Below are 54,702 nucleotides of genomic sequence, written 5' to 3' on the forward strand. Positions count from 1 at the left end.
GCGGCCGAGTGGCGGCAGATGTTCGACGAGACCGGCCGGATCATGCGGGACAACTTCTGGCGGCCCGACCTGGGCGGCGTCGACTGGGACGGCGTACTGGACCGGTACCGGCCGGTGCTCGAGCGGGTCGCCACCCACGACGACCTGGTCGACCTGCTGTGGGAGGTGCAGGGCGAGCTGGGCACCTCGCACGCGTACGTCCTTCCCCACGGCTACGGACCGGGCCAGGACCGGCGGCAGGGACTGCTCGGCGCCGACATCTCCCGGCACGCGGACGGCAGTTGGCGTGTCGACCGGGTGCTGCCCTCGGAGACCTCCGACCCCGACGCCCAGGCACCGCTGGCCGCACCCGGGGTGGCGATACGGGCCGGTGACGCGATCGTCGCGGTCGGCGGGCGGCCGGTGGATCCGGGGACCGGGCCCGGGCCGCTGCTGGTGGGGACGGCCGGCAAACCGGTGGAGCTGACGGTCTCGCCGGCGGGTGGGGGCGACCTGCGGTACGCCGTCGTCGTCCCGATCGCCGACGAGGAGCCGCTCAGGTACCACGCGTGGGTGGCGGACCGGCGGGCGTACGTGCACGAGAGGTCCGGCGGGCGGCTCGGGTATCTGCACGTGCCGGACATGCAGGCGCCCGGCTGGGCCCAGATTCACCGCGACCTGCGGGTCGAGGTCGCCCGGGAGGGGCTGATCGTGGACGTGCGGGAGAACCGGGGCGGCCACACCTCCCAGCTGGTCGTGGAGAAACTGGCGCGGCGGATCGTGGGCTGGGACCTGCCGCGGGGGCTACGGCCGTACAGCTACCCGGAGGACGCCCCGCGCGGGCCCGTCGTCGCGGTCGCCAACGAGTTCTCCGGCTCGGACGGCGACATCGTCAACGCGGCCGTCAAGGCGCTCGGCATCGGTCCGGTGGTCGGGACGCGGACGTGGGGCGGTGTCATCGGGATCGACAGCAAGTACCGGCTGGTCGACGGCACGCTGGTGACCCAGCCCAAGTACGCCTTCTGGCTGGAGGGGTACGGGTGGGACGTGGAGAACCACGGTGTCGATCCCGACGTCGAGGTGGTCCAGGCCCCGCAGGACCACGCGGCGGGCCGCGACACGCAGTTGGACGAGGCGATCCGCCTGGCACTGGCGGCACTGGAGGAACGTCCGGCGAAACAGCCCCCGGAGCTGCCGGCACTGTGATACGCCGCCCCTCTCCGGAAGGGCGGCGGATGCTCTCCACCCGCTCGCCCTCCCGGGGCGGGCGGGTGGAGAGTGCCGATAGCATGCCGTCGTAGTGATCAGTCCGTGTGAGGAGGCACGCATGGCGGGAGAGCCGCAGGACGACTGCCTGTTCTGCAAGATCGTCGCGGGGCAGATCCCGGCGACGATCGTCCGGGAGACCGACACCACCGTCGCCTTCCAGGACATCAACCCCCAGGCGCCGACCCATGTGCTGGTCATCCCGCGGGTGCACCACCGGGACATCGCCGCCCTCGCCGCCGCCGAACCGGCCATCACCGCCGACGTGCTCCGCGAGGCCGGCGAGGTCGCAGCGCAGGAGAAGCTCGAGAGCTACCGCGTCGTCTTCAACACCGGCAGCGGCGCCGGCCAGACCGTCTGGCACGCGCACGCCCACGTCCTGGGCGGCCGCGGCCTGCAGTGGCCCCCCGGATAAGGCGCCGTGTCCGTACGCGAACTGGTCGTCCTCGGCACCGCCAGCCAGGTCCCGACCCGACACCGCAACCACAACGGCTACCTGCTGCGCTGGGACGGCGAGGGCATCCTCTTCGACCCCGGCGAGGGCACCCAGCGGCAGATGCTGCGTGCCGGGGTCGCCGCGCACGACCTGCACCGGATCTGCGTCACGCACTTCCACGGCGACCACTCGCTGGGCCTCGCCGGTGTCATCCAGCGCATCAACCTCGACCAGGTACCCCACGAGATCACCGCGCACTACCCGACGTCGGGCCGCCGGTTCTTCGAGCGGCTGCGCTACGCGACGGCGTACCGCGAGACCGTCTCCCTGACCGAGGCGCCGGTCGACGCGGACGGGCCCCTCGCCGTCACCTCCGCATACACGCTCCAGGCCCGCCGGCTCTCCCACCCCGTCGAGTCCTACGGCTACCGGATCGTCGAGCCGGACGGGCGCCGCATGCTGCCCGAACGGCTCGCGGCGCACGGCATCAAAGGCCCCGACGTCGGACGGCTCCAGCGGGAGGGCTCTCTCGGGGGCGTGTCGCTGGAGGAGGTCAGCGAGGTGCGGCGCGGGCAGCGGTTCGCGTTCGTCATGGACACCCGGCTGTGCGACGGCGTCCACGCCCTCGCCGACGGCTGCGACATGCTCGTCATCGAGTCGACCTTCCTGGACGAGGACGCCCGGCTCGCCGACGAGCACGGGCATCTGACGGCCGGACAGGCCGGACGTGTCGCCGAGGAAGCCGGAGTGCGGCATCTCGTCCTCACCCACTTCAGCCAGCGCTACACCGAGCCGGACGAGTTCGAACGGCAGGCGCGTGCCGCCGGGTTCCAGGGAGAGCTGACCGTGGCGCACGACCTGATGCGGGTGCCGGTTCCGAAACGGCGGTAAAGCCCCCGTACGATGCTTCGATGCCCCTCCCGAAAGCTGAACTGCACCTGCACATCGAAGGCACCCTGGAGCCCGAGCTGGCCTTCGAGCTGGCCGCCCGCAACGGTGTGAAGCTGCCCTACGCCGACACTGACGCACTGCGCGCGGCCTACGCCTTCGAGGACCTCCAGTCCTTCCTGAACCTGTACTACGAGCTGATGGCCGTCCTGCGCACCGAGCGGGACTTCGAGGACCTCGCGAACGCCTACCTCGCGCGCGCCGCCGCGCAGGGCGTGCGGCACGCCGAGATCTTCTTCGACCCGCAGGCCCACACCGCCCGCGGCGTGGACATGGGCACGGTGGTGGAGGGGCTGTGGCGGGCGCTCGGACACAGCGAGCACAACCACGGCGTCTCCACCCAGCTGATCATGTGCTTCCTGCGGGACGAGTCCGCCGAGTCGGCCATGGAGACGCTCGAAGCGGCGAGGCCGTACCTCGACCGGATCACCGGTGTCGGTCTCGACTCGGCCGAGGTCGGGCATCCGCCGGTCAAGTTCCGCGAGGTGTACGCGGCCGCCGCCGCCCTGGGTCTCAGGCGCGTGGCGCACGCGGGGGAGGAGGGGCCGCCGGAGTACATCACCGAGGCCCTCGACGTGCTCGGTGTCGAGCGCGTCGACCACGGGCTGCGCTGCATGGAGGACCCGGCCCTGGTCGAGCGGCTCGTGAGGGAGCGGATCCCGCTGACCCTGTGCCCCCTGTCCAACGTCCGCCTGCGCGCCGTCGACGCCCTGGAGGACCACCCCCTGCCGGCCATGCTCGACGCCGGGCTGCTGTGCACCGTCAACTCCGACGACCCCGCCTACTTCGGCGGCTACGCCGGCGACAACTTCGACGCCGTCCGCACGTCCCTGGGGCTCGACGAGGAGCGGCTGCGCGAGCTGGCCCGCAACTCCTTCCTCGCGTCCTTCCTGGAGCACGACGAGGAGCGGCGGGCGAGCTACCTCGCCGAGGTGGACGCGTACGCGTTCTCGTAGGCGTCGGGTACGGCCACGACCGGTGCGCCGCCCCCGAGCTCTTCGAGCTGGGGGGATCCCCACCCACGGCGCACCGCGGCCGGCCGCGGCGTGCGGCCCCCCGTGCGCAGGGCGACCGCGGTCAACGGGAACGCGACCGCGAGCAGCCCGGCGGCGAGGATCGCGCCCATCGCCGGGAACCCCGCCTGAGCGGACAGCACACTGCCGGTCAGCGGGCCCGCCGCCGTGCCGAGCGAGGACGCGGAGCCGACGAGGACGGCCCACCGGCCGCGCCCGTCGAGGGAGGCGGCGAGGCCGATCAGATACGACAGCACGATCGGGTACAGCGTGTTCCAGGCGATCTCGCCGGTCGCGAAGGTGCCGAGCCCGGTCGCGGACGCGCTGGCCGCGATGCAGCCGGCGATGAGCGCGGTGCCCGCGCCGATGGGCAGCGCACGGCCGAGGCGCGGGCCGAGCGCGCCCGCGCCCATCACGCCGAGCAGCCCGGCGCCGAGCGCGACCGCGAAGACCGCGCCGACGGTGACCTCCGTGAGGTGCGCCTGGGTGAGGCCGATGCGTCCGCTGACGCCCCACAGGGAGTTCTGGGCGAGGGACCAGCACAGGATGCCGGCGGCCAGGACCAGCCCCGAGCGCGGGTGCGGCAGCCGGCCGCTCTCGTGGGTGGCCGTGGTGGCCGGGCCGTCGGAGGTGAGGCGACCGGTCGCGGGCCACACCAGCAGCGCGGTGAGCGCGATAGCGGCGAGCGGGAGGCCGTGGCCCGGGCCGAGGTGGGGGACCGTCAGATAGACGGCGCCCGCGAGCGCGGAGACCCCGAACAGGCCGAGCGTGGAGGCGCGGTGGGGGTCGTGCTGGGCGGCGATACCGGTCGCGGCGACCGTGGTGACCGTCCCCGAGCCGAACCCGCCGACGACCGCCCCCGCGACGACCACGGGGATGCTGTGGCTCAGGGCGGCCGTGCCGTAGCCGGCGGCGGCGCACAGGAGCCCGGCGCGGGCGAGGCGGCGAGGCCCGATGCGGCGGACGTGCGCGGCGAGCAGGAAGCCCGCGGTCGCCGAACTCAGCAGCAGGGCACTGCCGATGGAGCCGGCTTCGGTGGCGGAGAGCGGAAGGCCGGAGTCGAGCCTGCCGACGGTGGTGGGCAGCAGGTAGGAGGCGAGGTACCCGGCCGCGAAAAGGGCGACGAGGGGCCAGGGCGGGGCGGTGCGGGAGGACACGGGCGTTCCAGGGCGTGCGAAAAGAGCGGCTCAGAAAGGGAGGAGGGGCGCCGTCCGTCGAACGACAGGAACGTGCGGGGTATTTGTATCAAGCACGCGGTTCGAGAAGAAGCGCAGAGTATGTGATGTGAGTCACTTTCGAGTTTGGCCCTGATGAGGCCGGGTAGTGGCAGTCGCTCTCTTTTTCTTCCGTCGCCCTCAGCGCCAGTGCGGAGCGCCCGCGCCGCTCACCGTGACACCTTCGATCCTGGCCCGGATCTCCCGCATCACCGCGACAATCCGCTCCTCATGACCCTGCGTCAGCCGGGCCACCGGCACCGAGCAGCTGATCGCGTCCTGTGCCGGGGTGTCGTAGCGCAGGGCGAAGCCGAAGCCCGCGATGCCGACGACGCTCTCCTCCCGGTCGATGGAATAGCCCCGCTCGCGCGTGGCGGCGAGGTCCGTCAGCAGGGACTCCCGCGTCGTGTGCGTGTTGGCGGTCAGGGGCTCGAACGGTCCCTGTGGCACCGCCTCGTCCGGCCGCTGCGCCAGCAGTGCCTTGCCGAGCGCGCCCGCGTGCGCGGGCAGCCGCCGGCCCACGCGGCTGATCGTGCGCAGGTATTCGTGCGACTCTCGCGTCGCCAGATACGCCACGTCCCCGCCGTCCAGTCGTCCCAGGTGGATCGTCTCGCCGAGCGCCTCCGACGCCTCGTCCAGATAGGGGCGGAGGAGGCGCACGCGTGGGTCGGAATCCAGGTAGCTCGTGCCGGTCAGTAGCGCGTGGATGCCGATGCCGTACAGCGAGCCGGTGACGTCCGTCCGCACCCAGCCCCGCGAGATCAGGGTCTGCAGCAGGGCGTACATCGAGCTGCGCGGTACGCCGAGCTCGTCCGCCAGCTCCTGCAGACGTGCCGGACGGTCGCCGCGCGCGGCGAGTACCTCGAGCAGCTCCACCGTGCGTGCGGCCGACTTGACCTCGCGGACGCCCCCTGTGTCGGACATGCGGCGATGGTAATGCGGCGGGCGGTGCGGCACTCCGGTCGCGGTGGGGGCATTGACGGGTCTCGTTCGCCTATCTAACCTCCATCTTCATACGTGGATGGTATCCGGGTGGGGAGATGAGCAGGGTGAGCGACGGTTCGGACACGGAGGCCGTGGCACGGCGGCTGCGGGACGGTATGGCGCGCGGGATCCTGTCGTTCCCGCTCACGAGCTTCCACGACGACGGCTCCCTCGACCTCGAGGGCTTCCGCGCCCATGTCGCGGCGCAGCTCGCCACCGGCCCCGGCGCCGTCTTCCCCGCCTGCGGCACCGGAGAGTTCTTCTCCCTGGGCGAGGACGAGTACGGGCAGGTGGTCGCCGCGGCGGTGGAGGCCGCCGGAGGTGCCGTGCCCGTAGTCGCGGGCGTGGGATACGGCTGGGCGCAGGCCGTGCGGTTCGCGCGGATCGCCGAGGACGCCGGCGCCGATGCGCTGCTCGTCCTGCCGCACTACCTGGTCGCGGCCCCGCAGGACGGGCTCGTCGCCCAGCTCGAGCACATCGCCGCCCGCACCCGGCTGCCGCTGATCGCCTACCAGCGCGGTCAGGTCGCCTACGGACTTCAGGCGTTCCGGCGCATCACCGAGATCCCCGGCGTCATCGGACTCAAGGACGGCCACAGCGACCTGGACCGGCTGCAACGGCTCACCCTCGCCGCACCCGAGGGCTTCCTGTTCTTCAACGGCGCCGCCACCGCGGAGGTCCAGGCCCGCGCGTACGCCGCCGTGGGCGTCCCCGCCTACTCCTCCGCCGTTCACGCCTTCGCCCCCGAGATCGCGGTCGCCTTCTTCACCTCGCTGCGCGCCGGAGACGACGCCACGGTGGACAAGCTGCTGCGCGACTTCTACGTCCCGCTCGTCGCGCTGCGCGACCGGGTGCCCGGATACGCCGTGTCGCTGGTCAAGGCCGCCGCCCGGCTGCGCGGCCGCCCCGTGGGACCCGTGCGCGCCCCGCTCACCGAGCCGTCGGCCGCCGATCTGGCCGACCTGAAGGACCTGCTGACCGCCGGACTCGACCTCGTAGGAGCAGCCCTGTGACCCGCGACCTGACCGTCTCCGAGGTGCGGCTGACCCCGATCCTGGTCGCCGACCCGCCCCTGCTGAACACCCAGGGCGTCCACCAGCCGTACACGCCCAGGCTGATCGTCGAGGTGGTGACGGCCGACGGCACCAGCGGCGTGGGCGAGACCTACGGCGACACCAAGTACCTGGAACTCGCCCGGCCCATCGCCGACAAGCTGGTCGGCCGTCAGGCGTCCGACCTCAACGGCCTGTTCACGGTCGCGGAGGACGTGGCCGTCGACGGCTCCAGGGCCTCCGACCGGCTCGACGTCGGCGGACTGCGCGGCGTCCAGACGAGCGACAAGCTGCGCCTGTCCGTCCTCTCCGCCTTCGAGGTCGCCTGCCTCGACGCGCTCGGCAAGGCGCTCGGGCTGCCCGTGCACGCGCTGCTCGGCGGCAAGCTGCGCGACGAGGTCGAGTACAGCGCGTACCTTTTCTACAAATGCGCCGCTCACCCCGAGGGCGTGGCGGCAGAGCAGGACGACTGGGGAGCCGCGCTCGACCCGGCGGGTGTCGTCACCCAGGCGCGGAGGTTCAAGGAGCGGTACGGCTTCACGTCCTTCAAGCTCAAGGGCGGCGTCTTCCCGCCGGGGCAGGAGATCGCCGCGATCCGCGCGCTCGCCGAGGCGTTTCCCGAGCATCCGTTGCGCCTGGACCCCAACGGTGCCTGGTCGGTGGAGACCTCGGTGAAGGTGGCCGAGGAACTGCGCGACGTGCTCGAGTACCTGGAGGACCCGGCCCTCGGCACACCCGCCATGGCCGAGGTCGCCGCGCGGACCGGCGTGCCGCTCGCCACCAACATGTGCGTGACCACGTTCGACGAGATCAAGGAGGCGTTCACGCAGGGCGCCGTGCAGGTGGTGCTCTCCGACCACCACTACTGGGGCGGGCTGCGCAACACGCGCGAACTCGCCGCGATCTGCCGCGTGTTCGGCGTCGGGGTGTCCATGCACTCCAACACCCACCTCGGCATCTCGCTGGCCGCGATGACCCACGTCGCCTCGACCGTGCCGGACCTCCACCACGCCTGCGACACCCACTACCCCTGGCAGTCCGAGGACGTCGTCACCGAGCGCATCGCGTTCACCGGCGGCCGGGTCGCCGTACCCGACGCGCCCGGGCTCGGCGTCAGCCTGGACCGCGATCGGCTGGCCGCGCTGCACGAGCGCTGGCTCGCCGACGACGGCGGCCTGCGCGACCGCGACGACGCGGCGGCGATGCGGGTCGCGGACCCGGGGTGGGTGACGCCGACGGTGCCCCGCTGGTAGCGGACCCCGAGCCTGGCGGGCGCGGTGCGCGCGCCCGCCGGTGGCCGACCGCCGACCCCGGCGGGCGCGGGCGACCGGCCCGCCCGGAGCGACGCTTGGTGCACACTGGCTGGATCAGCACCACGCCAGGGAGCGCACCGTGACCGCGTCCATCGGAGAGGGACCACACCGCCACCACGCCCACGTCGACCCCCTTGCCGCGCTGCGCGCGCCCGGCGACCCGCCCTGGGACGTCTACCTCACGGGGACCGTCTTCCTCGACATCATCTTCACCGGCCTCGACTCCGCCCCGGTGCGCGGCACCGAGTCCTGGGCGCGGGGCATGGGGTCGAGCCCCGGGGGCGTCGCCAACATGGCCACCGCGCTGGCCCGCCTCGGGCTGCGGACGTGCCTGGCGGCGGCCTTCGGTGACGACCACTACGGCGAGTACTGCTGGAACGAGTTGAAGGACGGCGAGGGCATCGACCTCTCGCCGTCCCGCAAGGTCCCCGGCTGGCACTCCCCGGTGACCGTTTCCATGGCCTACGAGGGCGAGCGCACCATGGTCTCCCACGGCCACGAGCCGCCGCCGGAGGAGCCCTCCCGCCCGTCGCCCACCACCACCCTCAACGGACGGCCTCCGGGCGAAGATCTTTTCGCCTGCCCGCCGCGCGCCCGGGCCGCGGTCGCCTCGCTGACGCCGGGCAGGCGTGAGCCGTGGATCGCGCAGGCCGCGAAGCAGGGCACACGGATCTTCGCCGACGTCGGCTGGGACGAGACCGGGGCGTGGGACCCGGCGGGGCTGGCCGACCTCGAACACTGCGAGGCGTTCCTGCCGAACGCCGAGGAGGCCATGCGGTACACCGGCACGGACTGCCCGCGCGCCGCCGCGCACGCGCTCACCGAGTATGTGCCGCTGGCCGTGGTCACCCTCGGCGCGGAGGGGGCGTACGCCGTGGACGGGCGCACCGGGGAGAGCGCGGGCGTGCCCGCGATCGCCGTGGAGGCGCTAGACCCCACGGGGGCGGGTGACGTCTTCGTGGCGGGTTTCGTGACCGGCACGCTGGCGGAGTGGCCGCTGGCCGACCGGCTCGCCTTCGCCGGTCTGACGGCGGCGCTGTCCGTCCAGGAGTTCGGCGGCTCGTTGTCGGCGCCCGACTGGTCGGAGATCGGGGCGTGGTGGCGCAAGGTCCAGTCCTACGAGAACCAGGACCCGGCGGCCCTGACCCGCTACGCGTTCCTGGAGGGCCTGGTCCCTGAGGAGGGCATCGAAGCGTGGCCGCGCCGCCGCGCCGTCCCGACGATCGGCTTCCGCCGACCGGGGTGACGCTCGCGGGCGGCGGACGCCGAGGGTTGTTTCGACCGCGCCGCCCCCACCCGTCCCACCCTCCAGGGGCTCTGCCCCTTCGACCCCGCAGGGGCTCCGCCCCTGGACCCCGGCGGGGACTGCGTACCCTGCACCCCTCCGGGGCTGGGCTGATTTTCAGCCCGTCCGGGGTCCCCCCTGCTCGAAGAGCTTGGGGGAGCCTGAGGACGAGGCCGTTGAGGCCGAAGCGCGGATCTGGGGCGCAGCCCCCAGGGACGGGAAGGGTAGGGGCGGCGGGGGCGAAAACCTCTCAGAAGCCCAGCCGCCGCAGCTGCTTCGGGTCCCGTTGCCAGTCCTTCGCCACCTTCACATGGAGGTCCAGGAACACCGGCGTCCCCAGCAGCGCCTCGATGTGCTTGCGGGACTTGATGCCGACCTCCTTCAGCCGCTTGCCCTTGGGCCCGATGATGATCCCCTTCTGGCTCGGCCGCTCGATGTAGACGTTCGCGTGGATGTCCAGCAGCGGCTTGTCCGCCGGACGGTCCTCGCGCGGCAGCATCTCCTCCACCACCACCGCGATCGAGTGCGGCAGCTCGTCCCGGACGCCCTCCAGCGCCGCCTCACGGATCAGCTCCGCCACCATGACCTGCTCCGGCTCGTCCGTCAGGTCGCCCTCGGGATACAGCGCCGGCCCCTCCGGCAGCAGCGGGATCAGCAGGTCCGCCAACAGCCCCACCTGCTTGTTCGCGGTCGCCGACACCGGGACGATCTCCGCCCACTCGATCCCCAGCTCCTCACCCAGCCGGTCGATCGCGATGAGCTGCTCGGCCAGGGCCTTGGAGTCCACCAGGTCCGTCTTCGTGACGATCGCGACCTTCGGGGTCTTCCTGATCCCCGCCAGCTCCTTCGCGATGAAGCGGTCCCCGGGACCGATCTTCTGGTCGGCGGGCAGACAGAAACCGATCACGTCGACCTCCGCCCACGTCGCGCGCACCACGTCGTTCAGGCGCTCGCCCAGCAGGGTGCGCGGCTTGTGCAGACCCGGCGTGTCCACCAGGATCAGCTGCGCGTCCGGCCGGTGCACGATGCCCCGTACCGTGTGCCGCGTCGTCTGCGGTCGGTTCGAGGTGATCGCCACCTTCTGCCCGACCAGAGCGTTCGTCAGGGTGGACTTGCCCGCGTTGGGACGGCCCACGAAACAGGCGAAGCCCGCCCGGTGGACGGCCTCGGTGGGCTCGGATGGCTGGGTGCGCACGCTCATGGCGCCCATTCTCCCTGATCCACGGAGCCCCTCCGCACGCCCGGCCGCGCCCCGGGCCCCCCGCGCCCCCCGGTGAGATTCCGGAAACCTTCCCGCAACACGAAACGTCACGGAAACACACCTGTACGCAACAGGAAACGAGCGCCGGTGACCCTCGGACGAGCCCCCGCACCGTAGGAGAGCCCGTGACCCTGGCCGCGTCCCACATCGACACCGGCGACACCGCCTGGCTGCTCGCCGCCACCGCACTCGTGCTGCTGATGACCCCCGGCCTCGCCCTCTTCTACGGCGGCATGGTCCGCACGAAAAGCGTGCTCAACATGCTGATGATGAGCTTCGTGTCGATCGCTCTGGTCACGGTGGTGTGGTTGGCCTGCGGCTACTCCCTCGCCTTCGGCGACGACGCGTTCGCCGGTCTCATCGGCGGGCTGAAACACTCGGGCATGGCGGGCCTCGGCCCGGACAGCCTCCACGGCACCGTGCCCACCCTCCTCTTCGCCACCTTCCAGCTCACCTTCGCGATCATCACCGCCGCCCTGATCAGCGGCGCGATCGCGGACCGTGCGAAGTTCGGCGCCTGGCTGGTCTTCGTGCCCGTCTGGGCCCTGCTCGTATACGTTCCCGTCACCCACTGGGTGTGGGGTCCGGGTGGCTGGATCCTGGACAAGCTCGGCGCCCTCGACTTCGCGGGCGGCCTGCCCGTCGAGATCACCTCCGGGGCGTCCGGACTGGCGCTGTGCCTGGTCCTCGGCCCGCGTCTGGGCTTCAAGAAGGACGCCATGCGTCCCCACAACCTGCCCATGGTGGTGCTCGGCGCGGGTCTGCTGTGGTTCGGCTGGTTCGGTTTCAACGCCGGTTCGGCCCTCGGCGCGAACGGCCTCGCCGCGGCCGCCTTCCTCAACACCCTCGCCGCCGGCTGCACCGGCCTGCTCGGCTGGCTCTTCGTCGAGCAGAAGCGCGACGGGCACCCGACCACGCTGGGCGCCGCCTCCGGCGCGGTCGCGGGCCTCGTCGCGATCACGCCCTCCTGCGGCACGGTGTCCCTGCTCGGTGCGCTGGTCGTCGGCCTCGCCGCCGGTGTCGGCTGCTCGTACGCGGTGAGCTGGAAGTTCAGGCTCGACTACGACGACTCGCTCGACGTCGTCGGCGTCCACCTGGTCGGCGGCGTCATCGGCACCCTTCTCATCGGCCTGTTCGCGGTGAAGGAGATGACCGGCGGAGCCGAGGGCCTCCTCTACGGCGGTGGGATCGCACAGCTCGGCAAGCAGCTCCTCGCGGTGGTCGTCGTGGCGGCGTACGCCTTCGGCGCGACGTACGGCATCGGCAAGCTGATCGACAAGACGGTGGGCTTCCGCGCGAGCGAGGAGCAGGAGCACACCGGACTGGACCTTACGGTGCACGCCGAGACCGCTTACGATCACGGGGTCCTGGGCCACGGCGCCCCGGTCGCCCACTCCGTCCCCGCAACCACCCAGAAGGTCACGACCCAGGCATGAAGCTCATCACCGCGATCGTCAAGCCGTTCCGCCTCGACACGGTCAAGACGGCCCTGCAGGAACTCGGCGTGCACGGCCTGACCGTGACCGAGGCCAGCGGCTACGGCCGCCAGCGCGGCCACACCGAGGTGTACCGGGGGGCCGAGTACCGGGTCGATCTCGTGCCCAAGGTCCGGATCGAGGTCGTGGTCGAGGATGCGGACGCCGACGCCGTCATCGACGCGATCGTGAAGGCCGCGCAGACGGGGAAGATCGGAGACGGGAAGGTCTGGGCAGTGCCGGTCGAGACGGTCGTACGCGTACGGACGGGCGAGCGCGGCCCCGACGCGCTCTGACCGCCGTCGCTCCCGCCACCACCCCCGCCACGAACACGGCCGTGACCACCAGCCACGGCAGCGCGAAGAACGAGGCGCTCGCCGACTCACGCGTGTCCTTCGCACTCGCCGTCAACGTGACGTCGCCCCAGTCGAATTGGGGCCCGTCCCGCCATGGTTCGGACAACCGCACGCGCTGACCGGGCAGCAGCTCGGAGGGGATCCGCGACAGGGAGCGCGTCAGGAGCGTCCGGCCGAACAGGCCCGTCGCCCGCAGCTCCACCTTCGGGTCGAGCGTGACGTTGCCGGTGTTGTGCAGGGTGTAGGAGACGGTCGCCGTGCTGTCCCCGAGGCCGGGGACCAGAGGCTGGTGGTGGGTGACGCGGACGTCCTCGACGGCGATGGCGGGCAGCGTGGGTCCGCCGACAAGGAGGTGGACACGGGCGCCGACGGCCCGCTGCACACCGAGCACGACCGAGCCGTGCCCCCTGTCGATCCGCTCGTCCAGCGCCACCAGCGCCCCCGGATGGTCACCCGGTTCCGCGCCCTCGGGCACCCGCAGTGTGAACGGCACGGTGACCGAGCCGTGCGCGGGGACCGTCACCCGGGCCTTCGCGGGCTTCGCCCACGCCCCCACCCCCCGCTGTTTCTCCGTGGCCGTCCGCACGGCGAACCCGCCGTCGCGCGCGGTGTTGTAGGCGTCGGCCGCGTACAGCCGGAAGGTGAGCGGCTTCTCCGTCTTGTTGGCGATGACGACCTCGTCCTTCACGGTCGTACCGGGGTCGGCGGAGAGGTAGAAGTACGGGCGCGCGCCGAGGGCGGAGACGGCGGGGTAGACCGACCAGCTGCCGTTGTCGGCGGCGTGCGCGGGCACCGCCGGTGAGGCGAGGAGGACACCCGGCAGGAGGCACACGAGGAGGACGTACAGCTTGCGCATGGGTGTGGACCCCCGGGAGAGACGGGAGAGAGGCGGACGGGCGGGTGCGGACCCGGTACGAGGGCGCCCGTGGCCGGCTGGATGCGCCGGACGGTCAGGTGAGCGTCAGGGTGAGCACGCCGGAGTACGACCCGGGAGGTGCGAACGCCGGTACGTCGAGCGAGAGCCCGGCGTCCACGGTGAACTCACCGCCGGTGAGGGTGCCGTCCGGGGTGGACGCCAGGGTCGCTCCCGAGGCGCCCACCGTGCCCGCCGAGCCGGTCCGGCAGGTGCTGGGGCTGCCCGCCTTGGTGGTGCAGGCCGGGGTCCAGCTCAGCTTTGCGGCGTCGATCCTTGCGCCGGGGCCGGTGAAGTCGGTGACCCTGCCGGTCAGGGACCAGCCCGCGGGTCCGCCGCGGTAGTCCTTGACGGTCACCGTTCGCAGGGCACCGGACGAGGCCCCGCCCTTGCCGAAGTCGACCGCCGAGAGGGCTACGGCGTCCCCGGCCTGGGACATGGACAGGGTGCCCGCCTTGACGGTGGTGGTCAGCTTCTGACTGCCGGCCGGGACGGGCGTGTTGTCGTTGACCACGTACGCCGCCGGGCCCGCGCCCCTGTCCTGGCTCCAGGAGCTGCCCTCGTAGGCCACGATCCCGGTCGTCGCCCTGTCGTTGACGACGAGCGAACCGCTGAAGGAGCCCTGGGAGTTCGCGGTCGCGGTGGCGGTGTCCGCGGTCGGGGTGTCCCCGGCCCGCCCGGCCAGGGTGACGGCCGCGCCCGGAGTGAAGTTGCTGCCGCTGACGGTGACACTGGCGCCCGGGTCACCGGAGGCCGAACTCAGCGCGATGGCCCGGGTGCTGGCCGGGGTGCCGTCGGTCGCCGTGACGGTCTCCGACACCGGGGCAGGCGGGTTGGTCACCGTGCACGGGGTGTCCAGCTCGAGGATGTAGCTGGTGTGGATGTTGTAGTCGCCCGGCGAGAGGGTGATCTGGCCGGCCTTGGTGACGGTGAACGTTCCGGTCATGGAGAAGGACGGGAAGGCCGCCTTCCCCGGCACCGGCGGGTTCTTCTTCGGCCCGGCGACGGTGATGTCACCGGTCTGGGCGCCTTGGAGGGACACCTTCCCGGTCGGCGTCATGATGTCGGCCGGCAGCGCCAGGTCGGTCGGATTGCTCGCGGCGGCCGTGACCACCGTGTAGGTCACGGTGACCGTGTCGCCGACCTTGGGACTGGCGTTGTCCGCCGTGATCTTCGCGGTGGTGATGCCGTCGATCGGGGGGATGCCCGCGACCGCGGGCGGAATGCAGTGGGTGGGGAAGCTCACCTGCTGCGAGGTGGCGCCGGCCGGACAGGCCAGGGCACCCCCGCCGGCGACCGCGAGGGCGGTCACCGTGAGCACCGAGGCCCAGCGGCGTCTTCGAGTCGGTAAAGCCATGACGGCCCCCTCGTGTGGTTGCGGGCGCAGCGGCTCTTCTGCGCCGACAGGGGGCCATTGACGTGCGGGTTGTGTGAGAAGTCAATGGAGATGCGGCAAGTGGACTGACGGGCCGTCAATTTCCTCCGCTCGACCGCGCGCGGGCCCTCAGCCCGCGGTCACCGTGACGCGAACCGTCCCGTCCGGCCCGGCCACCAGCACAGGCGTCCGAGCCCCGCCGAGGTCCCGCACGGCCGCACGGTCCTCCGCGGACGCGCCCTCGGCCTCCGTGACGACCGCCGCCGCCTCCAGCGACCTCGCGCCCGAAGCCACCGCCATGGCCACCGCCGCCTGCAGGGCACTCAGCTTCAGCGACTCGAGGGCGACGGTCCCGGCGACGTACGTCCGTCCGGTCTCGTCCCGTACCGCGGCCCCCTCGGGCACGCCGTTGCGGGCCCGCGCGGAACGGGCCAGGGTGACGATCTTGCGGTCCTCGGGGTCGAGCGCGTTGCTGTCGGTCATGCCACGAGCATACGAAGAGCGGCCGAGGTCATCCCGCAACGGGGTACCGCAAAGTCATCCGTGACGGAGCAGGGCGGAGGTCATCCCGCCACGGGGTACATCGCCCCGCGCCTGCCCTGCGGCGACGCCAGCCACTCCAGCTTCGCCGTGGTGTTCGCCTCCTCCAGCGGGGTGTGGAGCACGATCGTCAGGTCGGGCCGCGCCGGGACCTTCAGCGCCGTCGACTCCACGCACAGCAGCCCCACCAGCGGATGGTCCAGCTCCTTGCGGATCACCCCGGCGTCCTTGATGTCCCGCCGCTCCCACAGCTCGGTGAACTCCGCGCTCACCGACCTCAGTTCGGCCAGCACCGCCCGGAACCCCTCGTCGTCGGGGCTCGCCGAGCACATCGCCCGGAACTGCGCCACGACCGTGTGCGCGTTCTGCTCCCAGCTGTGGGAGCGGGAGCGGTACAGCGGGTCGGTGAAGAAGTCGACGATGCAGTTCTGCGTGATCTCGGGCCGCATCCCGAGCACCCAGCCCGCGGCATCGTTGTACATCACGCAGTTGTAGTACCGGTCCATGATGTGGGCCGGATACGGCATCCAGGCGTCGATCAGCCGCCGCATGCCCTCGCAGCCGTGGTCGGGCGCCGGCTCCGGCGCGGGCGGGTTCAGCCCGGCCAGGACGTACAGATGCCGGCGCTCGGCGTTGCTGAGCCGCAGCACCCGCGCCACCGCGTCCAGCACCTGCGGGGAGACGGAGATGTCCCGCCCCTGCTCCAGCCACTGGTACCAGGAGACCCCCACCCCGGCCAGCACGGCGACCTCCTCGCGGCGCAGACCGGGCGTACGGCGCCGCGGCCCGCCGGCGGGCAGTCCGGCCTCCGCCGGGGTCACCCGGGCTCGCCTGCTCATCAGGAACTCGCGCAACTCACGCAGCCGATGGCTCTTCAGCGCGTCCTCGGGCACGTACGGATCCCCCCGTCCTGTCTGGTGGTGCCACCACCACCATAAGTGCCGACTCCCCACGGATATTCCGTTCGCACGAGGCTCTTGCCCATGGCGATCGACACCACCACCCAAACCGCCCCCACACGTGAACCGCTCGACAACCCCCGGCTGTCGACGCGCGACAAACTCGTCCTCTTCGTGCTGTGCGCGGCCCAGTTCATGGTCGCGCTGGACTTCTCCGTCCTGAACGTGGCGCTGCCCGTCCTCGGCGACGACCTGGGAATGAGCCGCTCCGCCCTCCAGTGGGCGGTCACCGCGTTTGCCCTGCCGTCCGGCGGCTTCCTGCTCCTGTTCGGCCGGATCGGCGACCTCTACGGGCGCCGCAGGCTGTTCCTGACCGGCCTGGCCCTGTTCGGCGCCGCCTCGCTGCTCGCGACGTTCGCCTGGGACCCGGCGTCGTTCCTGGCGGGCCGCGCCCTTCAGGGCCTCGGCGCGGCGGCGATCGTGCCCACCGGGATGTCGCTGCTCACCACCACCTTCCCGGAGGGCCCGGCTCGCGACCGCGCCCTCGGCATCTCCGGCACGCTGCTGTCGCTCGGCTTCACGGTCGGCATGGTCGCGGGCGGCGTCCTCACCGACGCCCTCGGCTGGCGCTCCACGATGGGCCTGCTCTCGGTCTTCGCACTGATCGTGCTCCCGCTCGCGCCCGGCCTGCTGCCCGAGTCCCGCACCCCGCACCGCCCGCGCCTGGACGTCCCCGGCGCGATCACCGTCACCGGCGGCCTGCTCTCCCTGATCTACGCCCTCTCGACGGCCGCCGACCACGGCTTCGGCCGTGCGGACGTCCTCGCGACGCTGGTCGTCGGCGCCCTGCTGCTGACGGCGTTCGTCCTGGTCGAGTCCCGCAGCGCGCAGCCCCTGGTGTCGCTGCCCATGCTGCGCCGCCGCACGGTGGCGTGGGGCAACCTGGGCGGCCTGGTCACCTTCTCGATGATGTCGACGGTGATCTTCGTGCTGACCCTCTACCTGCAGGAGGTCCTGGGTCTGTCCGCATTCGAGACCGGTCTGGTCTTCGGCTTCCAGGGTGTCCTGTCGGCGGTGGCGGGCGCGTACGCCCCCAAGGTCATCGGCCGCTTCGGCGCCCGCCGCACGCTGGTCGGCTCGCTCGCCGGGCAGGGCGCGCTGATCGCCGCCCTGCTGGGCCTGAACAGCCACGTCTGGTCGGTGTGGCTCGCCACGGCCGCCGTCGCCCTGGCCAGCATGTGCCACCTGGGCGCGATCATCTCCTACGGCCTGACGGTCACCTCGGGCGTCCCGGACGAGGAGCAGGGCCTGGCCACCGGCCTGGTCACCTCCACCCAGCAGGTCGGCATAACCGTCGGCATCCCGCTCCTCGGCGTCCTGGCCACCACGTCGACGGACCTGCTGTCGGGCCTGCACACGGTGATCGCGCTCGACGCGGCGATCGTCCTGGCGGCGGCGGTGCTGCTGGCGCTGGGACTGCGCACCCGGCGTGCGGGCGGCTCAGGGCCGGTCGAGGCGGAGGCGGTCGGCGCGCGGTAGACCGGCGACGACCAGGTCGTACGAGTCCTCGACGAGCTCCCGGACCAGGCGGTCCGGGAGCTCACCGTCGACCGTGACCGTGTTCCAGTGGCGCTTGTTCATGTGCCAGCCGGGGACGATCAGGCCCTCGTGCTCCCGGCGGAGCCGCACCGCGTCGTCCGGGTCGCACTTGAGGTTGACCGTCAGGGGCCGCGACTGAAGGGCCGCCAGCGCGAAGAGCTTGCCCTGCACCTTGAAGACCGAGGTCTCCGGGTTGAACGGGAAGTCCTCCACCGCCGCGTTGAACGACAGACAGAACGCGCGCAGCTCCTGAGGGGTCACTCGGGCTTCTTCTCCTCGTCCTCGGCGGGATCCACCGGGCCCACCGGCTCCACCAGCACCGTCACGATCTTGTTGCGGCGGCCCGCCGCGGCCTCCGCCGTCAGGCGCAGTTCCCGGCCGTCGGGGAGCTCCACCACGGACGACGCCCCGGCGATGGGGACCCGGCCCAGGGCCTTGGCGAGCAGACCACCGACGGTCTCCACGTCCTCGTCGTCGAACGCCTCGAGCCCGTACAGCTCGCCCAGGTCGCCGATGTCCAGACGGGCGGTGACCCGGTAGCGGTCGTCGCCCAGCTCCTCCACCGGCGGCAGCTCGCGGTCGTACTCGTCGGTGATCTCGCCGACGATCTCCTCGAGGATGTCCTCGATGGTGACGATGCCGGCCGTGCCGCCGTACTCGTCGATGACGACGGCGACGTGGTTGCGCTCCTTCTGCATCTCGCGCAGCAGGTCGCCCGCGTTCTTGGTGTCGGGCACGAAGGTGGCCGGCCGCATGGCGGTGGAGACCAGCTCCGACTCGGCCTCCCGGCTGATGTGCGTCTTGCGGACCAGGTCCTTCAGATACACGATCCCGACGATGTCGTCCTCGCTCTCCCCGGTGACCGGGATGCGCGAGAAACCGGAGCGCAGGGCGAGGGTGAGGGCCTGGCGGATCGTCTTGAAGCGTTCGATGGTGACCAGGTCCGTCCTCGGCACCATCACCTCCCGCACGAGGGTGTCGCCCAGTTCGAAGATCGAGTGCACCATGCGGCGCTCCTCGGCCTCGATCAGGGACTCCTTCTCGGCGAGGTCGACGAGGGCGCGCAGCTCGGCCTCGGAGGCGAAGGGGCCGCGGCGGAAGCCCTTGCCGGGGGTGAGCGCGTTACCGATGAGGATCAGGAGGGACGGGATCGGGCCCATGATCCGGGCCAGCGGCACCAGGACGTACGCCGCCACCGTGGCCGTGTTCACGGGGTGCTGGCGGCCGATCGTGCGCGGGGAGACGCCGACGGCGACGTACGACACCAGGACCATGACCGCGATCGCCACCAGCAGGGCCTCCGCGGTCCCGGGGAGCTCCTTCAGGCAGGCGTAGGTGACCAGCGCGGCGGCGGCCATCTCGCAGGCGACACGGACCAGCAGCGCCACGTTCAGATAGCGGGTCGGGTCCGCGGCGACCTGGGCGAGCTTCGCGCTGCCGCGCCTGCCCGCCCTGACGGCCTCCTCGGCGCGGAAGCTGGAGACGCGCGCCAGGCCCGCCTCAGCGCAGGCGGCGAGCCAGGCGACGACGACCAGGGCGATCGCGCCGACGACGATCTGGGGGCTCATGACACGGTGGGGGCGGGGGACGGGCCGGTCAGGCCCCTCTCCGCGCGCCAGCCGTCCACAATGGCGGCCTGCAGACCGAACATCTCGGCCTTCTCGTCCGGTTCCTCGTGGTCGTAGCCCAGCAGGTGCAGCACCCCGTGGACGGTCAGCAGCTGCAGCTCCTCGTCCATGGAGTGCTGCGTCGGGGCCTCGGCGCCCTGCTTGGCGGCGACCTCGGGGCACAGCACGATGTCGCCGAGCAGGCCCTGCGGGGGCTCGTCGTCGTCCTTGGACGGCGGCCGCAGCTCGTCCATCGGGAAGGACATGACGTCCGTGGGCCCCGGCAGGTCCATCCACTGCACGTGCAGCTGCTCCATGGCGTCGGCGTCCACGACGATCACCGAGAGCTCGGAGAGCGGGTGGATGCGCATCCGCGCGAGCGCGTAGCGGGCGATGTCGAGGATCGCCTGCTCGTCGACATCGGTTCCGGACTCGTTGTTGACGTCGATCGACATGTGGTGCTCGGTCTCTACTTCCCCTTGTGCCCGGCCTTGCCCCGGCTCTGCCCCTTGTGCGTGCCGTTCTGGGTGCCGTGCCTGCTGTCGTACTGCTCGTACGCGTCGACGATACGGCCGACCAGCTTGTGCCGTACGACATCGTGCGACGACAGCCGGGAGAAGTGGACGTCCTCGACGCCCTCCAGGATCTCCTGGACCTGGCGCAGGCCGCTCTTGGTGCCGTCCGGGAGGTCGACCTGTGTGACGTCACCCGTGATCACGATCTTCGAGTCGAAGCCGAGGCGGGTGAGGAACATCTTCATCTGCTCGGGGCTCGTGTTCTGGGCCTCGTCCAGGATGATGAAGGCGTCGTTGAGCGTGCGACCGCGCATGTACGCGAGCGGGGCGACCTCGATCGTGCCCGCGGCCATCAGCCGGGGGATCGAGTCGGGGTCGAGCATGTCGTGCAGCGCGTCGTACAGCGGGCGCAGATAGGGGTCGATCTTCTCGTAGAGGGTGCCGGGCAGGAAGCCGAGGCGCTCGCCCGCCTCCACCGCCGGGCGGGTCAGGATGATGCGGTTGACCTGCTTGGACTGCAGGGCCTGCACCGCCTTCGCCATGGCGAGGTAGGTCTTGCCCGTACCCGCGGGGCCGATGCCGAAGACGATCGTGTGCTTGTCGATCGCGTCGACGTACCGCTTCTGGTTGAGCGTCTTCGGGCGGATGGTGCGGCCGCGCGACGACAGGATGTTCTGCGTCAGCACCTGCGCCGGGGTCTCCTGCGCGCCTTCGCCGTTCTCGCCCACCCGGAGCATGGCGATCGAGCGTTCCACTGCGTCCTCCGTCATCGGCTGCCCGGTGCGGAGCACCAGCATCATCTCGGCGAACAGGCGCTGGACCAGGGCGACCTCCGCCGCGTCGCCGACCGCGCTGATCTCGTTGCCCCGGACATGGATGTCGACCCCGGGGAAGGCCGTCTCGATCACGCGCAGCAGGGAGTCGCCGGAACCCAGCACCATCACCATCGGGTGCTGGGCGGGGACGGTGATCTGTGCACTCGCCTGCCCCTGCGCAGGGGTGTGAGCTGTGGGTGTCTGAGTCATGGGCCGGCTCTGTAGGCCTGCGATTCCTCCTCCGTACGGCCGCGCGACTGACGGCGACCTCGCGACTTCAAGAGTACGACGCGGAGCTGACAGAGCCGTAGGGCTTTTCGTTGCGGTCTTGCACCGCCGCTCGGGTGACTTCGTCGCGGGCGGCCACGGTGCCCTCGGGCGCGGAGACCCATACCACTTCTTCACGGAACACACCGCTCCGTATCACGCCTTTTCATCAATCATGGCTGCGAGGGGTGACAGAGTGGTGACGCAGTGCAATGGTGCCGCTCATGACCAGTCACGGGGGCCACGGGCCCGTCTTCTGCACCATCGTTCCACCGCACGTCCTCGACAAGCTCGCCCAGCACGAGGACACCGCGCTCGCCACTCCCGCGCGCCGCACCCTGGAGCGCGACGCCCTCGAGCGCACCCGCCGTCGGCTGACCACCGTCATCGGCGCCCCCGCGGCGGCCCCGCCCCAGGACACCGCCGGCCAGCCGCACCGCACCGTCTACGACGCCGGGCACCACCAGACGCTGCCGGGGAAGAAGGTCCGCGGCGAGGGCGACGAGCCCGGCAAGGACGCCACCGTCAACCGGGCCTACGCGGGCCTCGGCGCCACCTTCGAGCTGTACCGGACGGCGTACGGCCGCGACTCCATCGACGGCAAGGGACTCCCGCTGGACGCCAGCGTGCACTTCGGCGAGGACTACGACAACGCCTTCTGGAACGGCGAGCAGATGGTGTTCGGCGACGGGGACGGCAGGATCTTCCTCGACTTCACCCTCCCGGTGGACGTCATCGGGCACGAACTCACCCACGGCGTCACCCAGTACACGGCGAACCTGGCCTACTTCGGCCAGTCGGGTGCCCTCAACGAGTCGCTCTCGGATGTCTTCGGCTCGCTGATCAAGCAGTACACGCTCGGCCAGACCGCCGACCGGGCCGACTGGCTGATCGGCGCCGGACTCCTCGCCCCGCACGTGAACGGCACGGCACTGCGCTCCATGAAGGCGCCGGGCACCGCGTACGACGACCCGGCGCTCGGCAAGGACCCGCAGCCCGCGACCATGGCCGGGTACGTGAGGACCAGCCAGGACAACGGCGGCGTGCACATCAACTCCGGCATCCCCAACCACGCCTTCTACCTGGTCGCCACCGCGCTCGGCGGACACGCCTGGGAGCGGGCCGGGCAGGTCTGGTACGACGTGCTCACCGGCGGCGAACTACAGCAGGAGGCGACCTTCCCGGACTTCGCGAAGCTGACCGTGGCGGCCGCCAAGTCCCGCTACGGCGCCACCGGCCAGGAACAGGAGGCGGTGCTCAAGGCCTGGGAGGAGGTGGGGGTGCCGACCGCGTAGTTCTGTACTACACAGACACCCATGCGTATTCACATCAGGCGCACGGGCGGTTTCGCGGGCATCGAGCGGCAGGCCGAGGTCGACACCTCGGGCCGGCCCGACGCGCCCGAGTGGCATGCCCTGGCCGAGCGCGCGCTCGCGGCCGGCCAGGGCGCGCCCCCCGCGGGGGTTCCCGACGGGTTCAGCTACCAGATCACCGTGGACGGCAGGACGGTGTACGCCGCCGATCCCCGGCTGACCGAGGAGCAGCGGCAGCTGGTCTCGCGGGTGCTCAAGGAAGGGGCCTGACCGCTTGTTCCCGCCTGCCCGTTGACTTCTGTTACCGGCGGTAAGGATGATCCGCGCATGGCGACAGACGAGCGCATGGCGACGGACCCGATACCTCAGTTCCCGCCCGGCTTCCTGTGGGGCGTGTCCACCTCCGCCCACCAGATCGAGGGGGCGGCCGACGAGCGCGAGCCCTCGGTGTGGGACGCCTTCACCGCCGAGCCCGGCCGGGTGAAGGACGGCTCGACCGCTGAGGTGGCCTGCGACCACTACCACCGCTACCGCGAGGACGTGGCGCTGCTGGCCGGCCTGGGCGTGGACGCGTACCGCTTCTCCGTCTCCTGGCCCCGGGTGAACACCCCCGGCGGCCTGGACTTCTACGACCGCCTGGTCGACGAGCTGTGCGCGGCGGGCGTACGCCCGGTCGCGACCCTCTTCCACTGGGACCTGCCGGTCGCGCTGGACTGGCTCCAGCGGGACACGGCGTCGCGTTTCGCCGAGTACGTGTCGGTGGTGGCCGGCCGTCTCGGCGACCGCGTGCACAAGTGGATCACGCTCAACGAACCCGCCGAGCACACGCTGCTGGGCCATGCGCTGGGGGCGCACGCGCCCGGCAGGCAGCTGATGTTCGACGCCCTGCCGGTGGCCCACCACCAGCTGCTGGCCCACGGCCTGGCCGTACGGGCGCTGCGCGCGGCCGGGGCGACCGACATCGGGATCGCCAACTCGCACGGCCCGACGTGGCCCGCGTCAGAGAAACAGGAGGACGTGGCGGCGGCGGAGTTCTACGACGTCCTGCTGAACCGGGTGTTCTCGGACCCGCTGCTGCTCGGCCGGTACCCGGACGGAACAGGCGAGTTGATGCCGGGCGACGTGCACTCCGACCTGAAGGTGATCGCGGAGCCGGTCGACTGGTACGGGATCAACTACTACGCCCCGACACGGGTGGGCGCCCCGCAGGCCGCGGAGATCGAGTTCGGGGGCCTGACCCTCCCTGCCGAACTGCCCTTCTCCGTACGGGAGATCGAGGGGCGCCCGGTCACCGACTTCGGCTGGCCGGTGGTCCCCGAGGCGCTCACCGAGCTGCTGACCGGCTTCCGCGCACGCTACGGCGACCGCCTGCCGCCCGTCGTGATCACCGAGAACGGCTGCTCCTACGAGGGCGTCGACGATCAGGAGCGCATCGCCTACCTGGACGGGCACATCCGGGCCCTGCACCGGGCGCTGGAGGCGGGTGTCGACGTGCGGGGCTACTTCGTGTGGTCGCTGCTGGACAACTTCGAGTGGGCCGAAGGGTACGCGCGCCGGTTCGGGCTGGTGCACGTCGACTACAAGACGCTGGAGAGGACGCCGAAGGCGTCGTACGGCTGGTTCCGGGACCTGCTGCGGGCGCAGGAATGACGACGGCCGACCGGGCCGTGCCCGCCGTCGACGCCCTCGCCGAACCCGTCGAACGCGTCGGCCGGGGCTGGACCTGCACCCTGTCGCTGGCCAACGGGGCGATCTGGGTCGGCTGGTACGGCCCGCTGCAGATCCTGCTGGCCTCCCAGGCGAGGGACTTCGCGCCCGGCTCCGGGATGTCCAAGGAGACGATGCTGGCCTGGGTGACGGGGGCGGGCGCGGCGGTGTCGCTGGTGGCGAACCCGTTCTTCGGCGCGTTGTCGGACCGCACGACGGCGCGCTGGGGCCGCCGTACGCCGTGGATCGTGGCCGGTACCGCGGGCGGCGCGGTGTCGCTGTTGCTGCTCGCGGGCGCGGGCGGTCCCTGGACCATGGCGCTCGGCTGGTGCCTGGTGCAGCTGACGCTGAACGCGGCCTTCGCGGCGGTGACGGCGGCGGTGCCGGACCGGGTGCCCCGGATGCAACGGGGGTCGGTGGGTGGCTGGCTGGGGGCGGCGCAGATCCTCGGCGTGGTCGGCGGGACGGGCCTGGCGACGGTGGCCGGGGGCGTCGGGACGGGGTACGCGGCGTGCGCGGTGTTCACGGTGGCGGGCGTCCTGCCGTACGTGCTGGCTCACCGGGACCTGCGGCTGCCGGTGGCGTCCCGGCCGCCCTGGTCGTGGCGGGGCTTCCTGGCCGGCTTCCGGCTGAGCCCGCGCCGCCACCCGGATCTGGGCTGGGCCTGGCTGACCCGCTTCCTGATCAACCTCAGCAACGCCCTGGTGCTTCTGTACCTCCTGTACTACCTGCGGGACCGCGTCCGGTACCACGACCCGGCCCAGGGCGTCCTGATCCTCACGGCCGTGAACGGGGTGACGCTGCTGGCGACGGTGGTGGTCGGCGGGGTCTGGTCGGACCGGGTGGGCCGCCGCAAGCCGTTCGTGCTGTGGTCGGGGGTGCTGATGGCCGTGGCGACGGCCGCTCTGTCGGCCTGGCAGACCTGGCCGGGGGCGATCGTGGCGGCGGCGGTGCTGGGCGTGGGCTTCGGGGTGTTCACGTCGGTCGACTTCGCGCTGATGACGGACGTCCTGCCGAAGGCGCTGGACCGGGGCAAGGACCTGGGGGTCGTCAACGTCGCCAACGCCCTGCCCCAGGTCGCGGCCCCCGCGCTGGCGGCACCGATCGTCACCTACCTCGGCGGATACCGGGTCCTCTACCTGGTGGCGGCACTGATCGGGATGGCGGGGGCGGGGTTGGTGGGGCGGATCCGCGGGGTGGACTGAGAGCCCCGAACACAATGCCCGCCCTCGCGATTCACGGGCGCCGCCAGTCGTCCTCGGCCATGTGCGAGCCGGCCATCGGTCCCATCCGCAGCATCCCGCCGTCGACGCTCCAGGAGGCCCCGGTGACGTAGGAGGCGTCGGGGCCGGCGAGGAAGGCGATCACGGCCGCGACCTCGCGGGCATCGCCGGGGCGCCCCAGCGGAACCCCGGGGCGGCGCTCGGTGCGCACGTCCGTGTCCTCCTGGCCGGTCATGGGGGTGGCGATCTCGCCGGGCGCCACCGCGTTGACGGTGATGCCGTGCTCGGCCAGTTCCAGGGCCATGACCTGGGTGAGCAGGCCGAGGCCGCCCTTGGCCGCGCAGTACGGGGCCGCCCCCACCCGCGGCTGGTGTTCGTGCACGGAGGTCACGTTGACGATCCGGCCGCCGTCGCCCTGCCGGATCATCCTCCGCGCCGCACGCTGACCGCACAGGAACGGGCCGAGCAGGTCGACGTCCAGGACGTGGCGCACGTCGTCGAGGCCCAGGTCCAGGAAGGGGGTCATGGTGCCGGTACCCGCGTTGTTGACCAGGACGTCGATGCGGCCGAGTTCCTCGCACAGCGCGTCGAGCCTGTCCGCGGCCTCGGGCAGCCGGGTGAGGTCCACCTGGGCCACGGCGGCCCGCCGCCCCTTGCCGCGGACCTCCTCGGCGGTCTGCTCGGCACCCTTGTGGTCGCTGTGGAAGGTGATGCCGATGTCCATCCCCGCCTCGGCCAGCCGGACGGCGGTGGCGCGGCCGATACCGGAGTCGGATCCGGTGATCACGGCCACCTTGGACGCGGACGGGGTGGGGGCGGACATACGGGCCTCCCGTGGGTGTGCGGTCCTGGACGAGGGGTCGACGAGGGATCGCAGTACCCGGGGACGTACCGGGCAAACGGCGGCTACAGGGCGCCGGCGTCGCGGGCGGCCCACACGGTCGGGTAGTGAGGCCGGAAGCCGAGGTCCCGCCGGATCCGCTCGGTGGACATGATCCCGAACCACGGGTCGGGATCCTTGCGCGTGTGGAGTTCGGCGGGCACCTCGACGCCGTTGAGCTGGTGCAGCTCGACGGCCGTCACGGGGGCGTCGTCGGCGATGTTGTGGACCGGTCCGCGGACCGCCGGCGCGTACAGGAGGCGCAGCAGCCCCTGGGCGACGTCCGCGTGGTGCCCCATGTGCAGCCGCTGGACCGCCGCCCAGTTCGCCGCCCACCTCAGGGACTGCGCGAGATGTGGATCGCCATCGCCGTAGACGAAGGGAAGCCGGCCGATCCGCAGGTCCATGCCCGCCAGCGCGAGCAGCTCCCGCTCGGCCTCGGCCTTGGACTCGGCGTAGGCGCCCCACATCGCGCCGCCGGGCCGGATCTCGTCCTCCTCGGTCAGCGGGCGGCCCCGCCCGACGCCGTACACGAGGCCCGTGCTGACCTGCACGAAGCGCCGCACTCCCGAGGCCAGCGCGGCCCGGCCCAGTTCCACGGCCGCGTCCCGGTTGACGGCCCACGCCTCCTCGTCCGGCACCCCGCGAAAGGAGGCCGCGACGTTCACGACCGCGTCCACCCCGGCCACCGCCTTGCCGAGCGCCTCCGCGTCCCGCAGGTCGCCGACCACGATCTGGGCGCCGAGCTCCGCGAAACGCTCGCCGCGCGCCGCATCGCGCACCAGGACGCGTACCTCCTCGCCCGGCCGCCGCTGCGCCAGCAGCCTCGGTACGAAGCGCCGGCCGACCTGTCCCGTCGCGCCTGTCACCAGTGTCAACATGATCTGCTCCTCTCGGTCCGGTGCCACCACCTTCGAACGGTGCCGCGCCGGCCGGGAGAGACCCGTCGATCAGGGGATCGGCGGTCCCTGGATAAGCGGGCGGGGCTGCCGCAGTCTTGAGGGGTGAACCGACCCGAACTCGCCGACTTCCTGCGCCGCAGCCGGGCCCGTCTCGAGCCGTCCGACGTGGGCCTCACCCCGGGAGCCCGGCGCCGCACGCCGGGCCTGCGCCGGGAGGAGGTGGCGGGGCTCGCCGGCATGTCCGTCGACTACTACACGCGCCTCGAGCAGTCCCGGGGCCCGCGCCCGTCCCGCCAGATGCTCACCGCGCTGGCGAGGGCGCTGCGCCTGACGGACGACGAACGCGACCACCTCTTCCACCTGACGGGCGAGGAGCCGCCGCGCCGTGAGACGGTGTCGAGGCATGTCCGCCCCGGACTGCTGCTGGTCCTGGACCGGCTGCACGACACACCGGCGCAGGTGGTCACCGACTGCGCCGAGGTGCTGGCGCAGAACGCGATGGCCAGGGCACTCGTCGGCGACGTGATGTCCCGCCCGCCGCGCGAGCGCAACCTGACCCGCCGGTTCTTCCTGGACCCGGCCGCCCGGGGCTTGTTCCCGCCCGAGGACCGGCCCGACTACGCACGCGCACACGTGGCGAACCTGCGCGCGGTGGCCGCTGCCCGCCCCGACGATCCCGAACCGGCCGCCCTTGTCTCCGAACTCCGCTCGGCGAGCGAGGAGTTCGCCCGGCTGTGGGAGGAGCACGAGGTCTCCTTGCGGCACCGGAGCACCAAGCGCTTCCAGCACCCGGTGGTCGGCCTGCTGGACCTGGACTGCGAGGCGCTGCTCAGCCACGAGCACCATCAGCTGCTGATCATCCACACGGCTCGCCCCGGCACGGAGTCGTACGAGCGCCTCCAGCTGCTGCGGGTGGTGGGCCTGCAGGATCTGTCACCGAGCGGGGCCGTGCAGAAAATGTGACTTTAGGAACTTTTGTCCGAAAGTCGCTCGCGGTCCCGCATACTGATACGGGCCTTCGCATCCGGCGCGCCTCGGCTAGCATGCGGAGCATCATGCGTTTCGGGCTGCTCCTCCTTAGCTGCCGCGGCGAGGGCCTGTAGTCGAGGCCGACTCCCTCCCCGCGGAGCTTGGTGTTGCGTCGTCGGCCGTCCTTCCGGACCCCTTGAGGAGCCCACGCACCATGGCGAACCGCCAGCAGCCCACCTCCATGCCGATCCACAAGTACCGGCCGTACGAGCAGGTCGACATCCCCGACCGCACCTGGCCCGACCAGCGGATCACCAAGGCCCCGCGCTGGCTCTCCACCGACCTGCGCGACGGCAACCAGGCCCTGATCGACCCCATGTCGCCGGTGCGCAAGCGCGCCATGTTCGACCTGCTGGTGAAGATGGGCTACAAGGAGATCGAGGTCGGCTTCCCGGCCTCCGGCCAGACCGACTTCGACTTCGTGCGCTCCATCATCGAGGAGGAGGGCGCGATCCCCGAGGACGTGACGATCTCCGTCCTGACGCAGGCCCGCGAGGACCTGATCGAGCGGACCGTGGAGTCCCTGAAGGGCGCGCGGCGCGCCAACGTCCACCTGTACAACGCGACCGCCCCGGTCTTCCGCCGGGTCGTCTTCCGCGGCTCCAAGGACGACATCAAGCAGATCGCCGTCGACGGCACCCGCCTGGTGATGGAGTACGCGGAGAAGCTGCTGGGCCCCGAGACCGAGTTCGGCTACCAGTACAGCCCCGAGATCTTCACCGACACCGAGCTGGACTTCGCCCTGGAGGTCTGCGAGTCGGTCATGGACGTCTGGCAGCCCGGCCCGGGCCGCGAGATCATCCTCAACCTGCCCGCCACCGTGGAGCGTTCGACCCCCTCCACGCACGCGGACCGCTTCGAGTGGATGCACCGCAACCTCTCCCGCCGCGAGTTCGTCTGCCTGTCCGCCCACCCGCACAACGACCGCGGCACGGCCGTCGCCGCCGCCGAGCTGGCGGTGATGGCGGGCGCCGACCGCGTCGAGGGCTGTCTGTTCGGCCAGGGCGAGCGCACCGGCAACGTCGACCTGGTCACCCTGGGCATGAACCTCTTCTCCCAGGGCGTCGACCCGCAGATCGACTTCTCCCACATCGACGAGATCCGCCGTACCTGGGAGTACTGCAACCAGATGGAGGTCCACCCGCGCCACCCCTACATCGGGGACCTCGTCTACACGTCCTTCTCCGGCTCCCACCAGGACGCCATCAAGAAGGGCTTCGACGCCATGGAGGCCGAGGCCGAGGCCAAGGGCGTCACCGTCGACGACATCGAGTGGGCGGTGCCGTACCTGCCGATCGACCCCAAGGACGTCGGCCGCTCCTACGAGGCGGTCATCCGCGTCAACTCGCAGTCCGGCAAGGGCGGTATCTCCTACGTCCTGAAGAACGACCACAAGCTGGACCTGCCGCGCCGGATGCAGATCGAGTTCTCGAAGATCATCCAGGCGAAGACGGACGCCGAGGGCGGCGAGATCACGCCGAAGGAGATCTGGGACGTCTTCCAGGACGAGTACCTGCCGAACCCGGACAACCCGTGGGGCCGCATCCAGGTCAGGACGGGGCAGGCGACCACCGACAAGGACGGCGTCGACACCCTCACCGTCGAGGCCACCGTCGACGGCGAGGACACGGTCCTGACCGGCACCGGCAACGGCCCGATCTCCGCGTTCTTCGACGCCCTGCAGTCCATCGGCATCGACGTACGCCTGCTGGACTACCAGGAGCACACGATGAGCGAGGGCGCCTCCGCGCAGGCCGCCTCGTACATCGAATGCGCGATCGACGGAAAGGTCCTGTGGGGGATCGGCATCGACGCGAATACGACACGTGCCTCGCTGAAGGCGGTCGTCTCCGCGGTCAACCGAGCCGCCCGCTGACCCGCTGACCTCCACGTTCACGGCCCCGTCCGCCTCCTGAGGCGGACGGGGCCGCGTCGTGCACCGGCCATTTCGGCCGAAGATCACGAGGAGGTCTCGTCCGGGGTACTGACTACGCCTCAACAATGTGGCTAACATCACGCCAGCAGCGGCGATGATGCCGCCGCGAGGACGGAGGTGCGACGTGCTGCCAGGACGGGGACGCAACGGCCCAGAAGCCCGCAAGGGCCGCATTTCGCAGGTCCTCGGCGTCCGTACCGCGTGGACCACCGTCGGCGACGGCGAGTTCTTCTGCCCCGGCTGCGGGGGCGACCGCAACTACCAGCGCCTCACCGGACGGCGCCGCCTCACTCTCGCCGGCCTGCCGGTGGTGCCGCGCGGGGAGACGGGTCCGGTCGTGGAGTGCGCGGCCTGCGGCCACCACTACGGCACGGACGTCCTGGACCACCCGACCACCACCCGCTTCGCCGCGATGCTCCGCGACGCCGTCCACACCGTGGCCCTGGCGGTCCTCGCCGCGGGCGGCACCTGCTCCCGTACGTCCCTGGAGACGGCCGCCACCGCCGTCCGCTCCGCCGGCTTCGACGACTGCACGGCGGACGGGCTCAGCGCCCTCGTCGACGCCGTGGCCGCCGACACCGGCCGGGTCTGCGGCGAACCGGGCGGCGGCGCGAGCCTGGCCATAGAGCTGCACGAGGCCCTGGACCCGCTCGCCCCGCACCTCGCCCCCACCGGCCGCGAGTCGATCCTCCTCCAGGGCGCCCGCATCGCCCTCGCCGACGGCCCCTACACCCCTGCGGAGCGCGACGTCCTGGCCACGGTGGGCGCGGCGCTGACGATCTGCTCGCAGGACGTGACCCGTCTGCTCGCGGCAGCCCGCACGGTGTCCTAGCCGTCATCCCTGACCGGCCTGGAGTGACCGTCACAGCAGCCCGGCCGCCGCGAGGTACTTCCCGACCCCCTCCCGCTCCTCCTGCGTGAGCGGCACCTGTGGCTCCGCCGTCGCCGGGCAGGCGATCACCCCCCGCAGATGCAACGCCGCCTTGAACGCGCCCAGCGCCGACGAACTCCCGCCCATCCGGGCCGGGTCCCCGACGCCGACCATGCCGTACAGGGCGCACAGCCGCTCCTGCTCCACCCGCGCCGCCTCCCGGTCGCCCGCGCGGCACAGCCGGTCCAGGCGGACGTAGCCCTCCGGGTCCACGTTGGCCAGCCCGGGCACCGCCCCGTCGGCGCCGAGCGCCAGCGCCGAGTCCACGACCAGCTCCGAACCCGTCAGCGCACTGAACCCGGTGAGCGCGGGACGCGACCGCACCCCCGTCACGACCGCGCGCAGACCGGCCAGGTCGCCGCTGGAGTCCTTCAGCCCGGCCAGCGTCCCGTCCGCCGCCAGCTCCAGCACCAGTTCCGGGCCCAGCTTCACGTGTACGGAGACGGGGATGTCGTAGGCGACGACCGGCACGGGACAGCGGTGGGCGACCAGCCGGTAGTGCCGGGCGATCTCCGCGGGGTGCGTCCGTGTGTAGAAGGGCGCCGTCACGACGACCGCGTCCGCGCCCGCCCGTGTCACATACGCCACGTGGTCCAGCACCCGCGGTGTCGCCATGTCGATGGCCCCGGCCAGTACCGGCACCTGCCCGGCGACATGGGCCACCACCGACTCGACCACGACAGCGCGTTGACGGTCCGTGAGGTGGGCGGCCTCGGAGGAGGACCCGAGCACGAACAGGGCGTCCACGCCGCCGTTCAGCAGATGGTCCACCAGCCGCAACAAAGAGGGCACATCCACCTCGCGGTCCGGTGTCAAGGGGGTGCAGACGGGCGGGACTACTCCGGTCAGCGGGGCGGGGAAGGGCATCAGGGCTCCCGGACGTGTTCCTGTTCCCGGCGCCGCACCGGCCATGGCGGTGGCCGTGGAGGGCCGGGAGGCCGACGTGTTCGGCTCGGAGGCGGCTCGCCCCCTCCCCAGGATGGTGGCAGGGAGAGCGGTGGCCGACGGCCGCCGACGCGCCCGTCCGCCGCCCGCGAAACGGCCCGCCCCCTCGGGCCCATCGGCCGACACTGGACCGATGAGCGATCCCGAACCGGACCACGGCGGCAGCGGGGCCGACGGCGGACGCTGGGACCCCGGGGCTCCCGGCGTCCTGCGACTGCCGTCCGGGCGGCTGGTGCGCGGGCGGGGCCTGCGGCGGCCCGTGCCGGACGGCCCCGCGCCCACGTACGGGCTGTATCTGCTCGGCAAGCGGCCCCCGGACGTGCCCTGGGCCTTCGACTGGCTGCGATGGCCCGACTTCCGGCTGCCCAGCAGCCGTGGCGAGGCCCGGCGGCTGCTGACCGAGGCATGGGAGCGGGCCGCGCGCGGACGCGTCGAGGTCGCCTGCGGCGGCGGGCGTGGCCGTACCGGTACCGCGCTCGCCTGCCTCGCCGTACTGGACGGCGTACCGCCGGAGCGGGCCGTGGCCTATGTGCGCGCCCACTACGACCGGCACGCCGTGGAAACGCCCTGGCAGCGGCGGTACGTACGGCGCTTCACAGAGCGAGCGTCATGATGAGCCGGTCCTCCCCGGCCCCGAAGTAGTCCTTGCGCACCCCCTCGTCGGACGAGAAGCCCAGCGACCGGTAGAGCATGATCGCGGCCGCGTTCGTCGGCTCCACCGTCAGCCGTACCTCGCGCACCTCCTCGGCCCGCAGCCGGCGCAGCACCTCCAGCATCAGCCGCCGGCCCAGCCCGCGCCCCCGCTGGTCCCGGGTCACACCGAGGCTGACGATCCAACTCCGGTAGCGATCGGGCGTGGTGACGTACAGGACGTACCCGTGCAGGCTCCGCCCGTCGTCCAGCACCAGCAGACAGTCCCCGTGCAGGTCGAACAGCTGGCGCAGCACGAAGTAGGGGTACGGCTCGTCGGGGAACGCCTCCCTGTCCACCCGCACCAGTTCGGGCAGGTCGTCCTCCGTGACCCCCCGCATCGTCAGGGGGCGGTCCACGGAGGCCCGGTCGTGGAACAGAGCCGGTCCGGTCGGCCCGCCACGCGACGGGAAACGTTCCTCTGGAAACACAGTCATGCCGCCCCCCTGCGGAATGGAGTCAAGCGCGGGTGGCCATCCGTACGGGTGGTACGAGTGGGACGCGCGCTGTCTGCCGTTCGGGTATGTTCGACAGATTTCCGACCATCTTGAGCGGGACGATCCGGACCGTTCAAGGCAGGATCAGGTCCAATAAGTCATTCGCCCCGGTGCGCCCCCGGTGCGCCCCAAGTGGCGTAACTGCGTCGCCCGGTTGGCCCAAGGGGGATCCCGCCCGGTCTTCCGATTGGTACGCTCGACCAATGACCTTCAGATCGCCGGGGGACGTACAGCTGAATGCGGACGTATCATGGGCCGCATTCGACCCCATTGCCTACGTCGAGCACAATTACCGCGGCCTGCAGGCGGAGGACGCGGAGATCCTTCAGATCGTGGGCGATCATTTCGGCGATCATTTCCAGGGACGTGACACCACCCGCGTTTCGGGCATCGATGTCGGTGCCGGCGCGAACCTCTACCCGGCGCTCGCCATGCTGCCCTGGTGCGACGAGATCACCCTGTACGAGCGCTCGCCGTCGAACGTCCGCTACCTCGAGAGCCAGGTCGCCTCCTACGACGGGAACTGGGACCAGTTCTGGGACCTCCTGCGCAAGAACGAGGTATACGGCGCACTACAGTTGGACCCGCGCGCCAGGTTCCGGGACGTGGTCCGGGTCCAGTCGGGCAACCTCTTCGACCTGGTGCGACACCAGGGTCGCTGGTCCATGGGGACCATGTTCTTCGTGGCGGAGTCGATGACCACCTCGCACGCGGAGTTCGCCCGCGCCGTCGAGTGCTTCCTGCGCGCCCTGGCCCCCGGTGCGCCCTTCGCCGCCGCGTTCATGGAACATTCGTCCGGGTATCACGCGGGCAAGCATTTCTTCCCGGCGTGCGACGTGGGAGAGTTGGAGGTGTACGAGAGTCTCGTGCCTTTCGCGGGCGAGTTCAAGACCATGCGTCTCAAGGCTTCGGCCGCCGTGCGCGAAGGCTATTCGGGAATGATCGTCGCCTACGGCTGGAGGAATTCGGAGTCCGACATTCCGGAGTCCGATATTCCGGCCGTTTGAGGACCGCATCGTCACAACAGAAGACGGCACGTTCTCCAATGATGGCAGCGCGGCCTGTGTGAGGGGCATGGGATGCAGATCAAGCCACGCCAGCATCTGCTGGACATCTGGCAGGCGATCGCCCGCCACTCGTTCGACGGCGGGGAGTGGACCTGGGGCAAGCGGGGCGGGGAAAGCAGCGTGGCCGACGCCGAGCGCCTGCTCTGCATCCTGTACCCCGCCACGGAGATCCCCGCCTTCCGCCTGGACGACCCGGACACCACACAGGACGACGTCCAGAGGGTGATGAAGCGGGCCGGCGGGCGCCTGGAGATCCCCGCGAAACTCGTCACGGCCACCGCCGAGTTCATGCGCAGGCACACCGACGAGAAGAGACCCACGTTCGCCGGCGGCCACTACTTCGTGTCGGGGGACAAGGACCGGGACCTCACCCAGGAACAGCGCGACCTCGGAGTCGTCGACTCGTACTCCATGTCGATCACCCTGTGCCTGGCCACCCTCGGCTTCCTCAAGATCTACGAGTCCAAGACCCGCCGCGGCGACATCCTGGAGACCATCCAGGAAGTGCGCGCCGCCACCAGCAACCGCCTCACCGCGGCCATGGTGAGCCTGCTGCGCTCCTTCACCATCAACGTCTTCGACATCGACTCCTCCCAGGGCCGCACACTGTGCGAACTCCTCGGCCAGGGACGGCTGTCGCAACGGCACGTGCTGCGCAGGTTCCAGGACCGCTTCGAGGCCCTGCGCGCCGCCATCGTCGAGAGCTTCGTCCTCGGTGTCGACGTCGAGGAAGGCCTCAAGGACCCCAACCAGCTCTTCGAATGCGGCTGGGGCTGGAGCATCGTCAGGGACGCGCCCGAGGTCGCGACCGAAGAACCCATCGGGCCGCAGCCCCAGGGCGTCGCCAACCCGGTGCCGTACCTCTACTTCACCGTCGTCGCCCTCGACGGCATCCAGGACCTGTTCTCCGACCGCACCCTCACCCTCGGCCTGCTCAATCCCGAACAGCAGCGGCTCGCCGAGGCGTTACGACTGCGCTGGGAGATCACCCAGCAGTTCTGGTCCGGCATCGCGCGCTTCGGCGGCGACCGCTGGCCCCTGGAGGACATTCCCTGGCGCACCACCGGCCAGAAACTCGAATCCGAGTACTTCTCCCTCTCCGTCGCCGCCATCCTCGTCCACGACCTGATGCGGCGCCGCGCCACCGACGACGACCTGACCCGCACCGTCAGCGTCATGGAACGCCTCGCCGAACGCGGGCGCATCACCAGCCGCATGACCCAGGACGACCCCATGGTCCGGCTGCACCACCCCGGCGTCACCCTGCCGCTGCAGGGCAGCGAGAGCGTCGGACCGCCCATGCAGTGGATCATGAGCGACTTCTCCGCGCAGCTGCTCAAGCGGACCATCCAGCTGTGCACGCTGTCCCGCAACCTCGGCTCGCACGACCGGCTGCTCCGGCTCGCCGAGGACATCTTCGACCACTTGTGGCGGCGCCGGATCGGCGACGGCGAGGGCACCGGCCTGTGGGACAACGTCCACGCCGCCTACCCCGAGACGCCGGCCTACGAGGGGCAGGTGTCCTGGAGCGTCACCGAGCGCGTCACCGAGGTGATGGTCCAGGTCCATCAGATGTACAAGCAGCCCCCCATCCGCAGCTCCGAACTCACCGCGCTGGCCCGTGCGTTGCTGAGCGAGTCGACCCACCTCCTCGGCAACGAGCAGATGGAGCCCGCGCCGGCCTCCGAGGGCAACCGCGGCATGCAACTCAGGAGCATCGAGGTCAAGTTGCGCCGCGCCCGCAAGCTCGTGGACGAACAACCCGGCACCGCGTGCTCGTTGACCCTCGACGTCCTCGGACAACTCGACGCCCTCGCCCGGGCCCGCGAAGCCGCGGCCCAGGGGGTGTGACCGTGCTCGTTTTCGCGGCCTCCGACAAGGGAGGCACGGGCCGCTCCGTCACCAGCGCCAACCTCGCCTACCACCGGGCGCTGGCCGGCGACGACGTCTGCTACCTGGACTTCGACTTCGGCTCGCCCACCGCGGCGGCCGTCTTCGACGTACCCGACGCCCGCCGGGCCGCCGAGGACCACGGCCTGCACTCCTACCTGACCGGCGAGGTCGGCGAACCGGCCCGCATCGACGTCTGGGCCGACACCGAACACCCGGTGCTGCGCAACCGGCCCCCCGGCTCCGGCAGCCTGGTGCTGATGCCCGGCGACGTCAGCGGCGGCGAGTTCGCCACCACCGACGACACCCTGCGCCGCTGTGTCGACCTCCTGCTGCGGCTCAACGGCGAGTTCGACATCATCGTCGTCGACCTCAGCGCCGGCCGCAGCTACGCCGTCGACATGGCCCTGGAGGCCACCTCGCAGCGCGAGCTGCGCGGTGTCCTGGCGCGCTGGCTGGTCTTCCACCGCTGGACCCGCCAGCACGTGGCGGCCGCGGCGAGCCTGGTCTACGGCAGGCGCGGCATCGTCGCCGGCGGGGTGGCCCGAGGCCACGACGAGGAGGCGCTGCGGAACGTCATCCGGTTCGTCCGGGCCGCCGTACCCGACCCCGAGTCCGCGCTGTGGTCGCAGGTGTCGGCGACCCAGTCGGCGTGGATGCGCGCCTGCGACCGCGACCTGAAGCAGATGTCCTCCACCCTCGGCATCGGATACACCCAGGTCCTCGGCTCGGTGCCGCTGGAGCCGGTCCTGCAGTGGCGCGAGCAGCTCATCACCGACGAGGACGTCCTCGACAGCCAGATCGCCAACCGGGAGACGTGGGAGGCACTGAGCGAACTGGCGAACCGGCTGACCGACGACAAGTACTGGGAGCAGCCGTGACGGAAGCCGTGTTCCGCGAGACCACCGCAGAGCCCCGCACCCAGTCCGTACCGCTCGCCCACCTCTCCCTCGAACTCGGCCACCTCTACATGGAGGACTTCGAGGCCGGGCCCGAGCGGCTGAGCGAGCACTTCGCCGAGGTACGGATCTGGGTGGACGCCGCCCGGGTCGCCGCCGCCCGCCGCACCGGCGGCAGGCGGCCCCGCATCAGCACCTGCTTCCTCATCGACGACTACTTCACCCGCTTCTCCACCCCCGCCGAGCTCGTCCCCGTGGTGCTTCAGGAGGCCGAGCGGGCCGGCCTCGTCATCGACTACCTGGCCCGCGAGTCGGGCTGCGCCGTCGCCGACAAGATCGAGCTCGCCGAGGCGGTGATGCACCGCCTCGTCGAGTCACCCCCGCCGGGCAGCTACGGCTCCCGCCCGCCCGTCAGCCAGACCGGCTGGCTCGCCAACGGGCAGCGCAGCCCCGGCTCGCGCAGCGCCATGGGGGAGATCACCGGCTGGCAGCCGCCCCAGGAGACCGCCGCCCGCAACCACTCGGTGTTCATGGACGTCGAGCTGTGGTCCGAGAAGGACGGACAGCGGCTGTGGTCCTGCCCGTTCCTCGCCGCCGTCTGGCAGCTCGCCCGACTGGGCCTGCTGCGCCACCTCGGCGAACCCGTCCTCGTACCGCGCCCCTGGAACGGCCGCGACTTCCCCCACGAGTGGGACCGGCTGCCGCCGCTGACCCAGCTCAACCCGGCGGCTGCACCGTTCAGCGCGTACCGCACCTGCACCCTGATGGCCAACCGCTTCCTCGCCGTCGAGGACGCCGTACGGCTCATCCTCGACCAGATAGACGTCGACTCGGGCGCGCTCAAGCAGGTCGCCGAGCGCTCCGCCCGCGAGGGCGCGGCGGTGCCGGACGCGGTCGCGCAGCGCGCCACGTACGTCTTCTACGAGGAGCCCGCCGGCGCCTTCCCCGCCGAGGGGAGCTGAGATGCCGGCCGGGGGACAGTCGATGCGTCCGGTGCTCGCCTGCGGTGAGGTGCGCACCTGTCTGCTGCCGTCCTTCCACGCACTGGACGGCCGGGCCGCCGCCCAGCTGCTGAGGTTGCGCGCGGACGAACACGTCCGGGTCTCCGAGCGGCCCAACCTGTACGCGCTGTCCCCGGACGTCCTGACCGGCGTGGACTGCCGGCTGCCCACCTCCAACGGCGCCAAGGTACGCGCCGTCGGCACGGTGGCCGCCCGCGCCGCGCTCACCGAGGGCCGCGTCCTGCAGGCCACCGCCTACTTCAGCGCCCCGTCCGCCGGCCCCGACACGCGCCGCCCCTGGGGCCACTACCTCGTCAGGCCCGGCCTCGTCGAACCCTTCGGGAAGCTCCCCGAACAGGCCGCCGCCGAAGGTGTCCTGCGCGGCGGCGCACGCGGCGAACTCGACCTCGGGATGATCGCCGAGGGCCTGCTCGCGCAACTGCTGCGCCACCCGCTGCTCGACCACAAGGCACCCTTCAAGTCCCGGCGCACCCATCTGCGCTGGGTCGCGCGACGCGCACCCGAGGGCGAGGGACCGTCGCTTCAGCGCTTCACCCTCGCCGAGCATGGGCTGCGGACCGTGGAACTGAGGCTTCCGGAGGACGTCCCGGCCGCCGCGGCCGCCGGCCTGTGCGAGGACCTCGCCCTGCACGACTGGCTGCTGACGACCGTCGTGCACATGTTGGACAGCAGCCGGCTCGGTGCGGCGGACGGCCCCTCGGCCGTCCTCGCGCTGCGCCCGGCCGTCGATCACCTGCTGCATCTGTGGATGCCGCGCGCACACGTGGACCGCACGCTGGGCCATCTGTGGGACGTGCTGGAACGGGAGCCGGGGTTCACCCGTCAGTGGCAGACCCTGGTCCAGCGCATCCGTGACCAGCTGGCCGTCCAGGCCATTCCGTTGCTGCACGAGGCACTGAGCACACGCTGAAGGGCGGCACGAACCGACAATCGCGACGGGGGAGAGGCGACATGACCGGAGCGTCAGGAGCGTCATCAGGGGAAGCACGCAGGGCGTCCAGGGGCGAGGAGGGGCAGCACTCACCGAACCTGTTACGCAAGACACTGGTCACGGCGGTGGTGGCCGCCGCCACCTACTTGCTGACCAACGTCCTCAACCAGGACAAGAACCAGGTGTGGCAGCTGACCGTGTCCGTAGTCCTCGGTGGCGCGGCACTGATCATCCAGTACCTCGTGGACTTCGAGCAGCGGCTGAACTCGATGGAGCAGGGCCTGGACAAGTACCACCTGGAGATGCGGAGGGAGGTCGAGGGGGCCTTCGCCCGGATCAGTGAGGCGACCGAGCTGTTCAGCGAGGTGGACCGCTCGGTGCTGCGGTCCGACGGCGTGGCCCGGCTGGCCCGCGCCTACACACATGTGGGCCGCCAGGAGTCACAGCTGGTGAAGGACTTCGCCCAGGACCGGATCGCCCAGCTCGCGTCCACGATGGAGAGCCTCAGCCGCGGCAGCACGGACTGTCCGGGCGAGGAGCACGACTGGCTGATCGCCCTTACCGCGTGCTGCACCCAGACCCTGGTGGCCACCAGCACCCCTGTCGACCGCGACTTCTGGACCAGCGAGCCCGCCAACCGCTACCTGAAGGCACAGGAGGAGGCCGTCAAGCGGGGAGTGCGGGTACGGCGGCTGTTCCTCGTGAAGAATCCGCGGGAACGCACCGAGGAGCTGGAGGAACTCTGCCGCAGCCAGCGGGACCTCGGCATCGACGCGCGCATCGCGGTCCGTTCGGAACTGCCCCAGCGCGCCCGCCTGACGCTCACGAACGACTTCATCGTCTTCGACGGGCAGCTCTGCTACGAGATAGAGCCGGACGTGGACGTCGTGCCGGCCAAGACCCTCCTGAAGATGACACCGGCACACGTCCAGGAGCGCATGAAGCGGTTCAACGTCCTGTGGGAGGCGACCGAGCCCACCGGACCGGACCCCCTGCCCGCACCGACCGCCGCGTCCGGCTGAGCGGTACGCCGCGCGTCAAGCGCCGCGGCGTCCCTGGTGTCCTCCGTGCGGCGTCGCTCTGCCGGCCCGCTCCGGTGACAGGTCCTGGGTGCCGATGACCGAGAGCAGTTCCAGTTGGGCGGCGCCCTCGGTGCCGGGCGGGGCGGAGAACCACAGCAGGCGCTGGCGGCCGTCCTCGCTGAACAGGCTGTGGCAGTCCAGTTCGACGACGCCGAGGGCGGGGTGGAGGATCCGCTTGTGGTCGGCGCGGCGCAAAGCGACGTCGTGGGTGTCCCAGAGGCCGGAGAACTCCTGGCTGCGCCGGCGCAGCGTGGCCACCAGCCGGGTCACCTCGGTGTCGTCGCCGCGCCGGGCGGCGACCGCCTGGAGGTCGGCGACGAAGACGCGGGAGTGGTGGGGGTGGTCCTCGGCGGGGTAGATCCCGTGGGTTTCCGGATCGGTGAACCAGCGGTACACGAGACTCGCCTCCGGGCCGCGCACCGCCGGGGCGAGCTGTACGTCGAGATCTACGGCGAGCAGGCCCGCGCCAACACCATGGTCCTGGTCGAGGAGGTTCCGGACGGGGGCTGGGGCATCGGCGGGAACGTACTGACGCTCGCGATGCTCGAGGGGTCTTCTGAGAACTGAGGGCCCTCGTCGGCCGCGAGGGAATTCCGGTGAGCCTGTGAGGGACTTGTGGGAGGCTTGATCACCGCTGGCACATGACCAAGTGCCGTCGAGCAGATCACAGGGGGATCTTCATGATCGTCATCAGACGTCGGCGTGCGTTCCGGGGGGCGCTGGCGGCCACCGCCGTCACGGCAGCGATGGCCGCCACGGCCGGTACGGCCTTCGCATCCGGTGACCCGGCCGGGGCCGGCCGGACGCGTGCCGTGGCCGGGGCGGAGCATCAGGCCCGGGGCGTCCAGAGCCTGGGGCCGCGCGTCCGCGCGGACGGTACGGTGGAAACGCCCAGCTTCGCGATGACCGCCGTGGACAAGCGAACCGCCGAACTGTACCTGTACTTCACGGACGACAAGGGCGGCTTCAAGCCTCGCGAAGACGTGGGGGTCACCTTCGAAGCCTTCGCCGACTCGATCGACGTCGACAACAACAAGGACGGGTGGAGCGACGGCACTTGGTACCTCTACAAGGACGGGAAGCTGGACTACGACTGGATCGACGACCAACTCGGCTACCACACCACGCGCGTCGGCACGGGCTGGAACATCTACACCACGGTCCTCTCGCCCGGGAACCTCGGCGGTGCCAAGGAGGCCGACCTCATCGCCGTGGACAAGGCCGGTGTTCTGTGGGAGTACCTCGCCCACCCGGACGGCACCCTCACCTCGCGGAGCCGTATCGGCGCAGGCTGGGGCCAGTACACCCAGATCGCCGGCCAGGGTGACCTGACCGGTGACGGCAAGGCCGACATCGTCGCCCGGGACAAGTCCGGCGTCCTCTGGCTCTACAAGGGCACGGGCGACTACAAGGCCCCCTTCGCGCCCCGCACGAGGATCGGCGGCGGCTGGAACATGTACGACCGGCTGCTCTCGGTCGGCGACCTCGACGCCGACGGCAAGCCGGACCTGATCGCGCGCAAGCCGAACGGCGACCTGTACCGGTACTCGGGCACGGGCACCACCCAGGCCGTGTTCCAGAAGCCGGTCAAGATCGGCAGTGGGTTCCAGGCGTACGACCTGCTGTAGCGGTACACGGCTCCAGTGAGGGGACGGGCCGCTGCCTCCAGTTCGGAGACGGCCCGTCCCGCCCACCCGTCAGCCCGTCAGGCTGATCAAGGGGGACGGGCACATCACCCTTGCCGCATGTGATGAATCTGCTCAGCAGATCAGGGTCCTCACCGTGCAGGGCCAGGGCGGGAACCCGCAGGGCGCCTACTGCTTCAAGGCGACAACCAAGACCGGTTATCTCACGTTGGAGCTCCCGCACGTCATCGCGCTGGAGACCGCTGATCATCCGATCAGCGCGGATCTGAAGCCGCAGGGGGACCCGTCGGCGCCGGTCAAGACAGTGAGCGTGGCGAAGAACGGCTATCAGAGCGTCGGTGAGGGGACCGCGGGGGGTGCGTCCACTGTTCTGGTGGAACTGCGCGTCACGGGCTGACCGATCGGCCTGTCCCCCTTCTCACCGATCTCACATGAAACGGGGAACGTTCATGTCCGGCTTTCGTCCGCGCACGGCGCGGACTTCGGGTCTGATCGCCGCTACGTCGCTATACTCCCGCCTGGAAGGACGACGCGCGCCTGCTGGTCGCCGGCCGCTTCACGCCCGGCGGCCACCGCGACGACCTGCTGGCCGTCTGGAACGACGGCCACGTCAGCCTCTTCCCCGGCGTCGACACCAAGGGCCTGCACGACGACGTACCACTCGTGCCAGTGGGCTGACGTCATGTGAAGCGCACTACTCCGCTCCGCGCCCAACGGCCTGCACAACTGGCCGACTTGACCGCCTGATCCAGCTGCGGGGAGCTTTGCGGCGTGGTGCTCGCTGTGCTGGGCCACCGGCCGCCCGGTGCGGGCGCCGGCGATCCTCTCCGGGCTGGTCTGAGCTCGTCGGCGGCTGCTCCAGGGGCGCCAGGTATACGGGTGGAGAGCACCGACGCCTGGGGGAAGGCCCTGGGAGACGCGAGGAGCTACCGAGCGCGCCCTGTAGGCAACCAGGAGGCTTCCCACAGCGGCAGGAAGTAGGAGACTCCGCCGACCAGGAGCTGCCCTTGACGGGAAGCAACGCCTTGATGATCTGCAAGTCCTCAGGCCGATCCCACGGTACGGATGAACTCCGTCCAGGCGGCCGGGCTCACGAGGAGGACGGGACCTCCGGGCACCTTGCTGTCCCGGACGGGGACGACACCGGGGACTCCGTCGGCCACCTCGACGCAGTCGCCGCCCTCGCCGTTGCTGTAACTCCTTTTGCGCCAGCGGGCGGCGCCGGGGAAGTCGTACGCGACCTCGACGCAGCTGCCGCCGTTGTCGTCGCTGTAGCTGCTTTTGCGCCAGCGGGCGTTGCTCAGGTCGTACCCGCGCATCGTCTCTGGTCCTCCGCCGCCGACTGGATCAGGGAGGGACGCCTTCGGCGGCAGTGCGGCGGCCCTGAGCACACGCTTCACCAGGGCCGGATCATCGAGCAGGTTTCCCGAATACACCGCCTCTGTATAGGCGGTTGGTGGTGCGTCCTCGAATTCGAAGAGCGTGACCATGCGGCCCATGAGCGGGTAGGCGCCCGCGCTCGTCGGCAGCACCTGCACCAGGACCCTGCGCTCCCGCGCCAGTTCCGCGATGTGGTCCAACTGCGCCGCCATCCCGGCATCGCCGCCGACCGGGATGCGCACCACGTGCTCGTGCAGGATCACCCAATACACGGGCCTTGCAGCGTCCGCCAGGACCTGTGCGCGCTCCACACGAGCCGTGACCTTCTCCTGGATGTACTCCTCGGTGACGAACGGGTTGCTCGCCAGGGTCACCGCTCGGGTGTACTCGGCCGTCTGCAACAACCCCGGCACCAACGTCGGCGCGAACTCGCAGATCTTCGTCGCCGTCCGCTCGAGCTCCACCACCTCCGCGAAATAGTCCGCGTATCTCGCGTCATCAATGAGGTTTCGCCACGTCCGCTCGAAAAAGCCCTCGGTTTGCAGGGCCTCGTCGATCCGCTGTGCCACGTCCAACTGAGGTTTGCGAATCGCCTGTTCGAATTGGCCGATGTAGCCGCACGAGACGAAAACACGCGCTCCCAGCGACGCCTGGGTGAAGCCCGCGTTCTCCCGTCGCCGCTTCAGCTCGGCGCCGAAGAACTCCCACGCCAACCGTTGGCCATGGCTCAACCCGTCCCTGCTGCCTCGCACTTGTAGGGCACAGACACCTGTCGAGTGTAGATGCAGAGCGTCACCATGGAGATGCGAAGCGTGAAATTGCACGGGGAAGGGGAGCACGGTGACTGCAGCACACGTACCACTCGGGGGACGAGACTCGGCGCACCGCGTCGAAGAGGCGGAGGAGACAGTGAAGGAATTGCGGGCTGCGCTCGCGAGCGTCGGAATCACATTGCCGTCGCTCCGGCTCGACCCGGCAAGTCTGGCGCGGGAGACACCCTGCCCGCTGGTGGAATTGGGAGGCTGTTCCGTCGATGTGGCCGCCCGGCTCGCGGCGGCGCTGCGCGCGCTGCCGGCGGCGGAGGCGCGATGAAGAAGAAGCCGCCGATCGGGTCGTACGCCGTCGACACCCGCACCGGGAGGGTGGGGATCGTCATGGGGCACGAGGGCCCGTACGTACAGCTGAGACCGTACGGCGGGGGCAAGGAGTGGGACGTCGAACCGGAGGCCGTGCGCCCGGCGACCCAGGCCGAGCGTCTGCAGGCCGCGACGGCGTACGCCAACGCACGCAGCCGCGGTGAGGTCCCTTGAGGACCAGGCCCGAGGCGGGGGCGCCGTAGGCGAGAATGGACCCCATGAGTCTGTTCCGCGACGACGGCATCGTGCTGCGCACCCAGAAGCTGGGTGAGGCGGACCGGATCATCACGTTGCTCACGCGGGGTCACGGACGTGTACGCGCCGTGGCCCGCGGGGTGCGCCGGACGAAGTCGAAGTTCGGGGCCAGGCTGGAGCCGTTCTCGCACGTGGACGTGCAGTTCTTCGCGCGCGGGAGCGAGCTGGTCGGGCGGGGGCTGCCGCTGTGCACGCAGAGCGAGACCATCGCGCCGTACGGCGGTGGGATCGTCACCGACTACGCCCGGTACACCGCCGGGACCGCCATGCTGGAGACCGCCGAGCGGTTCACCGACCATGAGGGGGAGCCGGCCGTCCAGCAGTATCTGTTGCTGGTCGGGGGCCTGAGGACGCTCGCCCGTGGTGAGCACGCGCCGCACCTCGTCCTGGACGCCTTCCTGCTGCGCTCCCTCGCCGTCAACGGCTACGCGCCCAGCTTCAGCGACTGTGCGAAGTGCGGCATGCCCGGGCCGAACCGCTTCTTCTCGGTCGCCTCGGGCGGGTCCGTGTGCGCCGACTGCCGGGTGCCCGGCAGCGTCGTACCCTCGCCACAGGCCCTGGAACTGCTCGGTGCGCTGCTGACGGGGGACTGGGAGACCGCGGACGCGTGCGAGGCGCGGTACGTCCGGGAAGGCAGCGGGCTCGTGTCGGCTTATCTGCACTGGCACCTGGAGCGGGGGCTGCGCTCGCTCCGGTACGTGGAAAAGTAGAGCGACGCGGCGTCACAGCCGTCAGAGCGGCAGACCGACAGAACGACACAGCGACACAGCGAACAGAGCGAAGAACCGAGGAGCGAGAAGCAATGGCCGTACGCGGGTTTCTGGGGCGCCAGCGCCGGGAGTACAGGACGCCGGAGCCGCACCCGTCCGGCGCGCGGCCGCCGAAGCTCCCCGGGGAGCTGATCCCGAACCACGTGGCGATCGTCATGGACGGGAACGGGCGGTGGGCCAAGCAGCGTGGGCTGCCGCGTACCGAGGGGCACAAGGTCGGTGCCGAGCGGGTGCTGGACGTGCTGCAGGGCGCGATCGAGATGGGCGTCGGGAGCATCTCGCTGTACGCCTTCTCCACCGAGAACTGGAAGCGTTCGCCCGACGAGGTCCGCTTCCTGATGAACTTCAACCGCGACTTCATCCGCAAGACCCGCGACCAGCTCGACGAACTGGGCGTGCGGGTGCGCTGGGTGGGCCGTATGCCCCGGCTGTGGAAGTCCGTCGCCAAGGAGCTCCAGATCGCCCAGGAGCAGACCAAGGGCAACGACCGGCTGACGCTGTACTTCTGCATGAACTACGGCGGCCGCGCGGAGATCGCGGACGCGGTGCAGGCCATCGCGGAGGAGGTCAGGGCCGGCCGGCTCGACCCGTCGAAGATCTCCGAGAAGACGGTGGCGAAGCACCTGTACTACCCGGACATGCCGGACGTCGACCTGTTCCTGCGCCCGAGCGGCGAGCAGCGCACCTCCAACTACCTGCTGTGGCAGAGCGCCTACGCCGAGATGGTCTTCCAGGACGTGCTGTGGCCGGACTTCGACCGGCGCGACCTGTGGCGGGCGTGCGTCGAGTACGCCTCCCGCGACCGCCGCTTCGGCGGCGCGATCCCGAACGAGGAACTGCTGGCGATGGAGGGCAGGCAGGAGTAGGCCGGGGGCCGGCTGTCCGGCCCTGCGGTTACGATCACGGCTCGTCACCGAAGAAACGGGAGGGGCCGTGACCGAACAGACCGTGGAGCAGCGCGGGACCGAGGTCCTGCTGGAGTACGAGTACCAGCAGCAGGACATGACGGAGGCCGTCCGGCTGGTCATGCGCAAGCGGCCCAGGGTCAGGGTGCTGTACCACCCCGTCTTCCTGGTCTGTGCGGCGGCGGTCGGGGCCGCGCAGATGGTGTGGAGCGCACTCCACGACGACGCCGGCTTCGCCATCGGGTTGATGGTCCTGGTCTGGGCGCTGCTGATGTTCCGCGCGCCCCACATGACGGCCCGCGGACTGCTGCGGGCGAACCAGCACCACGGTCTGATGCGGGTGACCGTAGGCGAGGCGGGCGTGTGGACGACGAGCGCCCACGCCGACGTACGACTGGCGTGGGCCAACTACGGCAGCTACGCCGAGTCCGACCGCTGCTTCGTCCTGCGCAGCCCCGACCGTGCCGGGTACTGCGCGGCGGTACTCCTCAAGCGGGGCGCGCGCACCCCGGAGGACGTGGTACAGCTGCGCGCCCTGCTGAACCGGCACCTGCTCCGCGTATGAGCCCTGCTCAGTCCCCGGCCGCCGCGCACTCCGCGCACGTGCCGAAGATCTCGACCGTGTGGGCGACGTTGACGAAGCCGTGCTCCGCCGCGATCGCCTCCGCCCACTTCTCCACCGCGGGGCCCTCGACTTCGACGGCCTTGCCGCAGACGCGGCAGACCAGGTGGTGGTGGTGTTCGCCGGTCGAGCAGCGGCGGTAGACGGACTCGCCGTCGGAGGTGCGCAGGACGTCGACCTCGCCGGCGTCGGCGAGGGACTGCAGGGTGCGGTAGACCGTCGTCAGGCCCACCGAGTCGCCCTTGTGCTTGAGCATGTCGTGGAGCTCCTGCGCGCTGCGGAACTCGTCGACCTCGTCGAGGGCCGCCGCGACAGCGGCACGCTGCCGGGTGGCGCGGCCCTTCACGGGCGGTCCTGCGGTGGTCACCGGTTGCCTCCTTCTTGACGGCTCGTTCGCCTGCGGGGCGCTCTGAGCCGGTGCCGAGACCGTGACCGTGCTCAGTCCTTCGGGCCTTCGCGAGCCCACGATCTCAACCCCGGCGCGCCCCTTCGGCTCTCCGCGCCTGACGTCTGCGCCCTGCCGGGACATTGTGCCAGCCCGGCCGGTGCGCGGTCAGACTCCGACCTCGTCGCCGGCCCCCCGGCTGGCCGGAATCGCGCACTCTGCGGGGTCCCCCGAGGGCTGCGCGACGGCGAGCGCCCGCGCGCGTCGCCGCGCCAGCGGAGTGGCCAGGGCGGTCAGTGCGATGAACGCCGCGATGGTCAGCAGCACGATCGTCGCGCCGGGCGGCACGTCCTGGTAGTACGACGTGATCGTGCCGCCGAGGGCGACGGTCACGCCGATGGCGACCGCGATCGCGAAGGTCGCCGCGAAGCTGCGGCCGAGCTGCTGCGCGGCCGCCACCGGGACGACCATCAGCGCGGAGACCAGGAGGAGACCGACCACCCGCATGGCGACGGTCACGGTCACGGCCGCCGTGATCGCCGTCAGCAGGTTCAGGGCGCGCACCGGCAGGCCCGTCACCCGGGCGAACTCCTCGTCCTGGCTGACCGCGAAGAGCTGGCGGCGCAGGCCGAGGGTGACCAGGACGACGAAGGCCGCGAGCAGGCAGATCGCCACCACGTCGGACTGCGAGACGGTGGACAACGACCCGAACAGGTACGACGTCAGGTTCGCGTTGGAGCCGCCCGGCGCGAGGTTGATGAACATCACGCCGCCGGCCATACCGCCGTAGAAGAGCATCGCGAGCGCGATGTCGCCGCGTGTCTTCCCGTACCAGCGGATCAGTTCCATGAGGACCGAGCCGAGGACGGAGACGGCCGTCGCCATCCACACCGGGGAGGTGGACAGGAGGAAGCCGAGACCGACGCCCGTCATCGCCACGTGGCCGATGCCGTCGCCCATCAGGGCCTGGCGGCGCTGGACGAGGTAGATGCCGACGGCGGGGGCCGTGATGCCGACCAGGACGGCGGCGAGCAGGGCCCGCTGCATGAAGGCGTAGTTCAGGAAGTCCATCAGCTCAGCAGTCCCGTGCGGATCGGTTCGGTGCCCGCGGCGTCGTGCGGGTGGACGTGGTCGTGGCCTGGCAGGGCGTGCTGGCCCACGGCCTTCGGGGGCGGGCCGTCGTGCAGCACGCAGCCGTCGCGCAGGACGACCGCCCGGTCGATCAGGGGCTCCAGGGGGCCGAGTTCGTGCAGCACCAGCAGGATCGTCGCACCGGAGGCCACCTGGTTCCTGAGCGTCTGCGCGAGCACCTCCTGGCTCGCCAGGTCGACGCCCGCCATCGGCTCGTCCATGATCAGCAGTTCGGGCTCGGAGGCGAGCGCGCGGGCGATCAGCACGCGCTGGTGCTGGCCGCCGGACAGGGCGCCCACGGAGTCCTTGGCACGGTCCGCCATGCCGACGAGGTCCAGGGCGTGGCGTACGGCCTCGTGGTCGGCCTTGCGCAGGATGCCGAAGCGCGCCCGGGACAGACGGCCCGCGGAGACCACCTCGGTCACCGTGGCGGGCACGCCGCCCGCGGCGGTGGTGCGCTGCGGCACGTACCCGACGCGCCGCCAGTCGCGGAAGGCGCGCCGCGGGGCCCCGAAGAGTGCGATCTCCCCGGCGCTCACCGGCACCTGGCCGATGATGCTGCGCACGGCGGTCGACTTGCCCGAGCCGTTCGCCCCGAGCAGCGCGACCACCTCACCGCGGTGGACGGTGAGGTCGATGCCGCGCAGGACGGGGCGCGAGCCCAGGTCGGCGCGTACGCCACGCATCGATATGACGGGCTCGCCCATCGCGTCCATGGCGTCCATGGCGTCCTCCGTAGCGATCACTTGGTGCCCAGTGCGGTCTGCAGTGCCTTGAGGTTGGACTCCATGACCTGGAAGTAGTCGCGGCCGCGGGACTTCGGAGTGATGCCCTCGAGCGGGTCGAGGACGTCCGTCTTCAGGTTCGCGTCCTTCGCGACGGTCTTCGCGGTCTTGTCGCTGACGAGCGTCTCGTAGAAGACCGTGGAGACGCCGTCGGCCCTGGCCATCTTCTCGAGGTCGCGGACGCGCGCGGCGCTGGGCTCGGACTCGGGGTCCAGGCCGTTGATGGCCTCCTCGGTGAGGCCGTAGCGCTCGGCGAGGTAGCCGAAGGCGGCGTGCGTGGTCATGAAGACCTTGGTCTTCGTGTTCCGCAGACCGTCCGCGTACTGGGCGTTCAGGTCGTCGAGCTTCTTGACCAGCACGTCGGTGTTGTTCTTGTAGGTGTCCGCGTGCTTCGGGTCCGCCTTCTCGAAAGCGGCGCCGACGCCCTTGGCGACCTGGGCGTAGCGCACCGGGTCGAGCCAGATGTGGGGGTCCTTGCCGCCGGACTCCTCGCCCTGGTGGGTGTCGTGGGCCGCCGCGTGCCCGCCGACCTCGTTGCCGTGCTCCTCCAGGGAGGTCAGGGAGGCCGCGTCGATCTTCGTCCTGATCTCGGACTGGGCCACCGCGTCGTCGACGGAGGGCTGCAGGCCCTTGAGGTAGAGGACCGCGTCGGACTCCTGGAGCTGCGCGGTCTGCTTGGCGCTGATCTCCAGGTCGTGCGGCTCCTGGCCGGGCTGGGTCAGACTGGTGACGTGGACGTACGACCCGCCGATCTGCTCGGCGATGAAGGCCAGCGGGTAGAACGACGCCACCACGTCGAACTTGCCGCTGTCGCCCCCCGCGGCGCCGGCCGAGGAACAGGCGGAGAGGGCTCCGAGGCCGAGGGCGGTGGCCGCCGCGACCGCGGTCCCGGGTATGAGGCGTCGTCGTACGTTCATGACAGTCATTTTCATCAAACATGGAAACCGTTGTCAACAAGCTCGCACCCCGAGCTTGTGGGCGGCACCGATTTGATTGAGGGGGAGCCACCGCCGGTACCCTGAAGCATTCGCTTAGAAGCGTCTCGCTTCGTCGCCCGTCGTCGTAATGAAGAGAGCACCGTGGCCGCCGACAAGATCGACACCATCGTCAGCCTGAGCAAGCGCCGTGGCTTCGTATTCCCCTGCAGCGAGATCTACGGTGGTCAGCGTGCCGCCTGGGACTACGGACCGCTGGGTGTCGAGCTCAAGGAGAACATCAAGCGCCAGTGGTGGCGCTACATGGTGACGTCGCGCGAGGACGTCGTGGGTATCGACTCGTCGGTGATCCTTGCGACCGAGGTCTGGGTGGCCTCCGGTCACGTCGCCACCTTCACCGACCCGCTCACCGAGTGCACCTCCTGTCACAAGCGCTTCCGTGCCGACCACCTGGAAGAGGCGTACGAGGCCAAGCACGGCCGCCTCCCGGAGAACGGCCTCGCGGACATCAACTGCCCCAACTGCGGCAACAAGGGCCAGTTCACCGAGCCGAAGCAGTTCTCGGGTCTGCTCTCCACCCATCTCGGCCCGACGCAGGACAGCGGCTCGATCGCGTACCTGCGCCCCGAGACCGCGCAGGGCATCTTCACCAACTTCCTCCAGGTCCAGCAGACCTCGCGGCGCAAGCCGCCGTTCGGCATCGCGCAGATGGGCAAGTCGTTCCGCAACGAGATCACGCCGGGCAACTTCATCTTCCGCACCCGCGAGTTCGAGCAGATGGAGATGGAGTTCTTCGTCAAGCCGGGCGAGGACGAGAAGTGGCACGAGTACTGGATGCAGGAGCGCTGGAACTGGTACACGGGGCTCGGCCTGCGTGAGGAGAACATGCGCTGGTACGAGCACCCGAAGGAGAAGCTCTCCCACTACTCCAAGCGCACCGCCGACATCGAGTACCGCTTCCAGTTCGGCGGCTCGGAGTGGGGCGAGCTGGAGGGCGTCGCGAACCGCACGGACTACGACCTGGGCGCTCACTCCAAGGCCTCCGGCCAGGACCTCTCCTACTTCGACCAGGAGGCCGGTGAGCGCTGGACGCCGTACGTCATCGAGCCGGCGGCGGGTGTCGGGCGCACCATGCTGGCGTTCCTGCTCGACGCGTACGTCGAGGACGAGGCGCCCAACGCCAAGGGCAAGATGGAGAAGCGCACGGTGCTGCGCCTCGACCACCGTCTGGCTCCGGTGAAGGTCGCGGTGCTGCCGTTGTCCCGCAACCCGGAGCTGTCGCCGAAGGCCAAGGGTCTCGCGCAGGCGCTGCGCAAGCACTGGAACATCGAGTTCGACGACGCGGGCGCGATCGGCCGCCGCTACCGCCGCCAGGACGAGATCGGTACGCCGTACTGCGTGACGGTGGACTTCGACACGCTGGAGGACAACGCGGTGACGGTGCGTGAGCGTGACTCCATGAAGCAGGAGCGGGTGTCCCTCGACCAGATCGAGGGGTACCTGGCCGGGCGCCTCCTGGGCTGCTAGGGCCTGGGCGCTCCGCGCGGGACCGCGCGACGAGGACGCCGGGCGGGCTGGATGGTTTCCGGCCCGCCCGGCGTCCTTCGTTCGCGTCCTCGGAGGTGCCGCCCGGGTGAATGTGCGGTCGGCGCGTCCTGCCGGAGCCGCTCGGCGGCAAAAAGGATCTTCATACTGCGTGCATGCGGACACCGGAGAAGATTCCCGCCCTGATCCATCAGACCTGGAAAGACGCCGACGTACCCGAGAAGTGGCGTAAGTGGGTCGATTCCTGGCGTCTGCATCACCCCGGCTGGGGATACCGGCTGTGGACCGACGCGGACAACCGTGCCTTCCTCCAGGAGCACTATCCCTGGTTCCTGCCGGTCTACGACGGCTACCCCGAAGCGATCATGCGGGCCGACGCGATCCGCTACTTCCTGCTCGATCATTTCGGCGGGCTCTACGTGGACATGGACTTCGAGTGCCTGAAGCCGGTCGACGCACTTCTCGACGGACGCGAACTCGTCCTCGGCTGCGAACCCGAGGCTCACACGCGTCTGCTGCCGGCTCGTCGGCGCGGATTCGGCCGCATCGTCGGCAACGCGTTCATCGCGTCGCGGCCGGGGCACCCCTTCTGGGCCCATGTGCACCGGCAGCTCGTCGGCGCTCACCGGGCGCCCGGTGCTCTGGAGGCCACAGGCCCCTTCTTCCTCACCAGGGCGCTCGACAGCGCCCCGGAGCCCGCCTCGGTCACGGTCCTCGCGCCGGAAGTCCTGTATCCCGAGGTGAGCCCTTACGCGACGGAGCTGTTCGGCCCTCAGGAAGCCGACTACGAGCGGGCGTACGCCGTGCACCACTGGTCCGGCAGCTGGGTTCGGGACGACTCCGGGACGGTGCGGATCTCGTCCGGCAAGCGGTTCCCCTTCTGGGCGAGCCAGGGGCTGCACCCGCTCGCCGACGGTCAGCTCAGCCTCGACGCCCAAAGGCGCCGCTGGGCCTCGGGCGCGCCCGCACCCACGGTGTCCTGCCTCATGGTGACCAAGGGCCGCATGGCGATGGCGAGCCGCGCGATCGCCTGCTTCCGAGCGCAGACGTACCGCGCGCTGGAACTGGTCGTCGTGGACGACGGCACCGACGACGCCCTCGAGCGGTACATCCGGGAGCTGGGCGACCCGCGGATCCGCCATCACCGGCTTCCCCCGCAGGGGCGGACGCTCGGCGAACTGCGCAACGAGGCGGTGGACCGGGCCGCCGGGCCCTTCGTATGCCAGTGGGACGACGACGACCTGTACGACCCGGAGCGGGTCGAGACACAGATGGCGGCGATTCTCGCCCTCGGCGCAGAGGCCTGTTTCCTCGCCCGTGAACGTCTGTGGTGGCCCGCTCGCCACAAGCTCGCCATCTCCTGTGCGCGGGTCTGGGAAGGATCGATGATCTGCGCCAGGGACCGGATGCCGCGCTATCCGGCGCAACGCCGGGGCGAGGACACACCGGTGGCGGAAGAGGTGGTCCGCACCTGCCGGGTCGTCTCCGTCGACGCCCCGGAGCTGTACACCTACATCTGCCACGGCGGCAACACGTTCGACGAGTCGCACTTCGCCGAGCACTTCGAGGTGGCGACCCAGGTCTGGGCCGAACCCGGCGCGTACGCCGAGCGGTTGCTGGCCATGGCGACCCGGCTGCCGATCGAGCCGCAGGACATCGCCCACGCCGAGACCGGCGCCGCCGCCGAGCGAGCGGCCGGGGGACGACCGCGTACGGCTGCCGAGCCGGCTCCGGGCCCGGCGAGTGAGCGGCCCCTCGTGCTGGTGCTCACGCCCCTGAAGGACGCGGCCGCGCACCTGCCCGGCTATCTGGAGAAACTGCGCTCCCTGGACTATCCGCGTGAGGCGATCTCCATCGGCCTGCTGGAGGGCGACAGCCAGGACTCGACGCCGGAACTGCTGCGGCAGGTCCTGCCCGGCCTCGAGGCGCAGTACCGGCGGGTCACCCTCGTCCACCGCGACTTCGGCCTGCAGATGGCCGGGCCGCGCTGGGAGCCGAGCCTCCAGCGCCGGCGCCGGTCGGTACTGGCCAAGGTGCGCAACCATCTGCTCGCCCGGGCCCTTGCCGACGAGGAGTGGGTGCTGTGGCTCGATGTGGATGTCACCGACTACCCGGCCGACCTGATCCAGCGGCTGCTCGGAGCGCGTAAGGACATCGTCGTCCCGCACTGCGCCACCACGGCCGGGGGAGCCACGTACGACCTCAACACCTTCGTCCTCCACCCCGGCGCCGGCACGCTCAACTGGTCCCAGTGGCTGCGCGACGGCATCCTGCAGCCGCCCAAGGGGTTCGGCCGGATCTACCTCGACGAGCTGCGCGGCAAAGGGCTTCTTCGGGTGGACTCGGTCGGTGGCACCGTGCTGCTGGTCCGCGCCGACGTGCACCGCGACGGCCTGAACTTCCCGTCCTTCCCGTACCAGTACCTCATCGAGACCGAGGGTCTGGCCGCGATGGCCCGGGACATGGGCACCGCCTGCTGGGCACTGCCCGACCTCGAGGTGCTGCATCCGCTCCCGGCCCCGGATCCGGTCGGCACCGCGGCCCTGTCCCCGTCCTGAACCGGACGGCCCGGTACGTGGAGCCCGCCACTCGCACGGTGTAATCATTTTGCCACGCAAAGTATGCAAATCCTACGGTGGCGCTGCTGCCCCTGCCGTGAAGGTCGCCGGGTGTCGGGGCAGCTCCCTCCCCCGAAAGGAAGGCACCACCGTGAAAGCTCGTGTCATGTCCTCCCTGGCTCTCCCGGCCGCACTGGCAACCGCCGGACTGCTCAACACCGCGGAGGCCGCCTACGCCTCCGCCCTCGGACAGGAAACGTTGACCGCCCCGGCCCCGTACGCGCACCAAGGGCAGCCGATGAGCGGCGACGTCACCCTCATACCGGGGGAGGATCACCCCTGCAAGAACTTGGCGAACGTCACGATCAGCGACTACGGCCACTGCTGCCCCTCCGTGGCCAACGTCACGATCAGTGACTACGGCCACTGCTGCGCACCCGTGGCGAACCTGACCATCTGTGACTACGGTCACCACCACGATCACCACGGCGTCGGCAACTACTCCGACTACGCCGACCGCGACTACACGCGCAGCCTCGGCATCGGCTAGCACGTGATCGGCGGGTCCGCTGCGACGTGGCCCTGGCACAGGG

General features: G+C 71.0%; 55 protein-coding genes and 3 pseudogenes (1 of these 58 only partly in view). 35 read left to right on the plus strand and 23 right to left on the minus strand.

Translation table 11 applies throughout. The features are described from left to right. From ACZ7L1_RS20880 to ACZ7L1_RS20895, 4 genes are all read left to right on the plus strand, one after another. Positions 1-1,185 carry the end of a S41 family peptidase gene (locus ACZ7L1_RS20880; RefSeq protein WP_471439093.1) on the plus strand. It extends 2,055 nt beyond the left edge of the window, so 1,185 of the gene's 3,240 nt are visible here — the last part of the coding sequence; the start codon falls outside the window, past its left edge; it ends in the stop codon at positions 1,183-1,185. A gap of 121 nt (positions 1,186-1,306) precedes the next feature. Next, a complete protein-coding gene (locus ACZ7L1_RS20885; protein WP_471439094.1) occupies positions 1,307-1,660 on the plus strand; it encodes a histidine triad nucleotide-binding protein in 354 nt (117 codons plus the stop codon). 6 nt (positions 1,661-1,666) lie between these two features. Beyond that, positions 1,667-2,572, plus strand: coding sequence for a ribonuclease Z (locus ACZ7L1_RS20890; protein WP_471439096.1), 906 nt, complete (start codon positions 1,667-1,669; stop codon positions 2,570-2,572). Positions 2,573-2,592: 20 nt separating this feature from the next. Beyond that, positions 2,593-3,585, plus strand: coding sequence for an adenosine deaminase (locus tag ACZ7L1_RS20895; RefSeq protein WP_471439098.1), 993 nt, complete (start codon positions 2,593-2,595; stop codon positions 3,583-3,585). Here the strand turns inward: ACZ7L1_RS20895 and ACZ7L1_RS20900 are convergent. Together ACZ7L1_RS20900 and ACZ7L1_RS20905 are read right to left on the minus strand one after the other, a co-directional pair. Next, positions 3,549-4,799, minus strand: coding sequence for an MFS transporter (locus ACZ7L1_RS20900; protein WP_471439099.1), 1,251 nt, complete (start codon positions 4,797-4,799; stop codon positions 3,549-3,551). The two genes, ACZ7L1_RS20895 and ACZ7L1_RS20900, sit on opposite strands and share 37 nt — an antisense overlap. A 198-nt stretch (positions 4,800-4,997) precedes the next feature. After that, entirely contained in the window at positions 4,998-5,780 is a 783-nt protein-coding gene (locus ACZ7L1_RS20905; RefSeq protein ID WP_471439100.1) for an IclR family transcriptional regulator, read from the minus strand. A 116-nt stretch (positions 5,781-5,896) separates the two neighbouring features. Here ACZ7L1_RS20905 and ACZ7L1_RS20910 point away from each other — a divergent pair, with 116 nt between their 5' ends. The 3 genes from ACZ7L1_RS20910 to ACZ7L1_RS20920 all read left to right on the plus strand — a co-directional run bounded on the left by ACZ7L1_RS20910 (position 5,897) and on the right by ACZ7L1_RS20920 (position 9,451). Continuing rightward, positions 5,897-6,853 carry a 5-dehydro-4-deoxyglucarate dehydratase gene (locus ACZ7L1_RS20910; protein ID WP_471439102.1) on the plus strand — a complete coding sequence of 319 codons (957 nt, stop codon included), beginning with the start codon at positions 5,897-5,899 and terminating at the stop codon, positions 6,851-6,853. Next, positions 6,850-8,145 carry a glucarate dehydratase family protein gene (locus tag ACZ7L1_RS20915; protein ID WP_471439103.1) on the plus strand — a complete coding sequence of 432 codons (1,296 nt, stop codon included), beginning with the start codon at positions 6,850-6,852 and terminating at the stop codon, positions 8,143-8,145. Before ACZ7L1_RS20910 ends, ACZ7L1_RS20915 begins: the two co-directional genes overlap by 4 nt. A 139-nt stretch (positions 8,146-8,284) precedes the next feature. Next, entirely contained in the window at positions 8,285-9,451 is a 1,167-nt protein-coding gene (locus ACZ7L1_RS20920) for a carbohydrate kinase family protein (RefSeq protein WP_471439105.1), read from the plus strand. A 289-nt stretch (positions 9,452-9,740) separates the two neighbouring features. On the opposite strand, the gene era is transcribed toward ACZ7L1_RS20920, so the two are convergent. After that, positions 9,741-10,691, minus strand: a complete 951-nt coding sequence (gene era / locus ACZ7L1_RS20925; protein ID WP_471439106.1) for a GTPase Era — start codon at positions 10,689-10,691, stop codon at positions 9,741-9,743. Between the two features lie 185 nt (positions 10,692-10,876). On the opposite strand from era, the gene ACZ7L1_RS20930 reads away from it, so the two are divergent. Then, positions 10,877-12,187 (plus strand): ammonium transporter, encoded by a 1,311-nt coding sequence (locus ACZ7L1_RS20930; RefSeq protein WP_471439108.1) that lies wholly within the window; start codon positions 10,877-10,879, stop codon positions 12,185-12,187. Continuing rightward, positions 12,184-12,522 (plus strand): P-II family nitrogen regulator, encoded by a 339-nt coding sequence (locus tag ACZ7L1_RS20935; protein ID WP_471439110.1) that lies wholly within the window; start codon positions 12,184-12,186, stop codon positions 12,520-12,522. The genes ACZ7L1_RS20930 and ACZ7L1_RS20935 overlap by 4 nt, the downstream gene beginning before the upstream one ends. Here ACZ7L1_RS20935 and ACZ7L1_RS20940 read toward each other — a convergent pair. From ACZ7L1_RS20940 to ACZ7L1_RS20955, 4 genes and pseudogenes are all read right to left on the minus strand, one after another. Next, positions 12,419-13,438: pseudogene (locus ACZ7L1_RS20940) on the minus strand (WxL protein peptidoglycan domain-containing protein); the annotation flags it as partial. The gene ACZ7L1_RS20935 and the pseudogene ACZ7L1_RS20940 overlap by 104 nt on opposite strands. A gap of 94 nt (positions 13,439-13,532) precedes the next feature. Beyond that, positions 13,533-14,852: a beta-xylosidase gene (locus tag ACZ7L1_RS20945; protein ID WP_471439111.1), complete on the minus strand. Its 1,320-nt coding sequence runs from the start codon at positions 14,850-14,852 to the stop codon at positions 13,533-13,535. 147 nt (positions 14,853-14,999) lie between these two features. Further along, complete coding sequence (locus ACZ7L1_RS20950) at positions 15,000-15,353, minus strand: cytidine deaminase (protein ID WP_471439113.1); 354 nt, start codon at positions 15,351-15,353, stop codon at positions 15,000-15,002. Positions 15,354-15,433: 80 nt separating this feature from the next. Then, the gene (locus tag ACZ7L1_RS20955; protein ID WP_471439114.1) at positions 15,434-16,303 is read right to left on the minus strand and encodes a helix-turn-helix transcriptional regulator; all 870 of its coding nucleotides are present in this window, start codon (positions 16,301-16,303) and stop codon (positions 15,434-15,436) included. A gap of 90 nt (positions 16,304-16,393) precedes the next feature. Here ACZ7L1_RS20955 and ACZ7L1_RS20960 point away from each other — a divergent pair, with 90 nt between their 5' ends. Next, the gene (locus tag ACZ7L1_RS20960) at positions 16,394-17,848 is read left to right on the plus strand and encodes an MFS transporter (protein WP_471439115.1); all 1,455 of its coding nucleotides are present in this window, start codon (positions 16,394-16,396) and stop codon (positions 17,846-17,848) included. On the opposite strand, the gene ACZ7L1_RS20965 is transcribed toward ACZ7L1_RS20960, so the two are convergent. The 4 genes from ACZ7L1_RS20965 to ACZ7L1_RS20980 are packed head-to-tail and all read right to left on the minus strand — an operon-like array spanning position 17,810 to position 21,055. Next, entirely contained in the window at positions 17,810-18,169 is a 360-nt protein-coding gene (locus ACZ7L1_RS20965; RefSeq protein ID WP_471439117.1) for an MmcQ/YjbR family DNA-binding protein, read from the minus strand. The genes ACZ7L1_RS20960 and ACZ7L1_RS20965 overlap by 39 nt on opposite strands. Then, on the minus strand, positions 18,166-19,476 hold the full coding sequence (locus ACZ7L1_RS20970) for a hemolysin family protein (protein WP_471439118.1): 1,311 nt from the start codon (positions 19,474-19,476) through the stop codon (positions 18,166-18,168). Before ACZ7L1_RS20970 ends, ACZ7L1_RS20965 begins: the two co-directional genes overlap by 4 nt. Next, positions 19,473-19,970 carry an rRNA maturation RNase YbeY gene (gene ybeY / locus ACZ7L1_RS20975; RefSeq protein WP_471439120.1) on the minus strand — a complete coding sequence of 166 codons (498 nt, stop codon included), beginning with the start codon at positions 19,968-19,970 and terminating at the stop codon, positions 19,473-19,475. Before ybeY ends, ACZ7L1_RS20970 begins: the two co-directional genes overlap by 4 nt. Positions 19,971-19,984: 14 nt before the next feature. Then, positions 19,985-21,055: a PhoH family protein gene (locus tag ACZ7L1_RS20980; protein WP_471439121.1), complete on the minus strand. Its 1,071-nt coding sequence runs from the start codon at positions 21,053-21,055 to the stop codon at positions 19,985-19,987. A 281-nt stretch (positions 21,056-21,336) separates the two neighbouring features. On the opposite strand from ACZ7L1_RS20980, the gene ACZ7L1_RS20985 reads away from it, so the two are divergent. The 4 genes from ACZ7L1_RS20985 to ACZ7L1_RS21000 are packed head-to-tail and all read left to right on the plus strand — an operon-like array spanning position 21,337 to position 25,337. Then, the gene (locus ACZ7L1_RS20985) at positions 21,337-22,407 is read left to right on the plus strand and encodes a M4 family metallopeptidase (RefSeq protein ID WP_471439123.1); all 1,071 of its coding nucleotides are present in this window, start codon (positions 21,337-21,339) and stop codon (positions 22,405-22,407) included. A 21-nt stretch (positions 22,408-22,428) separates the two neighbouring features. After that, complete coding sequence (locus ACZ7L1_RS20990) at positions 22,429-22,695, plus strand: protealysin inhibitor emfourin (protein WP_471439125.1); 267 nt, start codon at positions 22,429-22,431, stop codon at positions 22,693-22,695. Positions 22,696-22,752: 57 nt separating this feature from the next. Then, positions 22,753-24,075: a GH1 family beta-glucosidase gene (locus ACZ7L1_RS20995; protein WP_471439127.1), complete on the plus strand. Its 1,323-nt coding sequence runs from the start codon at positions 22,753-22,755 to the stop codon at positions 24,073-24,075. Then, positions 24,072-25,337: an MFS transporter gene (locus tag ACZ7L1_RS21000; RefSeq protein WP_471439128.1), complete on the plus strand. Its 1,266-nt coding sequence runs from the start codon at positions 24,072-24,074 to the stop codon at positions 25,335-25,337. Before ACZ7L1_RS20995 ends, ACZ7L1_RS21000 begins: the two co-directional genes overlap by 4 nt. Positions 25,338-25,368: 31 nt before the next feature. Here ACZ7L1_RS21000 and ACZ7L1_RS21005 read toward each other — a convergent pair whose 3' ends face one another. After that, positions 25,369-26,178: an SDR family oxidoreductase gene (locus ACZ7L1_RS21005; RefSeq protein WP_471439130.1), complete on the minus strand. Its 810-nt coding sequence runs from the start codon at positions 26,176-26,178 to the stop codon at positions 25,369-25,371. 83 nt (positions 26,179-26,261) lie between these two features. After that, on the minus strand, positions 26,262-27,116 hold the full coding sequence (locus ACZ7L1_RS21010; protein WP_471439132.1) for an NAD-dependent epimerase/dehydratase family protein: 855 nt from the start codon (positions 27,114-27,116) through the stop codon (positions 26,262-26,264). Between the two features lie 123 nt (positions 27,117-27,239). Here ACZ7L1_RS21010 and ACZ7L1_RS21015 point away from each other — a divergent pair, with 123 nt between their 5' ends. The 3 genes from ACZ7L1_RS21015 to ACZ7L1_RS21025 all read left to right on the plus strand — a co-directional run bounded on the left by ACZ7L1_RS21015 (position 27,240) and on the right by ACZ7L1_RS21025 (position 30,934). Then, the gene (locus tag ACZ7L1_RS21015; protein WP_471439133.1) at positions 27,240-28,100 is read left to right on the plus strand and encodes a helix-turn-helix transcriptional regulator; all 861 of its coding nucleotides are present in this window, start codon (positions 27,240-27,242) and stop codon (positions 28,098-28,100) included. Positions 28,101-28,320: 220 nt separating this feature from the next. Beyond that, positions 28,321-30,042, plus strand: a complete 1,722-nt coding sequence (leuA, locus tag ACZ7L1_RS21020; protein ID WP_471439135.1) for a 2-isopropylmalate synthase — start codon at positions 28,321-28,323, stop codon at positions 30,040-30,042. Positions 30,043-30,226: 184 nt separating this feature from the next. Continuing rightward, positions 30,227-30,934 (plus strand): tellurite resistance TerB family protein, encoded by a 708-nt coding sequence (locus tag ACZ7L1_RS21025; RefSeq protein ID WP_471439136.1) that lies wholly within the window; start codon positions 30,227-30,229, stop codon positions 30,932-30,934. A gap of 30 nt (positions 30,935-30,964) precedes the next feature. On the opposite strand, the gene ACZ7L1_RS21030 is transcribed toward ACZ7L1_RS21025, so the two are convergent. Continuing rightward, positions 30,965-31,900 (minus strand): dihydrodipicolinate synthase family protein, encoded by a 936-nt coding sequence (locus ACZ7L1_RS21030; RefSeq protein WP_471439137.1) that lies wholly within the window; start codon positions 31,898-31,900, stop codon positions 30,965-30,967. Between the two features lie 211 nt (positions 31,901-32,111). Between ACZ7L1_RS21030 and ACZ7L1_RS21035 the strand changes: the two genes are divergently transcribed. Continuing rightward, positions 32,112-32,591 carry a protein-tyrosine phosphatase family protein gene (locus ACZ7L1_RS21035; RefSeq protein WP_471439138.1) on the plus strand — a complete coding sequence of 160 codons (480 nt, stop codon included), beginning with the start codon at positions 32,112-32,114 and terminating at the stop codon, positions 32,589-32,591. On the opposite strand, the gene ACZ7L1_RS21040 is transcribed toward ACZ7L1_RS21035, so the two are convergent. After that, a complete protein-coding gene (locus tag ACZ7L1_RS21040; RefSeq protein WP_471439140.1) occupies positions 32,572-33,105 on the minus strand; it encodes a GNAT family N-acetyltransferase in 534 nt (177 codons plus the stop codon). The genes ACZ7L1_RS21035 and ACZ7L1_RS21040 overlap by 20 nt on opposite strands. A 263-nt stretch (positions 33,106-33,368) precedes the next feature. On the opposite strand from ACZ7L1_RS21040, the gene ACZ7L1_RS21045 reads away from it, so the two are divergent. The 6 genes from ACZ7L1_RS21045 (at position 33,369) to ACZ7L1_RS21070 (ending at position 39,996) form a co-directional block, all read left to right on the plus strand. Beyond that, entirely contained in the window at positions 33,369-34,172 is an 804-nt protein-coding gene (locus ACZ7L1_RS21045) for an SCO2525 family SAM-dependent methyltransferase (RefSeq protein ID WP_471439141.1), read from the plus strand. 72 nt (positions 34,173-34,244) lie between these two features. Then, positions 34,245-36,083 carry an SCO2524 family protein gene (locus ACZ7L1_RS21050; protein WP_471439142.1) on the plus strand — a complete coding sequence of 613 codons (1,839 nt, stop codon included), beginning with the start codon at positions 34,245-34,247 and terminating at the stop codon, positions 36,081-36,083. Between the two features lie 2 nt (positions 36,084-36,085). After that, positions 36,086-37,003, plus strand: coding sequence for an SCO2523 family variant P-loop protein (locus ACZ7L1_RS21055; RefSeq protein ID WP_471439143.1), 918 nt, complete (start codon positions 36,086-36,088; stop codon positions 37,001-37,003). After that, positions 37,000-37,983, plus strand: coding sequence for an SCO2522 family protein (locus ACZ7L1_RS21060; protein ID WP_471439144.1), 984 nt, complete (start codon positions 37,000-37,002; stop codon positions 37,981-37,983). The genes ACZ7L1_RS21055 and ACZ7L1_RS21060 overlap by 4 nt, the downstream gene beginning before the upstream one ends. A gap of 1 nt (position 37,984) precedes the next feature. After that, positions 37,985-38,953, plus strand: coding sequence for an SCO2521 family protein (locus ACZ7L1_RS21065; protein ID WP_471439146.1), 969 nt, complete (start codon positions 37,985-37,987; stop codon positions 38,951-38,953). Positions 38,954-38,994: 41 nt separating this feature from the next. After that, on the plus strand, positions 38,995-39,996 hold the full coding sequence (locus ACZ7L1_RS21070; RefSeq protein ID WP_471439148.1) for a DUF6879 family protein: 1,002 nt from the start codon (positions 38,995-38,997) through the stop codon (positions 39,994-39,996). A gap of 15 nt (positions 39,997-40,011) precedes the next feature. Here ACZ7L1_RS21070 and ACZ7L1_RS21075 read toward each other — a convergent pair. Then, a pseudogene (locus ACZ7L1_RS21075) lies at positions 40,012-40,482 on the minus strand (MmyB family transcriptional regulator); the annotation flags it as partial. Here ACZ7L1_RS21075 and ACZ7L1_RS21080 point away from each other — a divergent pair. The 3 genes from ACZ7L1_RS21080 (at position 40,420) to ACZ7L1_RS21090 (ending at position 42,099) form a co-directional block, all read left to right on the plus strand. Continuing rightward, positions 40,420-40,623 carry a tautomerase family protein gene (locus tag ACZ7L1_RS21080; RefSeq protein WP_471439149.1) on the plus strand — a complete coding sequence of 68 codons (204 nt, stop codon included), beginning with the start codon at positions 40,420-40,422 and terminating at the stop codon, positions 40,621-40,623. The pseudogene ACZ7L1_RS21075 and the gene ACZ7L1_RS21080 overlap by 63 nt on opposite strands. 113 nt (positions 40,624-40,736) lie before the next feature. Continuing rightward, complete coding sequence (locus tag ACZ7L1_RS21085) at positions 40,737-41,684, plus strand: FG-GAP repeat domain-containing protein (RefSeq protein WP_471439150.1); 948 nt, start codon at positions 40,737-40,739, stop codon at positions 41,682-41,684. 154 nt (positions 41,685-41,838) lie between these two features. Continuing rightward, a complete protein-coding gene (locus tag ACZ7L1_RS21090; protein ID WP_471439152.1) occupies positions 41,839-42,099 on the plus strand; it encodes a hypothetical protein in 261 nt (86 codons plus the stop codon). Positions 42,100-42,200: 101 nt separating this feature from the next. On the opposite strand, the gene ACZ7L1_RS21095 is transcribed toward ACZ7L1_RS21090, so the two are convergent. From ACZ7L1_RS21095 to ACZ7L1_RS21105, 3 genes and pseudogenes are all read right to left on the minus strand, one after another. Then, on the minus strand, positions 42,201-42,386 hold the full coding sequence (locus ACZ7L1_RS21095; protein WP_471439154.1) for a hypothetical protein: 186 nt from the start codon (positions 42,384-42,386) through the stop codon (positions 42,201-42,203). A 359-nt stretch (positions 42,387-42,745) separates the two neighbouring features. Next, the gene (locus tag ACZ7L1_RS21100; protein WP_471439155.1) at positions 42,746-43,021 is read right to left on the minus strand and encodes a DUF397 domain-containing protein; all 276 of its coding nucleotides are present in this window, start codon (positions 43,019-43,021) and stop codon (positions 42,746-42,748) included. Then, a pseudogene (locus tag ACZ7L1_RS21105) lies at positions 43,003-43,813 on the minus strand (helix-turn-helix domain-containing protein). Before ACZ7L1_RS21105 ends, ACZ7L1_RS21100 begins: the two are co-directional and overlap by 19 nt. Before the next feature lie 178 nt (positions 43,814-43,991). On the opposite strand from ACZ7L1_RS21105, the gene ACZ7L1_RS21110 reads away from it, so the two are divergent. The 5 genes from ACZ7L1_RS21110 (at position 43,992) to ACZ7L1_RS21130 (ending at position 46,713) form a co-directional block, all read left to right on the plus strand. Next, complete coding sequence (locus ACZ7L1_RS21110; RefSeq protein ID WP_471439156.1) at positions 43,992-44,174, plus strand: hypothetical protein; 183 nt, start codon at positions 43,992-43,994, stop codon at positions 44,172-44,174. Beyond that, the gene (locus tag ACZ7L1_RS21115) at positions 44,171-44,392 is read left to right on the plus strand and encodes a hypothetical protein (protein WP_471439157.1); all 222 of its coding nucleotides are present in this window, start codon (positions 44,171-44,173) and stop codon (positions 44,390-44,392) included. Before ACZ7L1_RS21110 ends, ACZ7L1_RS21115 begins: the two co-directional genes overlap by 4 nt. A gap of 44 nt (positions 44,393-44,436) precedes the next feature. Next, positions 44,437-45,183, plus strand: coding sequence for a DNA repair protein RecO (gene recO, locus ACZ7L1_RS21120; RefSeq protein WP_471439159.1), 747 nt, complete (start codon positions 44,437-44,439; stop codon positions 45,181-45,183). 92 nt (positions 45,184-45,275) lie between these two features. After that, the gene (locus ACZ7L1_RS21125) at positions 45,276-46,109 is read left to right on the plus strand and encodes an isoprenyl transferase (protein ID WP_471439160.1); all 834 of its coding nucleotides are present in this window, start codon (positions 45,276-45,278) and stop codon (positions 46,107-46,109) included. A gap of 67 nt (positions 46,110-46,176) precedes the next feature. Then, positions 46,177-46,713, plus strand: a complete 537-nt coding sequence (locus tag ACZ7L1_RS21130; RefSeq protein ID WP_471439161.1) for a hypothetical protein — start codon at positions 46,177-46,179, stop codon at positions 46,711-46,713. Between the two features lie 7 nt (positions 46,714-46,720). Here the strand turns inward: ACZ7L1_RS21130 and ACZ7L1_RS21135 are convergent, their stop codons facing one another. From ACZ7L1_RS21135 to ACZ7L1_RS21150, 4 genes are all read right to left on the minus strand, one after another. Beyond that, positions 46,721-47,137 carry a Fur family transcriptional regulator gene (locus ACZ7L1_RS21135; RefSeq protein ID WP_366024419.1) on the minus strand — a complete coding sequence of 139 codons (417 nt, stop codon included), beginning with the start codon at positions 47,135-47,137 and terminating at the stop codon, positions 46,721-46,723. A gap of 186 nt (positions 47,138-47,323) precedes the next feature. Continuing rightward, positions 47,324-48,226 carry a metal ABC transporter permease gene (locus ACZ7L1_RS21140; protein ID WP_471439162.1) on the minus strand — a complete coding sequence of 301 codons (903 nt, stop codon included), beginning with the start codon at positions 48,224-48,226 and terminating at the stop codon, positions 47,324-47,326. Next, positions 48,226-49,011 (minus strand): metal ABC transporter ATP-binding protein, encoded by a 786-nt coding sequence (locus tag ACZ7L1_RS21145; RefSeq protein WP_471439163.1) that lies wholly within the window; start codon positions 49,009-49,011, stop codon positions 48,226-48,228. Before ACZ7L1_RS21145 ends, ACZ7L1_RS21140 begins: the two co-directional genes overlap by 1 nt. A 17-nt stretch (positions 49,012-49,028) precedes the next feature. Continuing rightward, positions 49,029-49,988: a metal ABC transporter substrate-binding protein gene (locus tag ACZ7L1_RS21150; protein WP_471439164.1), complete on the minus strand. Its 960-nt coding sequence runs from the start codon at positions 49,986-49,988 to the stop codon at positions 49,029-49,031. 162 nt (positions 49,989-50,150) lie between these two features. Here ACZ7L1_RS21150 and ACZ7L1_RS21155 point away from each other — a divergent pair, with 162 nt between their 5' ends. The 3 genes from ACZ7L1_RS21155 (at position 50,151) to ACZ7L1_RS21165 (ending at position 54,659) form a co-directional block, all read left to right on the plus strand. After that, a complete protein-coding gene (locus ACZ7L1_RS21155) occupies positions 50,151-51,533 on the plus strand; it encodes a glycine--tRNA ligase (protein WP_471439166.1) in 1,383 nt (460 codons plus the stop codon). 173 nt (positions 51,534-51,706) lie between these two features. Beyond that, positions 51,707-54,109, plus strand: a complete 2,403-nt coding sequence (locus ACZ7L1_RS21160; RefSeq protein WP_471439167.1) for a glycosyltransferase — start codon at positions 51,707-51,709, stop codon at positions 54,107-54,109. Between the two features lie 151 nt (positions 54,110-54,260). Beyond that, entirely contained in the window at positions 54,261-54,659 is a 399-nt protein-coding gene (locus ACZ7L1_RS21165; RefSeq protein WP_471439169.1) for a hypothetical protein, read from the plus strand. Positions 54,660-54,702: the final 43 nt, after the last annotated feature.

The sequence above is a fragment of the Streptomyces sp. NPDC107546 genome (genome assembly GCF_055639175.1).

Excerpts from the sequence above, each read along its gene's own strand:
- ACZ7L1_RS21115 (WP_471439157.1), top strand. The coding sequence starts at position 44,171 with ATGAAGAAGAAGCCGCCGATCGGGTCGTACGCCGTCGACACCCGCACC.
- ACZ7L1_RS21100 (WP_471439155.1), bottom strand. The coding sequence starts at position 43,021 with ATGCGCGGGTACGACCTGAGCAACGCCCGCTGGCGCAAAAGCAGCTAC.
- ACZ7L1_RS21095 (WP_471439154.1), bottom strand. The coding sequence starts at position 42,386 with ATGACGTCAGCCCACTGGCACGAGTGGTACGTCGTCGTGCAGGCCCTT.
- ACZ7L1_RS21035 (WP_471439138.1), top strand. The coding sequence starts at position 32,112 with ATGAGCGATCCCGAACCGGACCACGGCGGCAGCGGGGCCGACGGCGGA.
- ACZ7L1_RS21010 (WP_471439132.1), bottom strand. The coding sequence starts at position 27,116 with ATGTTGACACTGGTGACAGGCGCGACGGGACAGGTCGGCCGGCGCTTC.
- ACZ7L1_RS20990 (WP_471439125.1), top strand. The coding sequence starts at position 22,429 with ATGCGTATTCACATCAGGCGCACGGGCGGTTTCGCGGGCATCGAGCGG.
- ACZ7L1_RS21065 (WP_471439146.1), top strand. The coding sequence starts at position 37,985 with ATGCCGGCCGGGGGACAGTCGATGCGTCCGGTGCTCGCCTGCGGTGAG.
- ACZ7L1_RS21050 (WP_471439142.1), top strand. The coding sequence starts at position 34,245 with ATGCAGATCAAGCCACGCCAGCATCTGCTGGACATCTGGCAGGCGATC.
- ACZ7L1_RS21070 (WP_471439148.1), top strand. The coding sequence starts at position 38,995 with ATGACCGGAGCGTCAGGAGCGTCATCAGGGGAAGCACGCAGGGCGTCC.
- ACZ7L1_RS20935 (WP_471439110.1), top strand. The coding sequence starts at position 12,184 with ATGAAGCTCATCACCGCGATCGTCAAGCCGTTCCGCCTCGACACGGTC.
- ACZ7L1_RS21160 (WP_471439167.1), top strand. The coding sequence starts at position 51,707 with ATGCGGACACCGGAGAAGATTCCCGCCCTGATCCATCAGACCTGGAAA.
- ACZ7L1_RS20885 (WP_471439094.1), top strand. The coding sequence starts at position 1,307 with ATGGCGGGAGAGCCGCAGGACGACTGCCTGTTCTGCAAGATCGTCGCG.
- ACZ7L1_RS20945 (WP_471439111.1), bottom strand. The coding sequence starts at position 14,852 with ATGGCTTTACCGACTCGAAGACGCCGCTGGGCCTCGGTGCTCACGGTG.
- ACZ7L1_RS20960 (WP_471439115.1), top strand. The coding sequence starts at position 16,394 with ATGGCGATCGACACCACCACCCAAACCGCCCCCACACGTGAACCGCTC.
- leuA (WP_471439135.1), top strand. The coding sequence starts at position 28,321 with ATGGCGAACCGCCAGCAGCCCACCTCCATGCCGATCCACAAGTACCGG.
- ACZ7L1_RS20985 (WP_471439123.1), top strand. The coding sequence starts at position 21,337 with ATGACCAGTCACGGGGGCCACGGGCCCGTCTTCTGCACCATCGTTCCA.
- ACZ7L1_RS21000 (WP_471439128.1), top strand. The coding sequence starts at position 24,072 with ATGACGACGGCCGACCGGGCCGTGCCCGCCGTCGACGCCCTCGCCGAA.
- ACZ7L1_RS20995 (WP_471439127.1), top strand. The coding sequence starts at position 22,753 with ATGGCGACAGACGAGCGCATGGCGACGGACCCGATACCTCAGTTCCCG.
- recO (WP_471439159.1), top strand. The coding sequence starts at position 44,437 with ATGAGTCTGTTCCGCGACGACGGCATCGTGCTGCGCACCCAGAAGCTG.
- ACZ7L1_RS21040 (WP_471439140.1), bottom strand. The coding sequence starts at position 33,105 with ATGACTGTGTTTCCAGAGGAACGTTTCCCGTCGCGTGGCGGGCCGACC.
- ACZ7L1_RS21145 (WP_471439163.1), bottom strand. The coding sequence starts at position 49,011 with ATGGACGCCATGGACGCGATGGGCGAGCCCGTCATATCGATGCGTGGC.
- ACZ7L1_RS20980 (WP_471439121.1), bottom strand. The coding sequence starts at position 21,055 with ATGACTCAGACACCCACAGCTCACACCCCTGCGCAGGGGCAGGCGAGT.
- ACZ7L1_RS20895 (WP_471439098.1), top strand. The coding sequence starts at position 2,593 with ATGCCCCTCCCGAAAGCTGAACTGCACCTGCACATCGAAGGCACCCTG.
- ACZ7L1_RS20950 (WP_471439113.1), bottom strand. The coding sequence starts at position 15,353 with ATGACCGACAGCAACGCGCTCGACCCCGAGGACCGCAAGATCGTCACC.
- ACZ7L1_RS20910 (WP_471439102.1), top strand. The coding sequence starts at position 5,897 with ATGAGCAGGGTGAGCGACGGTTCGGACACGGAGGCCGTGGCACGGCGG.
- ybeY (WP_471439120.1), bottom strand. The coding sequence starts at position 19,970 with ATGTCGATCGACGTCAACAACGAGTCCGGAACCGATGTCGACGAGCAG.
- ACZ7L1_RS21125 (WP_471439160.1), top strand. The coding sequence starts at position 45,276 with ATGGCCGTACGCGGGTTTCTGGGGCGCCAGCGCCGGGAGTACAGGACG.
- ACZ7L1_RS21045 (WP_471439141.1), top strand. The coding sequence starts at position 33,369 with ATGACCTTCAGATCGCCGGGGGACGTACAGCTGAATGCGGACGTATCA.
- ACZ7L1_RS21150 (WP_471439164.1), bottom strand. The coding sequence starts at position 49,988 with ATGAACGTACGACGACGCCTCATACCCGGGACCGCGGTCGCGGCGGCC.
- ACZ7L1_RS20970 (WP_471439118.1), bottom strand. The coding sequence starts at position 19,476 with ATGAGCCCCCAGATCGTCGTCGGCGCGATCGCCCTGGTCGTCGTCGCC.
- ACZ7L1_RS20905 (WP_471439100.1), bottom strand. The coding sequence starts at position 5,780 with ATGTCCGACACAGGGGGCGTCCGCGAGGTCAAGTCGGCCGCACGCACG.
- ACZ7L1_RS21140 (WP_471439162.1), bottom strand. The coding sequence starts at position 48,226 with ATGGACTTCCTGAACTACGCCTTCATGCAGCGGGCCCTGCTCGCCGCC.
- era (WP_471439106.1), bottom strand. The coding sequence starts at position 10,691 with ATGAGCGTGCGCACCCAGCCATCCGAGCCCACCGAGGCCGTCCACCGG.
- ACZ7L1_RS21030 (WP_471439137.1), bottom strand. The coding sequence starts at position 31,900 with ATGCCCTTCCCCGCCCCGCTGACCGGAGTAGTCCCGCCCGTCTGCACC.
- ACZ7L1_RS21005 (WP_471439130.1), bottom strand. The coding sequence starts at position 26,178 with ATGTCCGCCCCCACCCCGTCCGCGTCCAAGGTGGCCGTGATCACCGGA.
- ACZ7L1_RS21085 (WP_471439150.1), top strand. The coding sequence starts at position 40,737 with ATGATCGTCATCAGACGTCGGCGTGCGTTCCGGGGGGCGCTGGCGGCC.